Annotated in this window: 47 protein-coding genes (1 of these 47 running past the window's edge); 26 read left to right on the plus strand and 21 right to left on the minus strand. The window is 68.6% G+C overall.

What is annotated here, in order from left to right; translation table 11 throughout:
- Positions 1–160: 160 nt before the first annotated feature.
- The 6 genes from AC07OQ_RS04705 to AC07OQ_RS04730 form a co-directional block, all read right to left on the minus strand.
- The gene (locus AC07OQ_RS04705) at positions 161–1,042 is read right to left on the minus strand and encodes an aldo/keto reductase (protein ID WP_495051939.1); all 882 of its coding nucleotides are present in this window, start codon (positions 1,040–1,042) and stop codon (positions 161–163) included.
- Positions 1,033–3,489: an alpha-amylase family glycosyl hydrolase gene (locus tag AC07OQ_RS04710; RefSeq protein ID WP_495051940.1), complete on the minus strand. Its 2,457-nt coding sequence runs from the start codon at positions 3,487–3,489 to the stop codon at positions 1,033–1,035. Before AC07OQ_RS04710 ends, AC07OQ_RS04705 begins: the two co-directional genes overlap by 10 nt.
- A 135-nt stretch (positions 3,490–3,624) precedes the next feature.
- Positions 3,625–4,515, minus strand: a complete 891-nt coding sequence (gene malG / locus AC07OQ_RS04715) for a maltose ABC transporter permease MalG (protein ID WP_495051941.1) — start codon at positions 4,513–4,515, stop codon at positions 3,625–3,627.
- Between the two features lie 10 nt (positions 4,516–4,525).
- A complete protein-coding gene (gene malF / locus AC07OQ_RS04720; protein ID WP_495051942.1) occupies positions 4,526–6,157 on the minus strand; it encodes a maltose ABC transporter permease MalF in 1,632 nt (543 codons plus the stop codon).
- 91 nt (positions 6,158–6,248) lie between these two features.
- The gene (malE, locus tag AC07OQ_RS04725) at positions 6,249–7,430 is read right to left on the minus strand and encodes a maltose/maltodextrin ABC transporter substrate-binding protein MalE (RefSeq protein ID WP_495051943.1); all 1,182 of its coding nucleotides are present in this window, start codon (positions 7,428–7,430) and stop codon (positions 6,249–6,251) included.
- Positions 7,427–8,557, minus strand: coding sequence for an ABC transporter ATP-binding protein (locus AC07OQ_RS04730; protein WP_495051944.1), 1,131 nt, complete (start codon positions 8,555–8,557; stop codon positions 7,427–7,429). Before AC07OQ_RS04730 ends, malE begins: the two co-directional genes overlap by 4 nt.
- 320 nt (positions 8,558–8,877) lie before the next feature.
- Here AC07OQ_RS04730 and AC07OQ_RS04735 point away from each other — a divergent pair, with 320 nt between their 5' ends.
- From AC07OQ_RS04735 to malQ, 4 genes are read left to right on the plus strand one after another with little or no spacing between them, the layout of a single operon-like run.
- Entirely contained in the window at positions 8,878–11,388 is a 2,511-nt protein-coding gene (locus AC07OQ_RS04735; RefSeq protein ID WP_495051945.1) for a glycogen/starch/alpha-glucan phosphorylase, read from the plus strand.
- Positions 11,389–11,394: 6 nt separating this feature from the next.
- Entirely contained in the window at positions 11,395–13,263 is a 1,869-nt protein-coding gene (glgB, locus tag AC07OQ_RS04740; RefSeq protein WP_495051946.1) for a 1,4-alpha-glucan branching protein GlgB, read from the plus strand.
- Position 13,264: 1 nt separating this feature from the next.
- Positions 13,265–15,367, plus strand: coding sequence for a glycogen debranching protein GlgX (glgX, locus tag AC07OQ_RS04745; RefSeq protein WP_495051947.1), 2,103 nt, complete (start codon positions 13,265–13,267; stop codon positions 15,365–15,367).
- Between the two features lie 10 nt (positions 15,368–15,377).
- Positions 15,378–16,895 (plus strand): 4-alpha-glucanotransferase, encoded by a 1,518-nt coding sequence (gene malQ, locus AC07OQ_RS04750; RefSeq protein WP_495051948.1) that lies wholly within the window; start codon positions 15,378–15,380, stop codon positions 16,893–16,895.
- A 102-nt stretch (positions 16,896–16,997) separates the two neighbouring features.
- Here the strand turns inward: malQ and AC07OQ_RS04755 are convergent, their stop codons facing one another.
- From AC07OQ_RS04755 to AC07OQ_RS04765, 3 genes are read right to left on the minus strand one after another with little or no spacing between them, the layout of a single operon-like run.
- On the minus strand, positions 16,998–17,996 hold the full coding sequence (locus AC07OQ_RS04755; RefSeq protein WP_495051949.1) for a tripartite tricarboxylate transporter substrate binding protein: 999 nt from the start codon (positions 17,994–17,996) through the stop codon (positions 16,998–17,000).
- A gap of 42 nt (positions 17,997–18,038) precedes the next feature.
- Positions 18,039–18,785, minus strand: coding sequence for a fumarylacetoacetate hydrolase family protein (locus AC07OQ_RS04760; protein ID WP_495051950.1), 747 nt, complete (start codon positions 18,783–18,785; stop codon positions 18,039–18,041).
- Positions 18,786–18,788: 3 nt separating this feature from the next.
- Positions 18,789–20,027, minus strand: coding sequence for a pyridoxal-phosphate-dependent aminotransferase family protein (locus AC07OQ_RS04765; protein WP_495051951.1), 1,239 nt, complete (start codon positions 20,025–20,027; stop codon positions 18,789–18,791).
- Positions 20,028–20,157: 130 nt separating this feature from the next.
- Here AC07OQ_RS04765 and AC07OQ_RS04770 point away from each other — a divergent pair, with 130 nt between their 5' ends.
- On the plus strand, positions 20,158–20,859 hold the full coding sequence (locus AC07OQ_RS04770; protein ID WP_495051952.1) for a GntR family transcriptional regulator: 702 nt from the start codon (positions 20,158–20,160) through the stop codon (positions 20,857–20,859).
- 13 nt (positions 20,860–20,872) lie between these two features.
- Positions 20,873–23,875, plus strand: coding sequence for an FAD-binding and (Fe-S)-binding domain-containing protein (locus AC07OQ_RS04775; protein WP_495051953.1), 3,003 nt, complete (start codon positions 20,873–20,875; stop codon positions 23,873–23,875).
- Here AC07OQ_RS04775 and AC07OQ_RS04780 read toward each other — a convergent pair.
- Together AC07OQ_RS04780 and AC07OQ_RS04785 are read right to left on the minus strand one after the other, a co-directional pair.
- A complete protein-coding gene (locus tag AC07OQ_RS04780) occupies positions 23,866–24,552 on the minus strand; it encodes a LuxR C-terminal-related transcriptional regulator (RefSeq protein WP_495051954.1) in 687 nt (228 codons plus the stop codon). The genes AC07OQ_RS04775 and AC07OQ_RS04780 overlap by 10 nt on opposite strands.
- Before the next feature lie 161 nt (positions 24,553–24,713).
- A complete protein-coding gene (locus AC07OQ_RS04785; protein ID WP_495051955.1) occupies positions 24,714–25,496 on the minus strand; it encodes an alpha/beta fold hydrolase in 783 nt (260 codons plus the stop codon).
- 229 nt (positions 25,497–25,725) lie between these two features.
- Here AC07OQ_RS04785 and AC07OQ_RS04790 point away from each other — a divergent pair, with 229 nt between their 5' ends.
- Both AC07OQ_RS04790 and AC07OQ_RS04795 read left to right on the plus strand, forming a co-directional pair.
- Positions 25,726–26,142, plus strand: a complete 417-nt coding sequence (locus AC07OQ_RS04790; RefSeq protein ID WP_495051956.1) for a hypothetical protein — start codon at positions 25,726–25,728, stop codon at positions 26,140–26,142.
- Entirely contained in the window at positions 26,139–29,018 is a 2,880-nt protein-coding gene (locus tag AC07OQ_RS04795; RefSeq protein WP_495051957.1) for an ATP-binding protein, read from the plus strand. Before AC07OQ_RS04790 ends, AC07OQ_RS04795 begins: the two co-directional genes overlap by 4 nt.
- A gap of 125 nt (positions 29,019–29,143) precedes the next feature.
- Here the strand turns inward: AC07OQ_RS04795 and AC07OQ_RS04800 are convergent, their stop codons facing one another.
- Both AC07OQ_RS04800 and AC07OQ_RS04805 read right to left on the minus strand, forming a co-directional pair.
- Positions 29,144–30,964: a glycoside hydrolase family 13 protein gene (locus AC07OQ_RS04800; protein ID WP_495051958.1), complete on the minus strand. Its 1,821-nt coding sequence runs from the start codon at positions 30,962–30,964 to the stop codon at positions 29,144–29,146.
- A gap of 83 nt (positions 30,965–31,047) precedes the next feature.
- Entirely contained in the window at positions 31,048–32,646 is a 1,599-nt protein-coding gene (locus tag AC07OQ_RS04805; protein ID WP_495051959.1) for an alpha-amylase family glycosyl hydrolase, read from the minus strand.
- Positions 32,647–32,820: 174 nt separating this feature from the next.
- Between AC07OQ_RS04805 and AC07OQ_RS04810 the strand changes: the two genes are divergently transcribed.
- Positions 32,821–35,622, plus strand: coding sequence for an alpha-1,6-glucosidase domain-containing protein (locus AC07OQ_RS04810; RefSeq protein WP_495051960.1), 2,802 nt, complete (start codon positions 32,821–32,823; stop codon positions 35,620–35,622).
- A gap of 92 nt (positions 35,623–35,714) precedes the next feature.
- Complete coding sequence (locus tag AC07OQ_RS04815; RefSeq protein WP_495051961.1) at positions 35,715–36,893, plus strand: tetratricopeptide repeat protein; 1,179 nt, start codon at positions 35,715–35,717, stop codon at positions 36,891–36,893.
- Positions 36,894–36,902: 9 nt separating this feature from the next.
- On the opposite strand, the gene AC07OQ_RS04820 is transcribed toward AC07OQ_RS04815, so the two are convergent.
- From AC07OQ_RS04820 to AC07OQ_RS04830, 3 genes are read right to left on the minus strand one after another with little or no spacing between them, the layout of a single operon-like run.
- Complete coding sequence (locus AC07OQ_RS04820) at positions 36,903–37,226, minus strand: YkgJ family cysteine cluster protein (RefSeq protein ID WP_495051962.1); 324 nt, start codon at positions 37,224–37,226, stop codon at positions 36,903–36,905.
- A 23-nt stretch (positions 37,227–37,249) separates the two neighbouring features.
- Positions 37,250–38,701: a serine/threonine protein kinase gene (locus AC07OQ_RS04825; protein WP_495052172.1), complete on the minus strand. Its 1,452-nt coding sequence runs from the start codon at positions 38,699–38,701 to the stop codon at positions 37,250–37,252.
- Between the two features lie 2 nt (positions 38,702–38,703).
- Positions 38,704–39,459 carry a metallophosphoesterase family protein gene (locus AC07OQ_RS04830; protein WP_495051963.1) on the minus strand — a complete coding sequence of 252 codons (756 nt, stop codon included), beginning with the start codon at positions 39,457–39,459 and terminating at the stop codon, positions 38,704–38,706.
- Positions 39,460–39,534: 75 nt separating this feature from the next.
- Here AC07OQ_RS04830 and AC07OQ_RS04835 point away from each other — a divergent pair, with 75 nt between their 5' ends.
- Positions 39,535–40,362, plus strand: a complete 828-nt coding sequence (locus tag AC07OQ_RS04835) for a substrate-binding periplasmic protein (RefSeq protein WP_495051964.1) — start codon at positions 39,535–39,537, stop codon at positions 40,360–40,362.
- Between the two features lie 5 nt (positions 40,363–40,367).
- On the opposite strand, the gene argF is transcribed toward AC07OQ_RS04835, so the two are convergent.
- Positions 40,368–41,330: an ornithine carbamoyltransferase gene (gene argF / locus AC07OQ_RS04840; RefSeq protein ID WP_495051965.1), complete on the minus strand. Its 963-nt coding sequence runs from the start codon at positions 41,328–41,330 to the stop codon at positions 40,368–40,370.
- Positions 41,331–41,340: 10 nt separating this feature from the next.
- Positions 41,341–42,552 (minus strand): aspartate aminotransferase family protein, encoded by a 1,212-nt coding sequence (locus tag AC07OQ_RS04845; RefSeq protein ID WP_495051966.1) that lies wholly within the window; start codon positions 42,550–42,552, stop codon positions 41,341–41,343.
- Positions 42,553–42,756: 204 nt separating this feature from the next.
- Here AC07OQ_RS04845 and AC07OQ_RS04850 point away from each other — a divergent pair, with 204 nt between their 5' ends.
- Both AC07OQ_RS04850 and AC07OQ_RS04855 read left to right on the plus strand, forming a co-directional pair.
- Positions 42,757–43,074 (plus strand): DUF3579 domain-containing protein, encoded by a 318-nt coding sequence (locus tag AC07OQ_RS04850; RefSeq protein ID WP_495051967.1) that lies wholly within the window; start codon positions 42,757–42,759, stop codon positions 43,072–43,074.
- A gap of 304 nt (positions 43,075–43,378) precedes the next feature.
- On the plus strand, positions 43,379–44,218 hold the full coding sequence (locus AC07OQ_RS04855) for an alpha/beta fold hydrolase (RefSeq protein ID WP_495051968.1): 840 nt from the start codon (positions 43,379–43,381) through the stop codon (positions 44,216–44,218).
- A 97-nt stretch (positions 44,219–44,315) separates the two neighbouring features.
- Here the strand turns inward: AC07OQ_RS04855 and rpsT are convergent, their stop codons facing one another.
- Positions 44,316–44,612 carry a 30S ribosomal protein S20 gene (gene rpsT / locus AC07OQ_RS04860; protein ID WP_183104532.1) on the minus strand — a complete coding sequence of 99 codons (297 nt, stop codon included), beginning with the start codon at positions 44,610–44,612 and terminating at the stop codon, positions 44,316–44,318.
- A gap of 152 nt (positions 44,613–44,764) precedes the next feature.
- On the opposite strand from rpsT, the gene murJ reads away from it, so the two are divergent.
- From murJ to AC07OQ_RS04900, 8 genes are all read left to right on the plus strand, one after another.
- Positions 44,765–46,327, plus strand: coding sequence for a murein biosynthesis integral membrane protein MurJ (murJ, locus tag AC07OQ_RS04865; protein WP_495051969.1), 1,563 nt, complete (start codon positions 44,765–44,767; stop codon positions 46,325–46,327).
- 9 nt (positions 46,328–46,336) lie between these two features.
- Complete coding sequence (locus AC07OQ_RS04870; protein WP_495051970.1) at positions 46,337–47,191, plus strand: SirB1 family protein; 855 nt, start codon at positions 46,337–46,339, stop codon at positions 47,189–47,191.
- A gap of 89 nt (positions 47,192–47,280) precedes the next feature.
- Complete coding sequence (locus AC07OQ_RS04875) at positions 47,281–47,946, plus strand: HdaA/DnaA family protein (RefSeq protein ID WP_495051971.1); 666 nt, start codon at positions 47,281–47,283, stop codon at positions 47,944–47,946.
- 17 nt (positions 47,947–47,963) lie between these two features.
- Positions 47,964–48,632: a histidinol-phosphatase gene (locus AC07OQ_RS04880; protein ID WP_495051972.1), complete on the plus strand. Its 669-nt coding sequence runs from the start codon at positions 47,964–47,966 to the stop codon at positions 48,630–48,632.
- Positions 48,629–50,188 (plus strand): polynucleotide adenylyltransferase PcnB, encoded by a 1,560-nt coding sequence (pcnB, locus tag AC07OQ_RS04885; protein ID WP_495051973.1) that lies wholly within the window; start codon positions 48,629–48,631, stop codon positions 50,186–50,188. The genes AC07OQ_RS04880 and pcnB overlap by 4 nt, the downstream gene beginning before the upstream one ends.
- On the plus strand, positions 50,185–50,706 hold the full coding sequence (gene folK, locus AC07OQ_RS04890; RefSeq protein ID WP_495051974.1) for a 2-amino-4-hydroxy-6-hydroxymethyldihydropteridine diphosphokinase: 522 nt from the start codon (positions 50,185–50,187) through the stop codon (positions 50,704–50,706). Before pcnB ends, folK begins: the two co-directional genes overlap by 4 nt.
- 393 nt (positions 50,707–51,099) lie before the next feature.
- The gene (locus AC07OQ_RS04895; protein WP_495051975.1) at positions 51,100–51,747 is read left to right on the plus strand and encodes a DUF47 domain-containing protein; all 648 of its coding nucleotides are present in this window, start codon (positions 51,100–51,102) and stop codon (positions 51,745–51,747) included.
- A gap of 15 nt (positions 51,748–51,762) precedes the next feature.
- Positions 51,763–52,773, plus strand: a complete 1,011-nt coding sequence (locus AC07OQ_RS04900; RefSeq protein ID WP_495051976.1) for an inorganic phosphate transporter — start codon at positions 51,763–51,765, stop codon at positions 52,771–52,773.
- 33 nt (positions 52,774–52,806) lie between these two features.
- On the opposite strand, the gene AC07OQ_RS04905 is transcribed toward AC07OQ_RS04900, so the two are convergent.
- On the minus strand, positions 52,807–53,250 hold the full coding sequence (locus tag AC07OQ_RS04905; protein ID WP_495051977.1) for an NINE protein: 444 nt from the start codon (positions 53,248–53,250) through the stop codon (positions 52,807–52,809).
- Between the two features lie 2 nt (positions 53,251–53,252).
- Positions 53,253–53,786, minus strand: coding sequence for a GNAT family N-acetyltransferase (locus AC07OQ_RS04910; protein ID WP_495051978.1), 534 nt, complete (start codon positions 53,784–53,786; stop codon positions 53,253–53,255).
- 209 nt (positions 53,787–53,995) lie between these two features.
- On the opposite strand from AC07OQ_RS04910, the gene rpsP reads away from it, so the two are divergent.
- The 5 genes from rpsP to AC07OQ_RS04935 all read left to right on the plus strand — a co-directional run.
- Positions 53,996–54,247, plus strand: coding sequence for a 30S ribosomal protein S16 (gene rpsP / locus AC07OQ_RS04915; RefSeq protein WP_495051979.1), 252 nt, complete (start codon positions 53,996–53,998; stop codon positions 54,245–54,247).
- A gap of 7 nt (positions 54,248–54,254) precedes the next feature.
- Positions 54,255–54,842, plus strand: a complete 588-nt coding sequence (gene rimM, locus AC07OQ_RS04920) for a ribosome maturation factor RimM (protein WP_495051980.1) — start codon at positions 54,255–54,257, stop codon at positions 54,840–54,842.
- Positions 54,843–54,873: 31 nt separating this feature from the next.
- Positions 54,874–55,659 carry a tRNA (guanosine(37)-N1)-methyltransferase TrmD gene (gene trmD / locus AC07OQ_RS04925; RefSeq protein WP_495051981.1) on the plus strand — a complete coding sequence of 262 codons (786 nt, stop codon included), beginning with the start codon at positions 54,874–54,876 and terminating at the stop codon, positions 55,657–55,659.
- Positions 55,660–55,825: 166 nt separating this feature from the next.
- On the plus strand, positions 55,826–56,179 hold the full coding sequence (rplS, locus tag AC07OQ_RS04930; RefSeq protein ID WP_495051982.1) for a 50S ribosomal protein L19: 354 nt from the start codon (positions 55,826–55,828) through the stop codon (positions 56,177–56,179).
- A 70-nt stretch (positions 56,180–56,249) separates the two neighbouring features.
- Positions 56,250–56,816, plus strand: the 5' portion of a protein-coding gene (locus AC07OQ_RS04935) for an NUDIX hydrolase (RefSeq protein WP_495051983.1). 147 nt of this gene lie beyond the right edge of the window; 567 of the gene's 714 nt are visible here — the first part of the coding sequence; the start codon lies at positions 56,250–56,252; its stop codon lies beyond the right edge, outside the window.

The raw sequence follows: 56,816 nt of genomic DNA on the forward strand, positions 1-56,816 counted from the left end.
CGGTTGAGGGTCTCTGCACTATGGCCAGCTCCCTACCTTCTTTGGAGACGGTGTTGCACTTACCTTGCCAAACCGCGGAGTCCATCCCATCATTGGAGCGGACCGCCTTCGGCGGCCGTTAAATTCAGGCGTTGGATGCCCCAGACTCGCCGGGGCAGGATCAAATGATCCCGTCCCATCCCTGATTTGCCTTGCGGAACGCGTTACGTAGCCCTTCCTGCTGCTCCAGCGGCAGCGGCCCGCGCGCCAGCGCTTCAAGATTGCGCCGCAGATTCGCCAGCTTGGTCGTGCCCACCAGCACCGAACTGACGCCTGGTTGAAAAGCGGCAAAGCGCAGCGCCAGCTCGTTCCAGTCCAGGCCATGCGGGGCTATGCCCATGGCCTTCCAGCGATCCCAGTAATGACCCTCGGCGAAGTCGCCGGGCCGCTCGCTGTATCGCCAGACATTGCTGGCCAGCGGGCGTTTGGCCAGCAGGGCCAGGCCTTGCTCGGCGGCGCGCGGCAGGCGCGCGTCCAGGATGCCCTGGTCGCAAATGCTGACCGAGGCCTGCAGCACCTGGAAGGCGCCGCAGGCTATCGCGAAGTCCAGCGCCTCGTTCTCGCCGGAGTAGGCGGCCAGGCGGACCTTGCCCTCGCGCTGCATGCGGGTCAGCGCCTCGATGATCTCGCCGCGCTGCAGCAGTTCCAGCGGGCAGGAATGGAAATGCACGATGTCCAGCACCTCCGTCTTCATCACCCGCAGCGCGCGCTCGACGCCGCCGACGATGCAGTCGTAGGTCCAGTCCGGCACGCCTTCGACGCCGTAGCCGACCTTGGTGGAGAGCAGGAACTCGCTGCGCCGGTGCGCCAGGTGGCGGCCGATCCGTTCTTCCGACAGGCCGTAGCTGCGCGCGGTGTCGATCAGCGTGATGCCCAGGTCCAGCACCTCGTTCAGCAGCCGCCCGGCGTCGTCTTCGCTCGTGCGCTCGTCGTTGATGTGCATCGCGCCGAAGCCCAGCAGCGAAGTCTGCAGGCCCGTGCGGCCCAGGGGTCTCATTTCCATGGCAGTAGTACGCGGCCGGAGAGGGCCGGGATGTCGAGTTCGAGGTAACCCTGGCGGGCCTGATGGGGGCTGCCGTCCAGCGCATCGGTGAAGCGGGCGCCTTGCAGATCGCGGGGCAGCGGGATGCGCACGCGGCGCGGCTGCTCGGCGTTGTTCATCGCGACCAGCGCGACCTTGTCGTCGTCGCGGCGCAGCAGCACGATCGCATGCGCGTCCAGCAGCAGCGGCGCCTCCAGCGAGCCACGGCGCAACGCCGGCAGCTCGTGGCGCAGCGTCGTCAGCCGCTGGACCGCGGCGCGCAGCGCCAGGTCGGGCTGGCCGCCCTCGTCGGCCCAGGGGTAGGGCGCGCGGTTGTACGGGTCCTCGCCGCCGCTGACGCCGACCTCGTCGCCGTAGTAGATCGTCGGCGCGCCGGGGTAGCTCATCTGGAAGAACATCGCCAGCAGCAGGCGGCGCTTGGTCTCGGCGAGCTTGGCTTGATCGCCATCGTCGCTCAAGCCGACGCCGGGCCGCCCCAAGGCGGCTTGATCCCCTCGGGGAATGGTCCCCGCGTCGCGGGGACCCGGGGGCTCCCTGTACCCCAGGTGATGCAGGGCACGCGGCTGGTCGTGGCTGGACAGCAGGTTCATCATCGCGTCCAGCGCGGGGCGCGGGTAGGCCTCGCGCAGCAGCTCCAGGTTCTGGTAGAGCCGGTCGGCGCGGCCGCCGGCGGCGTAGTCCAGCACCGTGTTGCGGAAGATGTAGTTCATCGCCGAGTCGAAGCCGTCGCCGAGGAAATACTTGCTGGCGTCGAACCAGGTCTCGGCCACGGTCAGCGCGTCGGGCTTGTGGGCCTTGAGCGCGGCACGCCACTCGCGCCAGAAATCGTCCGGCACCCAGGGCGCGACGTCCATGCGCCAGCCGGCCGCGCCGCGGTCCAGCCAGAACCTGGTCACCGAGTCGGCGTTGCCATAGGCGAAGGCGCGGAAGGCCGGGCTGGCCTTGTCGATCTCCGGCAGGTCCTTGATGCCGACCCAGCCCTGGTACTGGTCGCTGGGGTCGGGCTTGCCGGGATCCAGCTTGAACCAGCTCGCGTAGGGCGAGGCGGGGTTGAGCTTGCCGCCGTCGAAGGCGCCGCCGACGGGGAAGTTGTTAAAACGGTTGAAGTAGGGCGAGTCGCTGCCGACATGGTTCAACGAGGTATCGGGGATCACGCGCATGCCGCGCTTGGCGGCCTCAAACGTCAGGCGCTCGAAGTCGGCATTGCTGCCGAAGACCGGGTCGACCTGCAGGTAGTCGGCGGTGTCGTACTTGTGGTTGCTGGCGGCGCGGAAGATCGGCGTCAGGTACAGGGTGTTGGCGCCCAGGGCGCGGATCTCGTCGAGCTTCTGGATGATGCCCTCCAGGTCGCCACCGAAGAAGTCGTTGTTGTAGACGGCGTCGGAGCCGTCGCCGCTGTTCGGCTTGTAGGGGCGCTCCGTCCACCTGGCATGCAGCTCGATGCCCTGATCCTGGTAGCGCTCGCGGCCGGGCTGCGGGTCGTTGCGCTTGTCGCCGTTGCGGAAGCGCTCGGGGAAGACATGGTAATAGACGATGTCGCGCGCCCAGGCCGGCACCCGGAAACCGGCGGCATGGACGGTCTGGCGGTAGCGGCGGATGCGTTGCTTGGCCGACTCGGGTTTCTCGGTGGCCAGGCCCAGGCCCATCGAGCCCTTCTCGCGGGTCCAGAAGATGCTGTCCCGGTTGTTCTGGTAGACGTAGGTTTTGGCGCCGACCTTGGCCTCGAAGTAGTAGCCGTAGATGGCCTTGGCGCCGAAGCGATAGCTGGCATGGAAGCCTTTTTTGCCCTTCACGTCGCGCCGCATCGGCACGCGGGCCACCGGCAGGTACTCCAGCAGCTCCTGGTTGCCTTCCAGCCGGCGCTGCTCGATCACCAGGGTCGCGCTCTCGACGCCGGGCGCGGCATGGAGGTGGAAGTCGACGCTGGTGTTCTCGGTGATCGCGCCATAAGGCTTCTTGAACTCGGCCAGGCGGGAGTCGAAGCGCAGGCTGCGCGCCAGCGGATCCGGTAGCGGCGGCTCGGGCTGCTCGGCGCTGGGTCTACGTCCGGGGCAGGCGGCGATGTCCAGGCGGGGGCTCTTGAACGTTAGGCAGTAGAGCCCGGGCTCGAAGCGGCGCTGCAGCGCGGCGCCCTTGAGCGCCAGCGCGTCGGTGTTGTTGACGCCACCCCAGTCCGCATCGGCCGACCAGTCCTCGTCGGCGATCTTGAAGCTGTGCTCGCCCTCCAACCGCGCCACCAGCTCATGGCGGTCGCAGCGCCAGCGGAACTGGTGCGCGTCCAGCGCCGCCCAGTTGTTCATCGTGCCGCGCAGGAACAGCTCGCGGCCCTGCAAGGGCGCGGGTTGGCAGTCGCGTGCCAGAGCGCCCAGCGGCACCGGCAGCGCCGCCAGCAGCAAGGCACTACACATTGAAGGTTTTCGATGAGGCATGAAGTCGCGGACGAAAGCAGTGCGCCGCCCGATCGCGCGGAGCCCGAGGATCCGGCTCTGCCGGGCCTGCGGGCTCGCCCCCTTGAGGGGGCACGCGAAGCGTGTAGGGGGTGGTCAACCTTTGACGCCACCGGCGGTGAGGCCCGAGACGATCCAGCGCTGCGCGATCAGGAATACCGCGGTGATCGGCAGCCCCGACAGCACGGCCGCGGCGGCGAAGTCGCCCCACAGGAAGCGCTGGTCGTGCAGGAAATACTTGGAGCCGACGGCCAGCGTGAGGTTGGCCTCCTCGCGCAGCAGCACCGAGGCGACCGGGTACTCGATGATGGTGCCGATGAAGGCCAGCACGAACACCACCATCAGGATCGGCACCGCCATCGGCAGCAGCACCAGGCGGAAGGCCTGCCAGTGGCTGGCGCCGTCGACCTTGGCGTTCTCCTCGATCTCGACCGGGATGGTCTCGAAGTAGCCCTTGATGGTCCAGATATGCGTCGCGACGCCGCCCAGGTAGGCCACCACCAGGCCGGCATGGGTCTCGATGCCCAGCGCCGGCACGAAGTTGCCCAGGGTCTCGAAGATCGCGTAGATCGCGACCAGCGCGAGCACCGGCGGGAACATCTGCAGCAGCAGCATGCTGTTCAGGATGGGCTGCTGGAAGCGAAAGCGCAGGCGCGCGAAGCCATAGGCCGCGGTGGTGGAGATCGCGACGATCGCGCAGGCCGAGATCGTCGCCACCTTGACCGAGTTCCACAGCCAGGCCAGCACCGGGAAGGGCGGTGCCACCTGGCTGCCGTCCGCAGCCTGGTAGGGGATGCCCAGCGCGAGCTGCCAATGCTCCAGGCTGATCTCGCTCGGGATCAGGCTGCCGGTGGCGAAATTGCCGGGCCGCAGCGAGATCGACACCACCGCCAGCAGCGGGAACAGGGTGATCGCCAGGAACACCCACAAGAGCGCATGCGCGGCGAAGACGCGCCAGCGGGCCTGCTTGCCTCGGACGATGGCCATGTATCAGTCCTTACGAGTTGGCCTTGCGCATCAGGCGCAGGTTGATCAGCGACATCGCCGCGACCAGGATGAAGATCAGGGTCGAGATCGCGGCCGCCAGGCCGAAGTCCGAGCCCGAGTCGCGGAAGGCGATGCGGTAGGTGTAGCTGACCAGGATGTCGGTCTGGCCCGCCGGGATCTTGGTCGAGAGGTAGTCCGGCCGGCCGTCGGTCAGCAGCGCGATCAGCACGAAGTTGTTGAAATTGAAGGCGAAGGCCGAGACCAGCAGCGGCGCCAGCGGCTTGATGATCAGCGGCGCGGTGATCTTGCAGAAGTTGGTCAGCGGGCCGGCGCCGGCGATGGCCGAGGCCTCGTAGAGATCGGCGGGGATGGCCTTCAGGAGGCCGGCGCACAGGATCATGATGTAGGGATAGCCCAGCCAGACGTTGACGATCACGAGCATCGTCTTGGCCAGCAGCGGATCGGCGAACCAGGCCGGCTTGACGCCCAGCAGCGCGTCGAGGATGGCGTTGATCTCGCCGAAGTTCTGGTTGAACAGGCCCTTGAACACCAGGATCGAGATGAAGCCCGGCACCGCATAGGGCAGGAAGAGCAGGGTGCGGTAGGTGGCGCGGTACCTCAGGTCTTCCCAGTTCAGCAGCACGGCCAGCAGCATGCCGATCGCGGTGGCGAAGAGCACGGTCAGCGCCGAGAACAGCACGGTCCAGGCGAAGATCGAGAGGAAAGGCCCGCGGAACTCGGCGTCCAGCACCATGCGGGCATAGTTCTTCCAGCCCACATTGACCTTGTAGCCGGGCTGCAGGGTCTCGCCGGAGGCGCTCTCGTAATAGCCGGTCTCGGCGTTGGGGCGGAAGACCTGGCCATCGGATACGCGCTTCAGGCCACCATCCGGCCGGGCCTCGTAGTGCGGGCGGATCGGGCCGAATTCGCGCAGGCCCAGGTAGTGCAGGGCGTCTTCCTGCGCCGCCGCGCCGGGCGGGCGCAGCTCCAGCCGCTGCAGTGCCTCGCGGTGCCGTACCAGCTCGCGCAGCGGCAGCGCCTCGCCCAGCGCGACGCCATCGGCCGGCGCCAGCGCGATCGGCGCCTTCGGCTCGCGGCGCAGCGCCAGCGGCGGCGAGACCCATTGCGCTTGGCCTTGCGCATCGAGCAGTGCGAGGCGGTACTCGCCGCGGCCTTTTTCGGCATGCAGGGTGAAAGCCCGCACCTGCTCCTCCACCGCGTCATGCTGGTCCAGCAGGTATTCGCGCACCCGCTCCTGGCTCAGCAGATGGGCCGAGGAGTAGTTGGTGAAGCCGATCTGCGTCGTGTAGAGCAGCGGGAAGGCGATGAAGAGCAGCATGCCCGCCACCCCGGGGAACAGGTAGCGGTAGGCATAGGAAAGGCCGGCGCGGCTCAGGTAGATGTAGAAGCCGGCGGCGAACAGGGTCAGCGCGCCCAGCGCCCAGCCGGCCTGGCCGGCGATGTAGATGTTGAACACCAGGTAGAGCGCGGCCAGCATCAGCAGCGCCACCAGCGGCCAGTAGAGCGCGCGGGCGAGGCGCTGCAGCGCGCCGGGCGGCTGCACCGTGTAGGCGCCACGGCCCAGCGGCGAATCGGCGAGCGTCGCGGCCAGGGTCGAGGAGGAAGCGGTCGTGGCGTTCATGTCTTGATCCAGCGGGTACCGCAGATCCGGCTTTGCCGGGCTGCCGGTGCCGCCCCCTCGAGGGGGCGTGCGGAGCGCGTAGGGGGTGGGCTCATTTCAGCAGCATGCGGGCGGCGGCGCCGTCGAGGGCATCTTTCGGCGATTGCAGACCGTTGGTGATGGCCTCCAGCGCCGCGTCCATCGCGGTCCAGAAGCGGCCGACCTCGGGGATGTTGGGGATGGGCTGGCCGGCGCGGGCGTTCTCCATGCTGGCCTTGATCAGCGGGTTGGCCGCCAGCTCGGCATAGAAGGCCTTGTTGGCCGGCACGCCGAGCGGCACGTCGGCGTCCAGCACCTTCAGCGCTGCCGGGCGCATCAGGTGGTTCTCGATGAACTCGCGCGCCACGTCCTTCAGCTTGGACGGTGCGGCGATCATGCAGCCCAGCACGCCGACAAAGGGCTTGGAGGGCTTGCCGGCCACCGCGGCCGGGATAGCCGCGACGCCGAAATCGATCTTGGCGCGGCGGGCGTTCTCCCAGGCCCAGGCGCCGGAGATCATCATCGCCACCTCGCCGCGCGCGAAGCCGGTCTCCATCTCGGAGTAGCGCGCGCCGCGCGGCATGTGGCCCTCCTTGATCAGGCGCTCCAGCATGCGGCCGCCGGCCAGCGCGCCGGCGTTGTTGACGTCCACCTGGGCCGGGTCGTAGTCGCCCTGGGCGTTGCGGCCGTAGATCACGCCGCCGGCGCCGGCCAGGATGGGCCAGCTGAAGAAGCTTTTGTTGTAGTCCCAGAGGATGGCCTGCTTGCCGCGCCGGCGCAGTTCCTTGTCCAGCGCCATCAGCTCGTCGAAGGTGGCGGGCGGCTTGGGCACCAGGGCCTTGTTGTAGATCAGGCCGGTGGTCTCGATCGACAGCGGGTAGCCCCACAGCCGGCCGCGGTAGCGGAAGGCCTGCCAGGCGGCATCCTCCACCTCATCGCGCAGCCGCTGGCCGGGGCGGATCGGCGTCAGCAGCCCGGCCTTGGCCCATTCGCCGACCCGGTCGTGCGGCCAGCAGAAGATGTCCGGGCCCTTGCCGGCGCCGGCGGCCTGCTGGAACTTGTCGGTCGGGTCGACCGGGTGCTCGACCACCACCTGGACGCCCGAGGCCCGCTCGAAGGCATGGCCGACCTTCTGCAGGCCGTTGTAGGCCTTGTCGCCATTGATCCAGACCAGCAGCTTGGGTGCGGCCGGTTCGGCCTGCGCCGCGCCGCCGACGAGCAGCGCGGCCGCCAGCAATGACAGAACCCACCTCATGCCGACAGCTCCGGCGCGGCCTGGCGGCGGAAGGCGCGACCCTCGGCGTCGAACAGATAGACGGCCTCGGGCGGCAGCTGCAGGGCCAGCGCGTCGCCGCTGCGCAGCCGGTCGCAGCCGTTGCGGCCCTCGAACTGGCAGGTCAGCGGCTCCTCCAGCCCGGGGTAGGGGCAGTAGGCAAAGGTGGTGCCGCCCAGCGATTCGACGAAGGCGACGGTCGTGTCGATCAGGTTTTCGCTGCCGCCCTGACTTCCCCCAATACGCAGATGCTCGGGGCGGATGCCCAGCGTGAGCCGGTCGCCCGCCCGGGCGCGCGAGGCGTCCACCCGCGCGCGGATCTGCTGGCCGCCCGCGAGGCGCAGCAGGGCCTCGTCGGCGTTGCCGCCCAGCAGCTCGGCCGCCAGGAAGTTCATCTTGGGGCTGCCGATGAAGCCGGCCACGAAGAGGTTGTCCGGATGCTCGTAGAGCTCCAGCGGCGTGCCGACCTGCTCGATCCGGCCGGCCGACAGCACGACGATGCGGTCGGCCAGGGTCATGGCCTCCACCTGGTCGTGGGTCACATAGACCATCGTGGTCTTCAGGTCCTCGTGCAGCTTGGCGAACTCGTAGCGCATGCGCACGCGCAGCGCGGCATCGAGGTTGGACAGCGGTTCGTCGAACAGGAAGACCTCGGGCTTGCGCACGATGGCGCGGCCGATCGCGACGCGCTGGCGCTGGCCGCCGCTGAGGTCCTTGGGCTTGCGCTCCAGCAGATGCTCGATGTGCAGGATCTTGGCGGCATAGCGCACCGCGCGATCGATCTCGTCCTTGGGCACCTTGGCGAGCTTCAGGCCGAAGGCCATGTTGTCGTACAGATTCATATGCGGGTAGAGCGCATAGGACTGGAACACCATCGCGATGCCGCGCTCGGCCGGCGGTACCTCATTGACGAGCAGCCCGCCGATGCGCATCTCGCCGCCGGTGATGTCCTCCAGGCCGGCGATGGTGCGCAAGAGGGTGCTCTTGCCGCAGCCCGAGGGGCCGACGAAGACCATGAACTCGCCGTCGCGAATCTCCAGATCGATGCCATGCAGGATCTTGGTCTCGCCATAGGCCTTGGCCACGGCTTGCAGCTTCACGTCCGCCACTGGGCTCACCTCCGCGCCGGGCTTGGGCAGCGCGGCTTGTCTCGTTGGGTTGTGCGCGAGCGCCATCACGGTGCTCGCAGGATTTGTAGAGAATATACAGTCGAAAATGTAGTCATACAACGGAGATTGCTCGAATCAGAGCTCATTGATTTCATTAGAATCAAAGGCTTGCTGATGGATTCGGGATTTCCATATGTAGTGAAACTACACAAACAAGAATCGGTCGGCGATACTTTGTTCCGAGCCGCCGCAGGCCTTGTTTCTGGCCGTGCGGTGCCATTCTTGCCATGGCCTCCTGGGGCCGCATTGCTGAACACCCTATGAACGCAAGCGCAGCACAGCGCAGCCGCCCGGCCGGCGCCCCCGATGTCGACACGCCAATGAATACCGAAGACCTGTCCGCCGCCTTCCGGTCCGCGCTGCAGCGCGAACTGGCTCAGTCCAGCGAAGGCGCCAGCCGCGAGGCGCTGCTGCGCGCCGCGGCGAGCGCCTGCCGCGAACTGCTGGCCCGACGCTGGGCCGCCACCCAGGCGGCCGATGCCGCGCGCGGCGCGCAGGCCCCGGTGCGCCGCGTGCATTATCTGTCGATGGAATTCCTGATGGGGCGCGCGCTGTCGAATGCGCTGGCCGCTCTGAAACTGGACGAGGAGGTGTGCGCCGCCTTCGCCGCCCGGGGTCAGACCTTGCCCGATGTGCTGGAGCGCGAGCCCGATGCGGCGCTGGGCAATGGCGGCCTGGGTCGGCTGGCGGCCTGCTTCCTCGACTCCTTCGCCGAAGCAGGCCTGCCGTCCTTCGGCTACGGCCTGCGCTACCAATACGGCATGTTCGCCCAGGGCATCCAGGGCGGCCGCCAGGTCGAGGCGCCGGACGACTGGCTGCGCGCCGGCAACCCCTGGGAGGTCCATCGCCCCGAGCTGCGCTACCCGGTGGGCTTCGGCGGCCGGGTCGAGGCTTCGGCCTGCGGCGCGCGCCGCTGGTTGCCGGCCGAACGCCTGGTGGCCGAGTGCTATGACTTCATCGTGCCGGCGCATCACAGCGAGCGCGTTTCCACCCTGCGTCAATGGCATGCCACGGCCGAGGCGCCGATCGACTTCAAGGCCTTCTGCGAGGGCGACTATGCCGGCGCGGCCAGGCATCGCGTGGCGGCCGATGCGCTGAACTGGGTGCTCTATCCCGACGACAGCAGCGAGGCCGGCCGCGAGCTGCGCCTGAAGCAGGAGGCCTTTCTGGTCAGCGCCTCGCTGCAGGACCTGATCGCCCGCCATCTGCGCGAAAACCGGGACGCAGGCGGCCAGCTGCACAATCTGGGCAGGACCAATGCCATCCACCTGAACGACACGCACCCGGCGCTGGCCCCGGCCGAGCTGATGCGCCTGCTGCTGGACGAGCATGGCCTGGCCTGGGACGAGGCCTGGGGCCTGACCCGCCAGGCGGTCTCCTACACCAACCACACCCTGATGCCCGAGGCCCTGGAAACCTGGCCGGTGCGCATGTTCGAGGCCCTGCTGCCGCGCCACCTCGAAATCATCTACGAGATCAACCACCGCTTCCTGGCCGAGCTGCGCGGCCGCTTCCCCGGCGACGAGGCGCTGATCCAGCGCGTCTCCCTGGTGGACGAGGGCGGGCCGCATGGGGGCGAGCGCAAGCTGCGCATGGCCGCGCTGTCCATCGTGGCCTCGCACAAGGTCAACGGCGTCGCGGCCCTGCATTCGGAGCTGATGGTGCAGACCATCTTCGCCGACTACGCCAGGATCTTCCCCGAGCGCTTCCACAACGTCACCAACGGCGTGACGCCGCGCCGCTGGCTGCAGCAGGCCAACCCGGCCCTGGCCGGCCTGATCGACGGCCGCATCGGCAAGACCTGGCGACGGGACCTGGCCGAGCTGTCCCGGCTGAAGCCGCAGGCCGCCGATGTGGGCCTGGGCCGCGAGCTGCTGGCCGTCAAGCGCGCCAACAAGGACAAGCTGGCCGCCCTGATCCGCCGCGAACTGGGGCTGACCGTCGGCCCGGACAGCCTGTTCGACGTGCAGATCAAGCGCATCCACGAGTACAAGCGCCAGCTGCTCAATATCCTGCATGTGATCGCGCGCTACCAGGCCATCGTCGCGGATCCAGCTGCCGACTGGGTGCCGCGCACCGTCGTGATCGCCGGCAAGGCCGCGTCCGCCTACCAGATGGCCAAGAGCATCATCCAGCTGGCGCATGACGTGGGCCGCGTGGTCAACAGCGATCCGCGCGTCGGCGACAAGCTCAAGCTCGTGTTCCTGCCCAACTATGGCGTCGGCATGGCCGAGACCATCATCCCGGCCGCCGACCTCAGCGAGCAGATCTCCACCGCCGGCACCGAGGCCTCGGGCACCGGCAATATGAAGTTCGCGCTGAACGGCGCCTTGACCATCGGCACCTGGGACGGCGCCAATATCGAGATGGCCGAAGCGATGGGCACCGAGAACATGTTCGTCTTCGGCCTGCGCACCGAAGGCGTGGCCCAGATCAAGGCACTGGGCTACGACCCGCGCCTGTATGTGGAAGAGAACCTCATGCTCAAGCGCGTGATCCGGGCCATCGCCGAAGGAGAGTTCTCCAACGGCGACACCGGCCGCTACCGCGCCCTGGTCGACAATCTGCTGGGTCGCGACGGCTATCTGCTGATGGCCGACTTTGGCGACTATGTGGCGACGCAAGGCCGTGTCGACGCGCTGTTCAGGCAGCCCGAGGCCTGGGCCCGCCAGGCGCTCCTGAACATCGCCGGCATGGGCTGGTTCTCGTCGGACCGCACGATCGCCGAATATGTGGACCGCGTCTGGTCGGCGCAAAGCCTGAACAACTGACAAGCGATGTCGTCACCGCTGCTCGCCGTCGAGGACCTGACCTTGCTGGCCCGGGGCGAGCATCCGCGTCCCTGGCTGCACCTGGGGGCGCACGAACAGCAAAAAAAGGGCGGCGTGCGCTTCGCGGTCTGGGCGCCGGCCGCGCGGCGGGTCAGCGTCGTCGGCGACTTCAATGGCTGGGACGGCCGCCGGCATCCCCTGCAGCGCGAGGGCGAGGACAGCGGTATCTGGGCCGGCCTGGTGCCCGAGGCGCAGCCGGGCCAGTTCTACAAGTACGAGCTGGAGGGGCCGGACGGCCGGCTGCTGCCGCTGAAGGCCGACCCCTATGCGCGCGCCGCGCAGCTGCGGCCGGACAACGCCTCCGTCATCGTGGCCGGCCCGCCGCCGGCCCGGCAAGCCCTGACCCCGGCTCGGGCGGCGGCCAACCGTCGCGACGCACCGATCTCGATCTACGAGGTGCATCCGGCCTCCTGGCGCCGGCCAGGCGATGGCCAGTGTCCCAGCTGGGACGAGCTGGCCGACAGCCTGCCGGCCTATGCAGCGGATCTCGGCTTCACGCACATCGAGCTGCTGCCGATCACCGAGCATCCCTTCGACGGCTCCTGGGGCTACCAGACCCTGGGCCTCTACGCGCCGAGCGCCCGCTTCGGCCCGCCCGAGGGCTTTGCGCGCTTCGTCGCGGCCTGCCATGCGCATGGCCTGGGCCTGCTCTTGGACTGGGTGCCGGCGCATTTCCCCACCGATGCCCATGGCCTGGCCCGGTTCGACGGCACGCCGCTGTACGAATACGCCGACCCGCGCGAGGGTTTCCATCGCGACTGGAACACCCTGATCTATGACTTCGGCAAGCCCGGCGTGCGCCAGTTCCTGGCCGGCAGCGCGCTTTACTGGGCCGAGCGCTGGGGCGTGGACGGGCTGCGCGTCGACGCGGTCGCCTCGATGCTCTACCGCGACTACTCGCGGCCCAGCGGCGAGTGGATTCCCAATGTGCAGGGCGGGCGCGAGAACCTGGAGGCGGTCTCGCTGTTCAAGCGCATCAACGAGACCTTGGGGAGCGAGGCCCCCGGCGCCGTCAGCCTGGCCGAGGAATCGACGACCTTTCCCGGCGTCTCGGCGCCCAGCCATGCCGGCGGCCTGGGCTTCCATTACAAATGGAACATGGGCTGGATGAACGACACGCTGGCCTATATGCGCGAGGACCCGATCCACCGCCGCTGGCACCACGACAAGCTGACGTTCGGCCTGGTCTACGGCTTCGACGAGAACTTCGTGCTGCCGATCTCGCACGACGAGGTGGTGCATGGCAAGGGCTCAATGCTCGGCAAGATGCCCGGCGACGAGTGGCAGAAGTTCGCCAATCTGCGCGCCTACTATGGTTTCATGTGGGGCCACCCGGGCAAGAAGCTGCTGTTCATGGGCCAGGAGTTCGGCCTGCCAACGGAGTGGAACTTTGATGCCGAGCTGCCCTGGGGTCTGCTGGAGCAGCCGCGTCACGCCGGCCTGCAGCGCCTGCTGCGCGATCTCAATACACTGTACCGTGGCGAGCCTGCCCTGCACCGGCTGGACTGCGAGGCCGGCGGCTTCCGGTGGCTGCAGGCCGAGGAGCGCGAACTCTCGGTGCTGGCCTGGGCGCGCTTCGACGGGCAGGGCGGGGTGATGCTCGTGGTCTGCAACTTCACCCCTGTGCCGCGTCATGGCTACCGCCTGCCGGTGCCTGCGGGCTTCAAAGCCTGGCGCGAGGGCCTCAACACCGATTCCGCCCATTACGGCGGCAGCAATGTCGGCAATCTGGACGTGCCCCTGCCGGTCCAGGCCGATGGCACGATCGGCCTGACCCTGCCGCCCCTGGCCACGCTCTTCCTCGTTTCCGCCTGAAATGAAACTGCCCATCTCCTTGCAAGAAGGCCGCCACGAACCCTTGGGTGCGCAGGCGCGCGACGGCGGCGTGAACTTCGCGGTCTTCTCCGAGCATGCCCGCCAGATCGAGCTGTGCATCTTCGATGCCGGCGGCGCGCTCGAGCTGCGCCGCTACACCCTGCACGGCCCGCATGACGGCCTGTTCCACGGCTTCCTGCCGGGCCTGGGGCCGGGTCTTGTCTACGGCCTGCGCGCGCACGGCCCCTACGAGCCGGAGCAGGGGCACCGCTTCAATGCCCACAAGCTGCTGCTGGACCCCTATGCGCAGGAGATCGTCGGCCGGTTCGGCTGGCGCGCGGAGCACCATGGCTACGAGCTGGGCCATTCCGAGGGGGCGCGCAGCTTCGATGCGCGCGACAACGCGGTGCATGCGCTGAAGGCCCGCGTGCCGGCGCCGTTTGCCGAATCGCCGCGCGCGTCCGCGCCCAGGATTGCGCCGGCCGACGTGGTGCTCTACGAGGTGCATGTGAAGGGCTTCTCCAGGCTGCATCCCGAGATTCCGCCGGCGCTGCAGGGCACTTACGCCGGCCTGGCCCATCCGGCCGCGATCGCCCATTTCAAGGCCCTGGGCGTCACCACCCTGAGCCTGCTGCCGGTGCACTACAGCATCGATGAGCCGCATCTGGCCGACAAGGGCCTGCACAACTACTGGGGCTACAACTCCCTGGGCTTCTTCTGCCCCGATCCGCGCCTGGCCCAGGCGGCCCATCGCGAGGATCCCGCCGCGGTGGCGGCCGAGTTCCGCGCCATGGTCGAGGCCCTGCACCGGGCCGGGCTGGAGGTGGTGCTGGACGTGGTCTACAACCACACGCCCGAGGGCAACGAGTTCGGCCCGACCCTGTCCTTGCGCGGCCTGGACAACAAGAGCTATTACCGCCTGACGGCCGACGGCCGCAGCGAGAACCTGACCGGCTGCGGCAACACGCTGAACGTCGCGCATCCGCGCGTCACCCAGTTCGTGCTGGACTCGCTGCGCTTCTGGGTGCGGGAGATGGGCATCGACGGCTTCCGCTTCGACCTGGCCCCGGTGCTGGGCCGCGTGGCCTCGGGCGCCTACGACCCGCAGGCCGCCTTCTTCACTGCGCTGCGCCAGGATCCCTTGCTGAGCGGCGTGCACCTGATCGCCGAGCCCTGGGACGCGGCCGGCTTCGACGGCTATCAGCTCGGCCGCTTCCCGGGCCGCTTTCTGGAATGGAACGACAGGTTCCGCGACGCGGTGCGCGGCTACTGGCTGGGCCATGGGCCGGAGGGCAGGGCCATCGGACGCGGCGAATTCGCGCGCCGCTTCACCGGCTCCAGCGATCTGTTCTTCCACCATGGCCAGCGCCGGCCCACCGCCTCGGTGAACTTCGTCGCGGTGCATGACGGCCACACGCTGAACGACGTGGTCAGCTACAGCCACAAGCACAACCACGCCAATGGCGAGGACAACCGCGACGGCCGCGACGGCGAGCTCTGCGCCAACTTCGGCGCCGAGGGCCCGACCGAGGAGGCCGCCATCCGCGCCACCCGCGAACGCGTGCGCCGCGCGATGCTGGCCAGCCTGCTGCTGGCCCAGGGCACGCCGATGCTCAACGCCGGCGACGAGATCGCCAACAGCCAGGGCGGCAACAACAATGCCTATTGCCAGGACAACGCCACCGGCTGGCTGGACTGGCAGGGCGCGGACCGCGGCCTGGCCGCCTTCGTCGGCGAGTTGCTGCGCCTGCGCCGGGAACATGCGTTGCTGCGCCATGCTCGCTGGTTCGTGCCGCCGCCGGGCGGGCAAGAAGGCGACGCCAGCATCGCCTGGTTCACGCCCGGTGGCGCCGAGATGCAGGTGCACGATTGGCACGACGGCGGCAGCACCGCGTTTGCCTGCCAGCTGCGCGAAGAAAACTCCGACGGCCGCGCGCAAGGCCTGGCCCTGGTGTTCAACCCCGAGCCGCAGAGCCTGCCCTTCGCGCTGCCCCAGGGGCCTTGGGAACTGCTGCTGGACAGCAGCGGCGAACTGAGCCCGCATGTCATGACCCTGCCACTGAACGTACCCGCGCGCAGCCTGCTGCTGCTGCGTGCTCTTTGAGAGAAAAGCAATGGATCTGAACCAACGCATCGCCGGCGTGCTGCTGCACCCGACCTCCCTGCCAGGCCCGCATGGCGCCGGCGATTTCGGCCCGGCGGCCTACCGCTTCGTCGACTGGCTGGCCAGCGCCGGCCAGGGCCTGTGGCAGATGCTGCCCACCACGCCGATCGGCCCCGGCGACAGCCCCTACCAGGGCGTGTCGGCCTTTGCCGGCAATCAGTGGTTATTGGCGCTGGAGCCGCTGATCGAGAAGGGCTGGCTGGCCGCGCCCAAGCCCGGTGACCTGCCGGCCTTCGATGCACTGCATGTGGACTACGGCCAGGTCCTGCCCTGGCGCGAGCAGCAGCTGCGTGCCGCCGCGGCCGGTTTCTTCGTCAAGGCCTCGACCGCCGACCGCCAGGCCTTCGCCGCCTGGTGCGAGGCCGAGAAGAGCTGGCTCGATGACTACGCCCTGTTCATGGCGATCCGCACGCCGCTGAATGGCCGGCCCTGGTGGCAATGGGCCGCGCCGCTGGCGCGCCGCGAGCCGGCGGCGCTGGCCCAGGCGAGGCGGGATCATGCGGACGAATACGCCTTCTGGCAGTTCGTGCAATGGCAGTTCGACCTGCAGGCCGCGGCGCTGAAAGCCTATGCCAACGGCCAGGGCGTGCGGCTGATGGGCGACCTGCCGATCTTCGTCGCGCATGACAGCGCCGACTGCTGGTCGCGTCCCGACCTCTACCATCTGGACGAGAACTTCCAGACCACGGTGGTGGCCGGCGTGCCGCCCGATGCCTTGTCGGCCGAAGGCCAGCGCTGGGGCAATCCGCTGTACCGCTGGGAGCGCATGGCGGCCGAGGGCTATGCCTGGTGGACCGCGCGCGTCAAGCGCGCGCTGAGCCAGGCCGATGTGTTCCGCATCGACCATTTCCGCGGCTTCGCCGGCTATTACGAGATTCCCGGCGAACGCATGGATGCCAAGGTCGGCCGCTGGCTGCCAGGCCCGGGCAAGGCGCTGTTCGACGCGATTGAAAAGGCGCTGGGCCGGCTGCCGATCGTCGCCGAGGACCTGGGCTTCATCACCGAGGATGTGCACGAGCTGCGCGCTTCTCTCGGCTTTCCCGGCATGAAGATCCTGCAGTTCGGCTTCGGCGGCGACGGCATGCACGAGTTCCTGCCGCATAGGTGGCCCAGGTCCTGCGTGGCCTACACCGGCACGCATGACAACGACACGGTGCGCGGCTGGTGGAATCATGCGAGCCCGCGCGAGCGCGCCTTCGCCGGCTCCTACCTGGCTTGCGGCGACCATGACGTGCACTGGGCCATGATCCGCGCCTGCTGCAACTCGGTGGCCGATATCGCGGTGTTCCCGCTGCAGGACGTGCTGGGCCTGGGCAGCGAGCACCGCATGAACGTGCCCGGCGTGCTCGGCGGCAACTGGGGCTGGCGCTTCGGCTGGGACATGCTCGGCACGGAGCCGGCCCGCGTGCTCGGGCTGATCACCGCGGCCAGCGGCCGCGGGCCCTTCGAACTGCTTCGACTTCCCTGACGGACCACCCCCGAGGCGCTGCGCGCCTCCCCCTCCAGGGGGCGAGCCCGGCGGCCCGGCAAAGCCGGATCCGCGGACTCCGCTGAGCAATGTCCTGGCGGATCAGGTGTCGATGGTCACCTTGCCGTCCTTCACCACCTTGGCCCATTTGCCGATCTCGCTGTCGATGAAGCGCTTGAACTTCTCGACCGAGCCGCCGCCGTCCTCGGCGCCGTAGGTGTCCAGCTTCTCCTGCACGTCGGGCATGGCCAGCACGGTGTTGACGTCGCGGTTGATCTTCTGGACGATGGCGGCCGGCAGCTTGCCGGGGCCGGCCAGGCCATACCAGGTGGTGGCCTCGAAGCCCTCGAAACCCTGTTCCTGCATGGTGGGCACGCCGGGATGCCCCTTGGCGCGCTTGGTGCGCGTCTGCGCCACCGCCAGCACCTTGCCGCTCTTCACATGGGGCGTGGCGGCCGTCATGGTCTCGAAGCTGTACTGGATCTGGCCGCCCATGATGTCGGTCAAGAGCGGGCCGCTGCCCTTGTAGGGGATGTGCAGCGCATCCACCTTGGCCTGCTGCTTGAACAGCTCCAGCGCCAGATGCTGGGCCGAACCGTTGCCGGCCGATCCGAAGCTGACCTTGCCGGGCTCGGCCTTGCACAGCGCGACGATCTCCTTCACGGTCTTGGCCTGCTGGCCCGGATGCGCGATCAGCAGATTGGGCGTGACGCCCACCAGCACGATGGGCGAGAAGTCGCGCTCGATGCTGTAGCGCAGCTTGGGCTGCAGGCTGGGCGCCAGCGCATGGCTGTTGATATGGGCCATCAGCAGCACGCTGCCGTCGGCCGGCTGCTGCGCCACATATTCGGCCGCTAGCACGCCGGCCACGCCGGCCTTGTTCTCGATCAGCACCTGCTGGTTCCACATCACCGACAGCTTCTGCCCCACGACGCGGGCCAGCGCATCGGTGCCGCCGCCCGGCGGGAAGCCGACGATGATGCGCACCGGGCCGCTGGGCCAGTCGGGCGCGGCCTGCTGGGCCAGGGCCGCGCGCGGCCCCAGCAGGCCGGTGGCCGCTGCGGCGCCGGCGGCCTGGATCACGGTCCTTCTCTTGATCATGCTGCTTGTCTCCTCTGTGTTGGGATGGCGAGGTCGGTACTGCTACATCAGGATCAGTTGAACAGGGGGCAGTCCGGCGATGCGGCCGATGGCCGTGCCGGCATGGGCGGGCAGATAGGCGCCGGTGTAGGTGCCGGTGGTGATCAATACGCCGGGCTCGACCGCCACGCCTTGCGCGAGGCTGTGGTTGACGACCCAGGCCAGCAGGCGGCGCGGGTCGCCGGCCGGGTTGCCAGGTTGCGGCGGAGCGATGTCGGCGTCGTCGAAGCGCCAGCTCAGCCTCGGGGCCTCGAAGGGAAGGGCGGGGTCGTAGGGCACGCAGGCGCCGGCGACCAGGGCGCCATGGTTCTGCAGATCGGCCAGCTGGGCCAGCGCGGCGAGCGGCGCGTCGCCCAGCGCCTGTCGGCTGGCCACCAGCTCGATGGCGGCGCAGACGCCGTCCACGCCGGCCAGCACCTCGTCCCTCGTGTAGGCCGTGGCGCGCGCCTCGAAGCGCCGGCCGATGCGGAAGGCAATCTCCAGTTCCAGGCCGATGAAGCGGTCCGGCCGCGCGTAGGGCAGGGTGCCGGGGCTGGCCAGCGCGGGCGGCAGCGGCGCGCCCTGGGCGGGGCCGTCGGGCGTCTTGGCGCCCACCTTCCAGGCGCCCAGTCGCCAGTCGCGCCGCTGCAGGGTCAGGTGTTGCGCGGCGTAGGCCGTGGCGGCGTCGGCCGGCTGCAGCGCGGCGGGCAGGGTGATCGGCGCGGCGTCCCAGGCTGCGGCCAGCCTGCGGGCCAGTTCATGCGGCTCCAAGAGTCAGTCCTTCTTCAAGGCGGGGACCGGATGCTCGGCGAAATGCGCCATCGCCGCCTGCACGCCGCTGCCGGCCAGCTTGATGCCGGCCAGCTGCAGGCCCATCTCGCAGCCGGCCAGGGTGGCGACGAGGGTCAGGTCGTTGCTGTCGCCCAGATGGCCGATGCGGAACATGCGGCCCTTGAGCTTGCCCAGGCCCGTGCCCAGCGACAGGTCGAAGCGTTCGTAGATCAGCTTGCGCACAAGGTCGGCATCGACGCCGGCCGGCATGATCACGCCGGTCAGCACCGGCGAGTAGACGGCCGGATCGGCACATTGGATCGGCAGGCCCCAGGCGGTGACGGCGGCGCGCACGCCGGCGGCCCAGCGCTGGTGGCGCGCGAACACGTTCTCCAGCCCCTCGGCCTTCAGCATGTCCAGCGCCTCGTTGAGGCCGTAGAGCAGGTTGGTGTTGGGCGTGCTGGGCCAGTAGCCGTCCTTGTTCATCTCGACGATCTCGTCCCAGGCCCAGAAGGCGCGTGGCAGCCGGGCCGTCTTCATCGCCTCCAGCGCGCGCGGCGACAGCGCATTGAAGCTGATGCCCGGCGGCAGCATCAGGCCCTTCTGCGAGCCGCTGACCGTGACGTCCACGCCCCATTCGTCATGGCGGTAGTCGGCACTGGCCAGGCCGGAGATCGTGTCCACCATCAGGAGGGCCGGATGGCCGGCGGCGTCGATGGCGCGGCGCACCGCGGCGATGTCCGAGGTGACGCCGGTCGAGGTCTCGTTGTGCACCACGCAGACGGCCTTGATCTTCTTCTCGACGTCCTGCCTCAGCCGGGCCTCGATCAGGTCGGCCTGCACGCCGCGGCGCCAGCTCGGCGCATGGGGCAGGTGTTCGTCCTCGCCGGCCCAGGCCAGGATCTCGGGTGCCAGGCCCAGGCGCGTGGCCAGCTTGGCCCACAGCGCGGCGAAATGGCCGGTCTCGTACATCAGCACCGCGTCGCCGGGGCTCAGCGTGTTGGCCAGCGCGGCCTCCCAGGCGCCGGTGCCGGAGGCCGGGTAGATCACCACCGGATGCCGGGTCTTGAAGACGGCCTTGATCTCGGCCAGCACATGGCGGCCCAGCGCGCCGAACTCGGGGCCGCGGTGGTCGATGGTCGGCAGGCTCATCGCGCGCAGGATGCGGTCCGGCACCGGGCTGGGGCCGGGGATCTGCAGGAAATGCCGGCCGGTGGGGTGGAAGTCGAGCTTCAGGGTCATGGCTGTGAGTTCCTTTCCTGGGCTAGTTTTGCATGCAAAATTGAGTGGACACTCATGGATTACCCTTTGAGTCGATTGGTTTACTTGTCAGGAAATGCATGCAAAACTGATTGATAAGGAGTTGCCGCGGATGGCCGAGATCGTCGAAATGAAGTCCAAGCTGGCCCAGCATGAGCAGGTGGCGGCGCGCTTGCGCACCCTGCTGGTGGAGGGCCGCATCGCGCCGGGCGCCAAGCTCAACGAGCGCGAGCTGTGCGAGCAGCTGCGCGTGTCCTCGCGCACGCCGCTGCGCGAGGCGATCAAGCTGCTGGCCGCCGAGGGCCTGGTGGACCTGCTGCCGAATCGCGGCGCGGTGGCGGTGAAGCTGTCCGAGGACGATGTGCGCCATCTGTTCGAGCTGCTGGCCGAGCTGGAGGGCCTGTCCGGCGCGCTGGCGGCCGAGCGCATTGCCGACGCCGAGATCGCCGAGCTGCGCGCGCTGCATTACGAGATGATGGCTTGCCATGCGCGGCGCGACCTGTCGGGCTATTACCGGCTCAACGCCGCCATCCATGCGGGCATCAACAAGGCCGCCGCCAACCCGGTGCTGGCCCAGACCTATGGCCGGCTCAATGCCCGCGTGCAGTCGCTGCGCTTTCGCACCAACCAGGATGAGGCCAAGTGGACCCGCGCGCTGCGGGAGCATGAGCAGATGATCGCGGCGCTGACGGCGCGCGACGCTGCCGGGCTGCGCGCCATCCTGGTGGCCCATGTGCTGGCCAAGCGCGACACGGTGCTGGCGCTGATGCGCGCCGGCGAGGTCTATCCGGAACATGCCGCCAGGCAAGGCTGAGGACACCATCGCAATGCTGAAAGCCACCGATACCAGCGCGCTGCTGGAGCGCCGCCTGCGCGCCGAAACCGAAGGCGAGGTGATGTTCGATGCCGCCGCGCGTGGCCGCTATGCCACCGATGCCTCGATCTACCAGCAGATGCCGGTGGGCGTGTTCGTGCCCAGGAGCGAGCGCGACATCGCGCTGGCGATCGATATCGCGCGCGACGCGAAAGTGCCGCTGCTGGCGCGCGGCGGCGGCACCAGCCAATGCGGCCAGACCGTCGGCGCGGCCCTGGTGATCGACAACAGCAAGCATTTCCGCCGGGTGCTGGAGGTCGATGTCGAGCGCCGCCGCGCCGTCGTCGAGCCGGGCCTGGTGCTGGACCATCTGAATGCGCAGCTCAAAAACCATGGCCTGTGGTTCCCGGTCGACGTGTCGACCAGCGCCCAGGCCACCCTGGGCGGCATGGCCGGCAACAACTCTTGCGGCTCGCGCTCGATCGCCTACGGCAATATGGTGCACAACGTGCTGGGCGCCAGCGCCTGGCTGTCCAGCGGCGAGCTGCTGGAGTTCGGGCCGGTAGTCGGCCTGTCGGGCCGGGCCGCCCGGATCGCCGGCTTCGTGCGCGGCCTGGCCGAGGCGCACCGCGAGGAGCTGCGGGCGCATTGGCCCAAGGTGCTGCGCCGCGTGGGCGGCTACAACCTCGACATCTTCGACTGCCAGAACGAGCGGCCCTACACCGCGGACGGCGGCGTCAACCTGGCGCAGCTGCTGATCGGCTCGGAAGGCACGCTGGCCTACACGCGCAGCCTGACCCTGCAACTGGCCGAGCTGCCGCGCGCCAAGGCGCTGGGCGTCGTCAACTTCGAGAGCTTCCACGCGGCGATGGATGCGGCCCAGCACATCGTCAAACTGGGGCCCACGGCGGTGGAACTGGTCGACCGCACGATGATCGAGCTGAGCCTGGCCAACCCGGCCTTCCGGCCGACCATCGAGACGGCGCTGATCGGCCGTCCGGCGGCGATCCTGCTGGTGGAATTCGCCGGCGCCGAGAAGGCGCCGCTGCTGCGCAAGCTCGCGGACCTGGCCGATCTGATGGGCGAGCTGGGCCTGCCCGGCAGTGTGGTGCCGATGGCCGAGGAGGCGCCGCAGAAGAATCTCTGGGAGGTTCGCAAGGCCGGGCTCAACATCATGATGAGCCTGAAGGGCGACGGCAAGCCGGTCAGCTTCATCGAGGACTGCGCGGTACCGCTGGAACACCTGGCCGAGTACACCGACGCGCTGACCGAGGTGTTCGCCAGGTACGGCAGCCGCGGCACCTGGTACGCCCATGCCTCGGTCGGCACCCTGCATGTGCGGCCCATCCTGGACATGCGGCGCGACGGCGCCGTGAAGATGCGCGCGATCGCCGAGGAGGCCTCGGCCCTGGTGCGCCGGTACAAGGGCGCCTACAGCGGCGAGCATGGCGATGGCCTGTGCCGCGGCGAATGGGTCGAGTGGCAGTTCGGCCCCCGGCTGAACGAGGCCTTCCGCGCGATCAAGCGGGAGCTGGACCCGCTGAACCTGTTTGCGCCGAACCGCATGATCGACCCGCCGAGGATGGACGAGGGGGCGCTGCTGCGCTTCCCGCCGGCCTCGGCGCCGCGGCCCTACCGGACGATAGAACTGAAGCCGGCGCTGGACTGGTCGGCCTGGGATGTGCAGAACGACCCGGTGACCGAGCAGACCAGCACGCCGGGCACCGGCGGCGACACGACCGGCGGCTTCGCCAAGGCCGTCGAGATGTGCAACAACAACGGCCATTGCCGCAAGTTCGACGCCGGCACCATGTGCCCCAGCTACCGCATCACGCGCGACGAGCAGCACCTGACGCGCGGCCGCGCCAACACCCTGCGCCTGGCGCTGTCGGGTCAGTTGGAAGGCCTTGGCGAGGACGCTTTCACCAGCGAGGCCGTTGCCCAGGCGATGGAGCTGTGCGTCGGCTGCAAGGGCTGCAAGCGCGACTGCCCCACCGGCGTGGACATGGCGCGCATGAAGATCGAGTTCCTGTCGCACTACAAGGCCAGGCATGGCCGCTCGCTGAAAGACCGGGTGATCGCGGCGCTGCCGGACTACGCGCATCGTGCCGCGCGCCTGCCCTGGCTCTTCAATCTGCGCGCGCCCTGGCTGACCCGGCGCCTGCTCGGCCTGTCGTCCAAGCGCAGCCTGCCGCGCTGGCGCCGCGACACCTTCTGGCGCCATCCCGACGAGGGTCTGTTCTCATCGGTGGAGGCCACGCTGGCGGCCGGCGCGAAGGCGGCCGTGCTCTTCGTCGATACCTTCAATGGCAGCTTCGAGAGCGAGAACGCGCTGGCGGCTGCCCGCGTGCTGAAGGCCGCCGGCTACACCCTGCACCAGGTACAAAAGGACGGCGGCCATCACTGCTGCGGCCGTACCTACCTGGCCAGCGGCCAGGTCGACGCGGCCAGGGCCAAGGCCGGCGCGCTGATCGACGCGCTGCTGCCCTTGGCCGGGGCCGGCGTCGCGGTGGTGGGGCTGGAACCCTCGTGCCTCCTGACCTTGCGCGACGAGGCCCTGGTGATGGGCCTGGGCGAGCCGGCGCGGCTCGTCGCCGCCCAGGCGCTGATGTTCGAGGAGTTCATCGCCCGCGAGGCCAAGGCCGGCCGCTTCGCGCTGCAGCTGAAAGCCGCCGAGGCGCCGATCCTGCTGCACGGCCATTGCCACCAGAAGGCCTTTGGTGCGGTGGCGCCGATCCTCGAGGTGCTGCAGCTGATTCCCGGCGCCAAGCCAGAGCTGATCGAGAGCAGCTGCTGCGGCATGGCCGGCAGCTTCGGCTACGAGGCCGAGCATTACGAGGCCTCGATGCAGATGGCCGAGCTGAGCCTGCTGCCGGCCATCCGCGCCCGGCCGGAGGCCATCGTCGTGGCCGACGGCACCAGCTGCCGGCACCAGATCAGGGACGGTGCCCAGCGCGAGGCCGTGCATGTGGCGCGGCTGCTGGAGCGGCTGATGCTGGTGGGGCGTCAAGCGTAGGACGCGGGCCCCATCGTCGCAACGCCAGGCGACCAGGTGGAGCGCCTGCCCCGGAATTCAGGGATCTCCACGATCCCCTTCTCGGCCGCGATGCTGGCGGCCTCCGTTCGAGACGAGGCGTCGAGCTTGGCGAGGATGCCCTTGACATGCGTTTTGACGGTGCCCACCGCGATGCCGAGTTGGCGGGCGATGGTTTTGTTGCACTGACCGCGTGCCAGGAGCCGCAGCACCTGATCCTCGCGCGAGGTCAACTGCTCCCCGTTGAAACCCGCAGCCATGCGCTGGGCCACCTCAGGGCAGACATAGGTCGCGCCCTGCGCCAGTGAGCGGACGGCCAGGATCAGCTCCTCGGGCGTGCAACTGGACAACACCAGGCCATGGACACCGGCGCGCAGCGCCGAAGCTACGGCGTATTCGCGCGCCCGGGGCGCGATCACCAGGATTCTCGAATGAGGCATCAGCGATGGAGGTCCTAGATCTGCACCGCGCTGTGCCAAGTGCAATCCGGACGACCACTCTGTGACGACCACATGTGCGCCGCCGTCTGCCGACGGTTGCAGACACTCCACGATTCCCGGAAGCCCGGCTTCGAACAGCGTCGTGCGTACGCCGGCCCGCAGCAGCGGCTCGGCCAGCCAGACGAGAACGCTGACCCGTCCCGACGAGTGATTCCACATAACATCTCCTTCACGATCGATAGCGTCGTTGATCCGGGTGCAGATGCTCGGTGAACCTCGCCCCTTGGTCCAGTTAGATGTTGTTGCGTCGACGGCAACAGCAAAGAGCCTTCCGAGACGCGGCTCGGAAGGCTCAGGGCCTGGGACAAGCCGTACCGGCTTTACTTCTTGGCCAAGGCCGCCTTCTCGATGAGGGAGGCGACGGCCGACGGCTTCGACTCGTACACGGCATGGCTGCCGCTCGTCTCGACCATGGTGGCGCCAGCGCGCTGCGACATGGCACGCTGAGCGGCCGGCGGGATCATCTTGTCGTCGGTGGCCACCAGGTACCAGCTGGACTTGCTCTTCCACGATGCCATTGCGACCTCGCCGGTCAAGGCCTCGACACCCCAGGGTACCTGGGCATTGGCGAGGAACGCCGCCCGCTCGGGGGCTACGTCACCCGCGAAGGAGGCCGCGAACTTGCTCTTGTCCAGCATCAGGAAGCCATTGACCGGCGGCAAGATCGGAGGAACGGGAGCGCCGGGCACCGGATTCGCGATGAGCGACTTGACGGACTCGCCCCGATCCGGAGCGAACGCGGCGATGTAGACCAGGCGGGAGACCTTCGGGTCGTTGCCGGCTTCCGTGATCACCACGCCGCCGTAGGAATGCCCCACCAGAATGACCGGACCCTCCTGGGAGTCCAGCACGGCCTTGGTTGCGGCCACGTCTGCGGCGAGCGAGGTCGTCGGGTTCTGGACGATGCTGACATTGAAGCCCTTGGCCTTCAGCAACTTGTAGACGGGCTCCCAGCCCGACCCATCGACGAAGCCGCCGTGGACCAGCACCACATTGTTGATGCGCTCGGTCGCGGCTTGCGCGGCCGGACCGGCGGCCATGATGCCAAACGCGATGGGAGCCGCGAACAGCGGGGCAAGGAGTGCATTGGTCTTGAGTTTCATGATGAATTCCTAAGTCAAGGGGTTTGACCTGCCACCGACCGCCGGTGATTCAGGCGTGAATTCATCTTCGGTGCGGCACGCCGTGAATTCGCCTCTCTTCACGACTAGCTCCTGGGAGGTAATAGGTCGGGTCGGTCAAACGGCTCGACCTAAACCGCCCTAACAAGATCTAACGCGCGTCCGCTTCGCGATCGCCCATGATGGAGCCAAGGCCATACGCAGAGGAATCATGGATACCCATTTCGAATCCGGCGTGCCGGAACTCAGCCCTGGCGAAACAACGATCGTCTGGGGCTTCGTCGGCGCGCTCAACGGCGGAGATCTTCCCGCCGCGATGCGCTGGTTCGCTCCGGATGCCCAGGTGAACGATCAGCTGCGCAATTTCTGGGGGCTCGATTCGATCTCTGGATGGTTGGAACAAGAAATCATCGGCGAGCGGGTAAATATCAGAGTGGTGAAGGTGCGCAAGCACTATGACGCCGTCATTCTGGCCGCCGAACTGAGCGGTGATTTTGAGGTGGTGGGTATGTCCCAGCCCGTCATCGTGGATATCTATCTCACCATTCAAGGCGTGAAAATTGTTCGCCTTCAATTGCTTATGGTGCGAGAGAATGGCGAAGGAGAAGATATTAGAAAAATATCATGAGATACCCGGCTGTAGAATCCGCCGCCTGGTTCCACACCGATATCTCAATCGTGAATCACCCTGACGCTCAGCCACCCACAAGGTGGCAAGCCACCTTCGGACCGTTCTCCCTTTCACCCGATGAGCGCCTCCTCCAGCGGGACGGTGTACCGGTCAGACTCGGCGGCCGTGCCTTGGACCTGCTGATCGTCTTGGTCGCGAACGCGGGTGCCGTTGTCAGCAAGAAAGATCTGCTCGCACGGGTGTGGGGCGATGTCGTGGTGGACGAGGGCAGCCTCCGATTTCACATGCACGCCGTGCGCAAGGCCCTCGGGGATGGGGCTACGGGCGCGCGCTACATCGTGAACACGGCCAACAAGGGCTACACCTTCGTTGCTGATGTGGAGCGTCGCAACGCCAACGCGCAAGCCCGAGCGCGGGCTCCGAAGCTCGGCAATTCGCTGCCAGCGCTCGGTTCGGCGATCGTGGGACGAGACGACGATGTCGAGGCGATCGTGGCCAACTTGCTGCAACGGCGGATGGTCTCGGTGGTGGGTTCCGGCGGCATTGGCAAGACGACGGTCGCCATTGCCTTGATCCAGTCGGCGGTCCGGCATTTCGACCGGGATGTCCACTTCGTGGATCTCGCCCAGATCTCCGCGATGGGATCCATCCGCTCTGCCGTGGCCCATGCGGTCGGGGTGCAGAACGGTATGGACGAACTGCATGTCATCGCCGCCCACTTGGTCGAGCGCAAGGCGCTGATCGTGCTGGACTGCTGCGAGCATGTCATTTCCGGTGCCGCGGAATTGACCGAATGGCTGATCCGCCACTGTCCTGCCGTTCACATCCTCGCGACGAGCCGGGAGGCGCTGCGTGTCGAGGGGGAGTTCGTCTATCGCCTGCCGCCCTTGGCCTACCCGCCGGAGGGCGAGGGAGTGAGCGCCGCCGAGGCGCTCGCCTATCCCGCGGTCCGACTGTTCGTGGAGCGTGCCGCGGCGAGTGGCGCGGGCTTCGAACTCATGGACAGCGATGCGCCGCTGGCCTCGCAACTGTGCCGGGAGCTTGACGGCATTGCGCTGGCGATCGAGCTGGCCGCCGGGCGCATGGAGGCGCTGGGCCTGCGGGCCATCACCTCGCACTTCGATGCGAGCGTCAAGCTGATGTGGCACGGACGGCGAACAGCCGTGCCCCGCCATCAAACGCTCGGGGCGACGCTGGACTGGAGCTTCAATCTCCTGACCGACGGTGAGAAGCGCCTGTTGCGCCGCCTTTCGGTATTTGCCGGGACCTTTCCGCTCGATGCGGCGCTGTCGATCTGCGGCTTTGACTATGAGCCGTCGGAGGCCATCGAGCTGCTGGCCGGGCTGGTTTCGAAGTCGCTCGTCAACGTCGATGCCGGCGGCGCAGCGCTTCGCTACGGCATGCTGGACATGACGAAATCCTATTGCAGGAAAAGGCTCGAGGATGACGGTGAAGCCAAGTCCTTGGTCGAGCGCTTCTCGAGCTTCTATCGGGTCTGGGCAAAGCAGCAGGCGGCGCAACATCTCGGCAAGGCCGAACTGAACCAGGTCCGGCTGGAGTTGCCGAACATGAGCTCCGCGATGGAGCTCTACTTCCGCGAAGAGGGGCAAGCCGCGGAGGCGGTTGAGCTCGCCGCCTCGTTCTGCCCGCTGTTGCTCCAGCTGTCACTATTGAAGGAATGCTCGCGCTGGGCGCAGGCCGCCCTGGCCCAGATGCCGCCGGATTGCGTCGGCTCTCATGTCGAAGTTCGCCTGCGTGGAGCGCTGGGGCAGTCGCTGATGTTCATCGGCGGCGACGGTGACGAGGCCGCCACGGCATTCCGCCGCAGTATCCAGGTCTGCGAGGACCTCCGAGACCATCGCACGACGCTGCACCTGCTCAATGGCTACGCTGTCCTGCTGCACAGGGACGGGCGCTTTGCCGAAGCCCTTGTGATCGCCCGCAAGGCCCAGGCGCTGCTGCCCGAGCTGGACGACCCGGAGTGCCGAGCCATCGTCGATTCGCTGATGGGCGTCGCGCTTCATCTCGTCGGCCATGTCCGGGAAGCGCTGGGCCATTGGCAGCGGGTCGCGACCTACGGCATGGGCTCATCGACGGACACCACCTCCAAGCTGGGCTTTGACTACCACATCCGGGCGCTGTGCGGTGTGGCGCGCAGTCTGTGGCTCACGGGGCGCTATGCCGAGGCCGTCACCGTGGCCGAAGAAACGATTGCCAAGGCGCGCAACTCGGGCCATGCGGTCACCTATTGCATTGCGCTCATCTGGGCCGGCTCCGTGTTCGTCTACCAGGGCAATGTTCGCAAGCTCAAGGAGATTGTCGAGACGCTCGAGGCCGTTGCCAGGCAGAACTCCTTGTCGCCGTATCTCAACATCGCGAGCGCGACACGCGGGCAGATCATGGTGGCCGAAGGGCGGTCGGCCGAGGGCGTGGAGCGTATCCGGCGCGAGGTCGAAGCGCTTCGGACCAGTCGCTACGAGATGGTCACCAACGTTTTCCTGACCGCGCTGGCCAAGGGGCTGTCCGACTTGTCCCTGCATGCCGCCAGCCTCGCCATGTGCGACGAGATCGCGCAGCGGATCGAGACGGGTGGCGACTACCTGCGCATGCCCGAGTTGCTGACAAGCCGCGGCCGGGCGCTGGCGGCAGCGGGCCGGCCCGACGAGGCCGCGAAGAGCTACCTGGCGGCCATCGAGCTGGCTCGATCACAGGGCGTGAAACCTGGGCAGCTACGTGCAGCGCTCGCACTCGCCCAACTGCTGATCGGCATGGGCCGCATCGAAGAGGCCGATCACTTGCTTCGGCCGCATGTCATCGCAGCGGGAGATGAAACTTCTCCGGACCTCGTGATGGCAAGAAGTCTGCTGCGCTAAGCAGCCCGCCGAACGGGCGCCGCTATCCGAACCCTCCGATGGCCGATCAACCGTGAAGATTCCCTGACCGAGACGAACTCGCAGAAGTCGGCTGGCGGAGGCAAGGCTGGCATGCCCGCCTCCGATCAGCCCCCGAGCTCCAGCAGCAGCAGCCCGCGCGCCGGCACCTGCAGGTCCCGATCGATCGCCAGACTCGCGCCGCTGAGCACGTCGACGCCCGTGCCGGTCTTGCCGATGACTTCCGCAAAGCGTGCCGTGTCGAGCCGGCTCTCGCTCCGGTTCTTGTTGAGCACCAGCATCACCGTCTTCTCGCCGGGCATATGGCGGAACAGCACGTACAAGCCGTCCAGCGGCGCGTAGTGGGTCAGACGCCCCTCGTGCACGGCGCGCGCGTTCTTGCGCCAGTTCAAGAGGCGCCGCAGCCAGTCCTGCGCCTCGCGCTGCGCGGCGCTCAGGCCGCGGCCGCCGAAGCCGTCGACCGCGTCGCCGGCCCAGCCGCCGGGGAAGTCGGCGCGCACGGCGCCGTCGTCGCGCTGGCGGGGGCTTGGCAGCAGCAGCTCGCTGCCGTAGAGGAACTGCGGGATGCGGCGCGTCACGGCCAGATAGGCCCAGGCCATGCGGGTCAGCGCCGGGTCCTCGCCCAGCAGGCTGTGCAGGCGCGGCGTGTCGTGGTTGCCCTCGAACAGCACCAGCTGCTCGGGCGCGGGGTAGAGGAAGTCGTGGGCCAGGGCTTCGTAGATCTTGTGGAGGCCGGCCTCGCCGCGCTCCTCCTCGCGCAGGGCCGCCACCAGCGCGTTGTAGAGCGGAAAGTCCATCATGCCGGGCGCATGCGAGACATAGCCGTCGTGGTTCTTCTTGCCGCGCTGCCAGTAGGCCACGATGGCCGGGTGCGGGCTCCATTCCTCGCCGACGATGTTGAGCCGCGGGTACTCCTGCATCAGGCGCGCCGACCAGGCGGCGAGGAAGTCCTTGTCCGAGTAGCTGTAGGTGTCGGTGCGTATGCCCGAGAGCCCGGCGTACTCGATCCACCACAGGCTCATCTGGGTCAGGTAGTTGGCCAGCAGCGGATTGCGCTGGTTCAGGTCGGGCATGCCGCGGGTGAACCAGCCGTCGGTGAAGCGGCGGCGGTCGCTGGCTGCGGCATAGGGGTCCTGCACCGTGATGCGCGCGTGGTGGGTCTCGGTGTAGCCGGCCGGCCATTGGTTCAGCCAGTCCGGGCCGGGCAGCTCGCGCATCCACCAATGCTGGGCGCCGATATGGTTGAGCACGATGTCCTGGATCACGCCCAGGCCCTTGGCGCGCGCCTCGGCGACCAGGGCGCGGTAGTCCTCGTTGCTGCCGAAGCGCGGGTCGACCCGGTAGAAATCGGTGGCCGCGTAGCCGTGGTAGCTGTAGGCGGCGCTGTCGTTCTCGCTCAGCGGCGTCGGCCAGAGCTGGGTGAAGCCCATGCCGGCGATGTAGTCCAGATGCCGGCGCAGGCCCGAGAGATCGCCGCCGTGGCGGCCGCTCGGGTCGGCGCGGTTCAGGCCTTCGCGCAGGCCGGCGCGCGGCGTCAGGCCCGGATCGCCCTGGGCGAAGCGGTCCGGCACCACCAGATAGATCGCGTCCCGGGGGCCGAAGCCCTGGCGCTGGGCCGAGCCGGGAGCGCGCGCCCGCAGCGGGTAGCGCTGCGTCAGCACGGGCCGGCCCTGGGCGTCGTCGAACAGCAGTTCGATCTCGCCGGGCCGGGCGTCGGCCGCCAGCCGCAGCTCGAGGAAGAGGTAGTTGGGGCTCTCGACCCGCTGCACCCGCTGCAGGCTCACGCCGGGATGGTCGAGCCGGGGCCTCAGCTCGGCGATGCGCGCGCCATGCAGCATCAATTGCAGCTCGGGCCGGGCCATGCCCACCCACCAGGAGGGTGGCTCGATGCGCTGGATGTCGTGGGCGAGGGCGTTGCTGTGGTTCATCAGGAGAAGGCCGAGAAGGCTGCCGAGAAGGCTGCCGAGAAGGCTGCCGAGATTCAGGACGCGCAGGAGCTGCCGCAGGGCACTCATGGGCCGACGCGGAAGACCTGGACCGACTGCGCCGGGGTCGGCAGCCGCGCGCGCCCCTGCGCGTCGCTGCGCGGGGCCAGGTCCTTGGCGCCGCGGGCCGGAGGATAGAGGGCGCGCAGCCGCGCCCGGGCGGGCAGCGCGCTCAGCCGGGCTTCGGCCGGCGCCGTGCCGTAGTTGATCACGACCAGGCTGCGTTCCCGGCCCAGCCGGCGCTGGAAGCTCAAGACCTGCCCCTCGGCCCTTGCCTGCTCGTAGCGGCCCTGGGCGATCGAAGGCAGGCCGTTGCGCAGCCGCAGCATGGCCTTGTAGAAATTCAGGATCGAGCCGGGATCGACCGCCTGGGCCGCGGCGTTGTGGGTGGCGGCGTTCGGCGCGACGGGGCGGAAGGGCCGGGCGCTGGCGCTGAAGCCGCCGTCGGCGCGCCAGCTCATTGGCGCGCGCAGCGGCTCGTCGCCGGGCAGGCCGGGGACGCCGGCCATGCCGATCTCCTCGCCGTAGTAGATGAAGGGCGTGCCGGGCAGCAGCAGGTAGCTGGCGGCGGCCAGCTTGTAGCGCGCCTCGTCGCCGGCGAACTGGTCCCAGACGCGCTGGCCGGCGAAGATGTCGTGGTTGGCCAGCATCGTGGCCATGGTCGGCGGTGCGCTCCTGAAGTAGTCGGCCACCGCCTGCACGGCCGGCTGCTCGCCGCGCGCGGCCTTGATGATCTGCTGCTCCAGGCCGAAGGCGAAGGCGCTGCCGCAGACGGCCGGGTCGGCGTAGACCTGCGGATTGGCGGTGGCCTCGCAGACCACATGGCGGCGGCCGTAGCCCTTGATCAGGTCCTGCAGCTGCTTGGTCATGCGCCGGCTCTCGGGCTGGTCGTTCCACTCGACGGCGTCGGTCTCGACCAGGTGCGGCACCGCATCCAGGCGGAAGCCGTCCAGCCCGCGGTTCAGCCAGAAGCGCAGGCTGTTCAGGTGGTAGTCCCAGACCTGCGGGTTCTTCAGGTTGAAGTCCGGCATGTTCGGTCCGAAGGTGGCGAAGTAGCTGCCGGCGGGCGTGTCGGTCCAGGGGTTCCTGCCCCAGATGTCCCAGCCGGTGGGCGCCGGATCCCGCCAGACGAACCAGTCGCGGTAAGGGTTGGCGGGGCCTTGCAGGGCCTGCCGGAACAGCGGGTGGGCGTCGGCGCTGTGGTTGATCACATAGTCGATGATGACGCCGATGCCGCGCCGGTGGGCCTGGCGGATGAATTCGTCGAACTGTTCCAGCGTGCCGTACCGGGGCTCCAGGGCGCGGAAATCGGTCGTCGCATAGCCATGGTCGCGGTCGGCACTGGCGGTGATGGGCATCAGCCAGATGCCCTTGATGCCCAGGTCCTTCAGGTAGTCCAGCCGCGCGGTCAGGCCGGGCAGGTCGCCGATGCCGTCGCCGTCGCTGTCCTGGTAGGCGCGCACGAAGATCTCCATGAAGGCGCCATGCTGCCAGCCTGGGGCCAGCGCGCTGTTGCGGTCCTGCCGCGGTACGGCGCCGAGATCCAGGGCGCCGGCAGCCGGCAGCAGCATGGCGCTCAGCAGGGCGGCGATGGCGCTTGTGGTGACGGGGCTGCGGCGATTCATTCCGGCTCTTTGTGATGTAGTTGAATTACCGATTCTGCACTTGTCGATCGGTTCAGCATATGCGAAAGCGGTGGTTCATGAAATCACCCAGCAGTGTTTTGATGTAGTTTTGCTACTATCCTTCATGGTCCGCCGGGACGGCAGAAGAACGAGAAAGAAAGAGGAGCCTGACGCATGTTCGTTATCGTTTCCCCTGTGCCCGCCCGCTTGGGCCGGACGGCCTTCCTGCTGGCGCTGCTGCTGGCCGCGCAGCCGGCGCTGGCAGGCTACCGCGAGGATCGTGCCGCCTGCGATGGCGCGGCCTTCCAGACCCTGCTGCGCGCCGCGCCCGCGGTCGAGGCGCGCGCCCATTGGCTGGAGCGGGGTCTGCTGCTATGGGTGGGCGGGGAGGCGGTCGAGGCGGTCGAGGCGGCGGGCGAGGCGCCGGCCGACGGCGGGCGTTTCCGGCTCTACCACTCCGCCGAGGGGGCGCTGCGGGCCGAGCCCGGCGCGCCCGCCGCGGGCTTCGACGGCTTCGTCGAACTCGAGGCGCGCGGTGTCCGCTCGCCGACCGGGTCGGCCGCCTGGATCGGGGCCGGACTGCAGCTGGCGCTGCCGGCCGCGGCGCAGGCCCGGGTGCCCGAGCTGCTGCGCGGCCAGCTGCTGCTGGTGCGGGAGTCGGCCGATGGTCGCGTGCTGCGCGCCACGGGCCTGCAGACCGGCGGGGTGCTGGACGATCTCTATGCCGCCGCGCAGCGGCTGCCGGACCTGGGGGTGAGCCTGAGCCGCACGGCGGCCCGCTTCAGGCTCTGGGCGCCGACCGCGCGCCGCGTGCTGCTGTGCCGTCATGCCGGCGCCGAAAGCCCGGCGGCCGAGGTCCTGGCGATGCGGCGCGACGCGGCGACCGGTGCCTGGTCGCTGCAGGGGCCGGCCGCCTGGCGCGGCGGCTACTACAGCTATCTGGTGGAGGTGCATGTGCGCGGCGTGGGGCTGCTGCGCAACCGCGTCACCGATCCCTATGCGGTGAGTCTGAACGCCGATTCGCGGCGCGCCTATATCGCCGACCTGGGCGATCCGGCGCTGAAGCCGCCCGGCTGGGATGCGCTGCGGCCGCCGGCGCGCGTCCGGGGCAACACCGACATGGTGGTCTACGAACTGCATGTGCGCGACTTCTCGCGCGACGACCCCTCGGTGCCGCCGGCCCGGCGCGGGCGCTACGAGGCCTTTGCCGAGGCCGGCTCGCTGGGCATGCGCCATCTGCGGCGGCTCTCCGAGGCCGGTCTGACCGATGTGCACCTGCTGCCGGTGTTCGACATCGCCAGCGTGCCCGAGCGCGGCTGCGCCACGCCGGCCGTGCCGCCGGCCGCGCCCGACAGCGAGGCCCAGCAGGCCGCGGTGATGGCGGCCGCGACCCGGGACTGCTTCAACTGGGGCTACGACCCCTTGCACTTCAATGCGCCGGAGGGCAGCTACGCCAGCGATCCGAATGACGGCGCACGCCGCATCCTGGAGTTCCGCCGCATGGTGCAGGGCCTGGCCGCCGTCGGCCTGCGTACCGGGATGGACCTGGTCTACAACCACACGGCCGCCGCCGGCCAGCACGAGAAGGCGGTGCTGGACCGCATCGTGCCCGGCTACTACCAGCGCTACGACGCCACGGGCCGGATCGAGCGCTCGACCTGCTGCGACAACACCGCCACCGAGCGCCGCATGATGGGCAAGCTGCTGCTGGACTCGGTGCTGCTGTGGGCGCGCGAATACAAGATCGCTTCCTTCCGCTTCGACCTGATGGCGCACCAGCCGCGCGCGCTGATGGAGGCGCTGCGGGCGCGCCTGCGGCGCGAGATTCCCTACCCGGTGCCGCTGATCGGCGAGGGCTGGAATTTCGGCGAGGTGGCCGATGGCGCGCGCTTCGTGCAGGCCTCCCAGCTGTCGCTGAACGGCAGCGGCATCGCCACCTTCAGCGACCGCGGCCGCGACGCGCTGCGCGGCGGCGGCGCGGCCGATGGCGGCGCGGACATGCTGCGGCGCCAGGGCTGGCTCAACGGCCAGTTCTACGCGCCCAACGAGATGAATCTCGCGTCGGGAGGCGGCGCGACGCGCGAGGATCTGCTGAAGAGCGCCGACCTGCTGCGCGTCGCGCTGGCCGGATCGCTGCGCGGCTACGAGCTGCAGACCTTCGACGGCGGCATCCGGCGGCTGGAGCGGATCGACTATGCCGGCCAGCCCGCGGGCTATGTGGCGGCGCCCGGCGAGGTGGTCAATTACGCGGACAACCACGACAACCAGACCCTGTTCGACCTGAATGCACTGCGCCTGCCGCAGGACACCTCGCGCGAGGAGCGCGCGCGCGTGCAGCTGCTGGGCATGGCCGTCACCGCCTTCAGCCAGGGCGTGGCCTATTTCCATGCCGGCATCGAGACGCTGCGCTCCAAGTCGCTGGACCGCAACAGCTACGACTCGGGCGACTGGTTCAACCGCCTGGACTGGCGACTGGAGGACAACTTCTTCGCCACCGGCCTGCCGCCCGAGGCCGACAACGGCGCGCTGTACCCGCTGCTGCGGCCGGTGCTGGCCAATGCCCTGATCAAGCCGGAGCCGGCGCAGATCCGCTGGACCGCCGCGGCCTTCGCCGACCTGCTGCGCATCCGGGCCAGTTCCCGCCTGTTCCGGCTGGACAGCGCGGCCGAGGTGGCGCGGCGCCTGCGTTTTCACAACACCGGCCCGGCTCAGGAGCCGACCCTGCTGGTCGCCGAGCTGGACGGCCGGGGCCTGGCCGGCGCCGGCTTCGCCCGGCTGATCTACTTCATCAATGCCGGGCTGACGGAGCAGGGCCTGGCGCTGCCGGCCGCGCGCGGCCGCCCCTATGCGCTGCATCCGGTGCATCTGGCGCCCCAGGCCGCCGACCGACGGCCCGCCGAGCAGGCGCGCTTCGATGCCGCCACCGGCCGGTTCAGGGTACCGGCGCGCACCGCCCTGGTCTACGTGCTGAGATAGACGCGGCCCCTTCATTCCGGCACTGGCCTCGGCGTGCCTAAGGTGCTAGCTTTGTCTCGGGAGACAAGACACGCACCCGGAGGTGTTCCATCATGAAGATGCTTGCCATGCTCGTGCTGGCCCTGTCGGGCTGGCTGGCCGGCTGTGCCGCCACCCCGCCGGCCCGGCAGGATCCCGTGACGCTGTTCCACGACGGCCTGTTCAAGCCCGAGGCCCGGCCGGCGCATGCCGACGAGGTGTTCGCGCTGAGCCTCGAGATGCGCGCCTATCTGCAGCGCGAAATCGCGCTGCAGGCACGCGGCAAGGGCAGCCGGCAAGGCCTGATCGACGCGCTCTACAACAAGGGCATGCTGCAGCTGGAGTACGACTCCAGCCAGACCCTTACCGCCGCCGAGGCCTTTGCGGCGCGGCGCGGCAACTGCCTGTCCCTGGTGCTGATGACCTCGGCCTTCGCTAAGGCGATGGACCTGCCGCTGCGCTTCAACAGCGTCTATGTCGAGGAGCTCTGGAGCCGCAGCGGCGACCTCTATCTGGTTTCGGGGCATGTCAATCTGAGCCTGGGCAAATCGCTGATGGACCGGGGCCCGCGGGTCATCGAGAACGAGCTGCTGACCATCGACTTCCTGCCGCCCGAGCAGCTGCGCAACCAGCGCAGCCGCGTGATCGAGGAGCACACGGTGGTGGCGATGTACCTGAACAACCGCGCGGCCGAGCAGCTGCAGGCGGGGCTGACGGACGAGGCCTATTGGTGGGCGCGTGCCGCGGTGACCAAGGATCCGCGCTTCATGGCGGGCTACAACACGCTGGGCGTGATCTACCGGCGCGCCGGGCGCTCCGACCTGGCCGAGCAGGTGTTCCGCGCCGTGATGGCACAGGAGCCGGCCAATGCCCAGACCCTGTCCAACCTGATCCTGGTGCTGCGCGACCGCGGCCAGGGCGGCGAGGCGGACCTGCTGAACGCGCGGCTGCGCGACATCCAGCCCGATCCGCCGTTCAAGTTCTTCGACCAGGGCATCGCGGCAATGAAGCGCGGGGAATACAAGGAGGCCAAGCGCCTGTTCACGCGCGAGATCGAACGCTCGGCCTACTTCCACGAGTTCCATTTCTGGCTGGCGCTGGCCAACTACGGGCTGGGCGATCTGGCCGAGGTGCGCAAGCATCTGGCCCTGGCGCGCGACAACAGCACGACGACCAAGGATCGCGCCATGTATGCGGCCAAGCTGGACAGCCTGCGCGGCGTCCGTCTGACCGTCGACAAGCGCCCCGGTTGAGCCTCGCGGCTACAGCGGCGGCAGCCCGTGCCTGGCGCGGGCGCGGGCGCAGGCTTCGTCCCCCAGTCCCAGGGGCGCGCGCAGGCCGAACTCGCGGCAAGGCGCCGGGCGCCATTCGTAGATGCCGCAGCTGGCCTTGACGCCCACCGTGCCCACCAGGGCGGCGCAGCGCGGCCGGGCGTGGTCGGTGCCGCGCATGCGGGCCAGGCTGGCGGTGAGCTCCACCGTCAGGCCGTCCGGCACGCAGCCGCCTTCGCTTTGCAGCTCCGCGCGGGCAAAGTCGACGCGGAAGCTGGCGCAGCAGGCGCCGCACTCGATGCAGGGATTGCTCATGCCGGCAGTGTAGGGCGGGGCGCTCAGCGGGCCCGCACCACGGTGACGCTGCATTCCGCCTCGGCCAGCACCTGGGCCGACACGCTGCCCAGATAGCGCCGCAGCGCCGAACCGGCGCGCGCGCCCATCACGATATGGTCGACCTGGGCCTTGGCGGCAAACTCGATCAAGGCCTGGGCCGGGTCGGGCGCCTCCAGCACATGAAAGGTCAGGCGCGCATCCTCCAGGACCAGGGCGCGGCTGATCGGGCGCGCCCAATGCTTCAGCGCTACCAGCTGCTTCACATGCAGGCTCTGGCCCTGGGTATCGGTCAGCTCGTCCATGCCGATGCGTGCGATGCGCATCACGCTGACGCAGGCCAGGCGCGCGCCCGGTTCGGCATGCACCAGGCGCTGCACGGTCTCGCGCAGGCGCTCCAGCAGGGCCGGCGTGGCGGCCTGCGTGTCCACGGCGGCCATGATGATGGGGCTGCGCGCCAGCTGCGCGACGACGCCATCGGGCATGGACGCGGGCTCGTTGCCCAGCGCGAAGAACCAGCGCTTGAAGGCGGTCAGCATGCCGCTGGTCTGCAGCTTCTCGGCGCGCCGCGTCAAGGTCACGTCCTCGGGGCGCTGCAGATCCAGGGCCAACTGGGCGGCGCTCTGGTAGCGGCGCTCGGCCTTGACCTCCAGGCAGTGCAGGATGATCTCCTGCAGCCAGGGCGGCAGCTCGGGGCGCAGCGCACGCGGCGGCAGCGGCTCGACATAGAGGCGCCGGCGCAGGCCGCGCACCGAACTGGGCTGGCCGAAGGGGCGCTCGCCGGTGGCCAGGTGGTAGAGCATCACGCCCAAGGCGAACAGGTCGCTGCGCGGATCGCTGCGCACGAACTGCACCTGTTCCGGCGACATATAGGGGCCGGTGCCCATGGGCAGCTCGAACTCCTCCTCCAGCAGATCGGGCAGCTGGCCATGGCGCGACAGGCCGAAGTCCACCAGCACCGCCGTGCCGTCCGGGCGGAACATGATGTTGCTGGGCTTGATGTCCAGATGCACCACATGCTGGCGGTGCAGCTCATGCAGCGCGGTGGCGACCTTGATGCCGATGTCCACCACCTCGTCCAGCGGCAGCGGCGCCTGGTCCAGGCGCGGGCGCAGCGAGGGGCCGTCGACGCGCTCCATCACGATATAGGCCTGGCGCGTCCAGTCGCCGCGCGCCACGAAGCGAGGCACATGGGGTCCCTTGAGCGCAGGCATCAGCATCTGCTCCACCTCGAAGCCGACGATGGTGGCCGGATCCTCGCCGCCCTTGATGCGCGGCAGCTTCATGATCAGCGGCAGGTCCTCGCCGGGCTCGGGGGCGACGCGGCTGACGGCCCAGAGGTTGGCCATGCCGCCGCGGTGCAGGTGGGCGTCGAGCCGGAAGCCGTCGAGCACCAGGCCGGGCTCCAGCGGGCCCAGCGGGGGCAGGGTGCTGACCGGCTCGCCCTTGGCGCCCATCGTCACTCGCCCAGCGCCAGCCGCGCCGCCAGACGCTCGGCCACCGCCGCTGCCAGCCCGCCCTTGCGGATGCGCGCCGCGGCGGCCTCGACGTTGTAGGGCACGCGCTGGAAGCTCAGGCTGCCGCTCTCGGTGTTGAACAGCGCATAGCAGGCGGCCGGATTGCCATCGCGCGGCTGGCCGCAGGAGCCGGGGATGACCAGCCACTGCCGATGGCTCAGCAGCGGAATCTCGATGCCGGGCACGGGCGTGAAGTCGCCGGCCTTGCCGGTGCCGGACAGGTGATAGAGCATGGGCTCGTGCATATGGCCGCAGAAGGTGTAGCGGCTGGTGGTGGCCTGCAGGCTGCGCATCGCCTCCAGGCGCCCCTGGATGTACTCGAAGAACTCGGGGGCAAAGGCATTGGCATGCACGAACAGGCAGTCGTCCCAGGTCCTGCTGAGCGGCAACCCGGCCAGGAAGCGCAGTTGTTCGGGGTCGAGCTGCTCGCGCGTCCAGGCGGCGGCGGCGCGCGCATCCTCGCGCATGCCGGGCAGGGGGCCATGGGCCACGGCGCTGTCGTGATTGCCCAACACGGCGATCGCGCCGTCGGCGACCAGTTCGCGTACCCGGTCGACCACCCACGCGGGATCGCCGCCATAGCCGACATAATCGCCCAGCAGGGCGATCCGCTCGCTGCCCTGGGCCCGGGCATGCGCCAGCACGGCCTCGACGGCCTCGCGGTTGGCGTGCAGATCGCTGATCAGCGCAAGAATCATGAGTGGGATCATGTTACACAGGGCTGACGGCAGGCTGAGGCCGTGGCCCGGTTGTTCGATCCGTGGAGGATGGACATGTTGCTGCAAGGAGCTCGCCGCTGCGCCGCGCGGTGCATCGCGTTGACGCTGTGGCTTGCCGGCTTGCCGACTCCGGCGGCTGCGGATTGCTCGCGCGTCATGCAGGTGCCGGTGGCGCCGCTGGGGCTCAGCGTGGTGCAGACCGAGGACGGCTTCGGCGGCGTCTATCCCGACATCCTGCGTGCGCTGCCGGGCTGCAGCTTCGTGTTCACCAGCGTGCCGCGCGCGCGTCAGCAGGCCCTGTTCGAGGCGGGGCGCGCCGATCTGCTGGTGCCGGCCAGCAAGTCGGCGCGGCGCGACGAATGGGGGCATTTCGTGCCGCTGATACAGGCGCGTGCCCTGCTGATTTCGCTGAATGGCGAGCGGCCCGCGGTGCGCAGCCTGCAGGAACTGCGCGAACGCCGCGAGCTGCGCGTGGCCGTGGTGCGCGGCTTCGACTATGGCGAGACCTACCAGGCCCTGCTGCAGGACCTGCGCGTCCAGGGCCGGCTGGCGCTGGATGCGGACGTGGTCGCGGTGGGGCGCATGTTGTCGGCCGGCATGGCCGATCTGACCATCATGGTGCCCTCGATCTTCATCGGGGCCGCGCATCATGATGCACGGCTGAGGCCGCTGCTGGAGCGGCTGCGCCTCGAGCCGGTCGACGACCTGCCCTGGATGGAGAGCGGGGTGTATATCTCGCGCAGCGCGGTCAGCGAGGGTGACCGTGCGGTGCTGAGCGCGGCCTTGGAGCGCACCGCGCGCAGCGGCCTGGTCTGGAAGACTTTTCAGCGCTATTACCCGAGCGGCAGCCTGACGCAAGGCATCAGGCCGCGGCCGGAATAGGGCCGCTAGCCGATCCGTCCCAGCAGCAGATACTCCATCAAGGCCTTCTGCACATGCATGCGATTCTCGGCCTCGTCCCAGACCACGGACTGCGGGCCATCGATCACGTCGGCCGCAACCTCCTCGCCGCGGTGGGCCGGCAGGCAATGCATGAAGAGGGCGTCCGGCTTGGCGGCCGCCATCATCTCGGCATCGACGCACCAGTCGGCAAACGCGGCGCGGCGCGCCTCGTTCTCGGCCTCGTAACCCATGCTGGTCCAGACGTCGGTGGTGACCAGGTCGGCGCCGCGGCAGGCCTCCAGCGGATCCTTGATGACCTTGTAGCAGCCGGCGTCCTTGATGCCGGCAACCGCGGGGTCGACTTCATAGCCGCTGGGGGTGCTGACATGCACGGTGAAACCGAGGATCTCGGCCGCCTGCAGCCAGGTGTTGGCCATGTTGTTGCCGTCGCCCACCCAGGCCACGACACGGCCCTTCAGGCAGTCCATGTCGATCGCGCCGCGTCGGTCCATGCCGCGCTGCTCGATGAAGGTGAACAGATCGGCCAGGATCTGGCAGGGGTGGTACTCGTTGGTCAGACCGTTGATCACCGGCACGCGCGAGTGCGCCGCGAAGCGCTCGATCTTGGTCTGCTCGTAGGTGCGGATCATCACGATGTCGACCATGCGGCTGATCACGCGCGCGCTGTCCTCGATCGGTTCGGCGCGGCCCAGCTGGGAGTCGCCGGTGGTCAGGTGCACCACCGAGCCGCCCATCTGGTACATGCCGGCCTCGAAGCTGACGCGCGTGCGCGTGCTGGCCTTCTCGAAGATCATCGCCAGCGTGCGGTCGGCCAGCGGCTGGTAGCGCTCGTAGTTCTTGAAGCGGCGCTTGATGATGGCGGCGCGCTCGAACAGGTGGCCGTATTCCTCGGCCCGCAAATCCTTGAACTGCAGGTAATGGCGCATCAGGCTATGTCCTGGTTTCATAGGGCCGGCTTCATGGCTGAGCCAGGAAGGCCTTGACCAGGGGGGCCAGGATGGCGACGATCTGCGCGGCCTCGTCCTCCGAGAGAATCAGCGCCGGCACCAGGCGGATCACCTTGTCGGCGGTGACGCTGATCATCAGCCCGGCCTCGGCGGCCTGGCCCAGCAGCACGCCGCAGGGGCGGTCCAACTCGATGCCCAGCATCAGGCCCTGACCGCGGATCTCGACCACGCCCTTGAGCTCGCCCAGTTCGCGCTCCAGCCCGGCCCGCAGCGCCGCGCCGACCTTGGCGGCATGGGCCAGCAGGCCGTCTTCCTCCATGATCTTCAGCGTCTCGACGCCGGCGCGCATCGCCAGCGGGTTGCCGCCGAAGGTGGTGCCATGGTTGCCGGGCTGCATCACCTTGGCCGCGCGCGGGCCGCAGACGACGGCGCCGACCGGCACGCCCGAGCCCAGGCCCTTGGCCAGCGGCATCACATCCGGCTGGATGCCGGCCCATTGATGCGCGAACCACTTGCCGGTGCGGCCGATGCCGCATTGCACCTCGTCCAGCATCAAGAGGATGTCATGCCGGTCGCAGATGCGGCGCAGGCCCTGCAGGAACTCGATGCGGGCCGGGTTGATGCCACCTTCGCCCTGGATGGTCTCCAGGAAGATCGCGGTGATGTTGGGATGGCGTTGCAGCGCCGCCTCGACCGCCGGCAGATCGTTCAGCGGCACGCGCACGAAGCCCTCGACCAGCGGGCCGAAGCCGGCCTGCACCTTGGGATTGGCGGTGGCGGAGAGCGTGGCGATCGAGCGGCCGTGGAAGGCGCCCTCGAAGACCATGCATTCCGGCCGCATGTTGCCGCGGTCATGGCCGAACTTGCGCGCGATCTTCAGCGCCGCTTCGTTGGCTTCCAGGCCGGTGCTGCAGAAGAAGGCGTTCGTCAGGCCGGAGATCTCGCACAGCTTGGCGGCGAGCTGCTCCTGCAGCGGCACATGGTAGTAGTTGCTGCTGTGGATCAGCTTGGCGATCTGATCCTGCAGCGCGGGCACCAGCCGGGGATGGCCATGCCCCAGGGTGTTCACCGCGATGCCGCCCAGCCCGTCCAGGTATCGTCGGCCGTTGACGTCCCAAACCCAGCAACCCTGGCCATGCGACAGCGCGATCGGCAGTCGGCCATAGGTCTGCATCACATGAGGTTCGGTCGGAGCAACGGGCACGGTGGCTGGGGCGTTCATCAACTTTCCATTCAAGGGGGTGGAAGAAACTGCCGCCGGATGGGGCAGCGGAAGTCAATTCTAAGGGGCCACCTGTCGCCGCCGATGCTTGTGTCAAGAACTGCCGGCCCGTTGTTCGGGCTTCATTCCCCTTCGTGCTGCGGCGCAACACATCCGAGGCACAATAGCGCCTTTGTCGCTCGACGCGACCGTGCCTCTTTCTTCATGAGCCAGTCCCCCAAAACGCGCGAAGTTTTCATCCAAGGCCTGACCTTGGAGGGGCGGACCTTCAGGCCCAGCGACTGGGCGGAGCGCCTCGCCGGCGCCATGTCTTGCTTCGGGCCCGGCGGTGCGCGCAGCGGCCCCGGTGCCCATATCGGCTACTCGCCGTACTGCGTGCCGACGGTGATCAACGGCGTCAAATGCGTGATCGTCAACGAAGAGCTGAAGAGCATCGAGCCGATGGCCTGGGACTTCGTGATGAATTTCGCCCGCGACAACCGCCTGCAGGTTGCCGAGGCCTGCCTGCTGCCCTCCAAGTAGCCCCGCAAGTAGCCCGCCAAGTCACCCGACCGGCGCCGCTGTCGCGGCTGTCCCGCCAACAAGGGACGATGGTTCATGCCGGGCTTGCTTGCCCGCCTTGTTTCGAGTTGTTGTAATCGAGCGGGGCGGTGCGCGTGATCTGATGGGCCGCAACCCCAAATTCCTCATACACATCGGGGGCCGGAGTGAACTGGATGCAGGCCGCAGGGCTGCGCCCTCAGTCGGGGGCGTGCGATCGGATGGGCTGCCGCCGGCTGCGCCCCGCCGCTCGCGAGACCGGGCAGCACGGATGAGCGCCAAGCCCATGACCACCTGGGTGTTGCTGCGGGGCCTGACACGCGAAAGCGGCCATTGGGGCGAATTCCCTGCCATCTTCGCCAGGGCGCTCGAGGAGTTGCAGCCCAATGTCCGCGTGCTGACCTTGGACCTCCCCGGCAATGGCACCCTGTACCGTCAGACCAGCCCCAGCCGGGTGGCCGACATGGTGGCCGCCTGTCGCGATGAACTGGCGCGGCGGAGCATTCACGAACCGGTCTACCTGCTGTCCATGTCCCTGGGGGGGCTGGTGGCCTGCGAATGGGTGGCGCGCCATCCCGGCGAGGTGGCAGGCACCGTGCTGATCAACACCAGTCTGCGACCCTACAGTCCCTGGCTGCGACGCCTGCGGCCGCTCAACTACTGGAGGCTGCTGACGCTGGGGCTGATGCGGCGCATCGGGGTGCGCTGGTGCGAGGCGCGCGTGCTGAGTCTGACCTCGCGCATGGTGCGGGAACCCCGATCGGTGCTGGAGTCCTGGGTGGCCTTGCAGCGCCAGCACCCGGTCGGCCTGCGCAACGGCCTGCGGCAATTGCTGGCGACCATGCGCTACCGGGCCAGTCGCGGCAAGCCCTCGGTGCCGACGCTGCTGCTGTGCAGCCAGGCGGACAGTCTGGTGGATTGGCGTTGCTCGCAGGCCCTGAGTCGGGCCTGGGGGGTGCCCTTGCGGCTGCACACGCAGGCCGGGCATGACTTGCCGCTGGACGATCCGGCTTGGGTGGCCCGGGCCGTCTGCGACTGGCTGCGCACGCTCAGGATGCATGCGGGCGCAGGTGTCGGGGTGGGGCGGCCTTCCTTGCTGGCGCGGGGGCAGGTGGCCTTGCGCTGAGAGGTTGCGGTGCCAGTGATCGGCCGCGTTGGCAAGGCGCCAATGAGAAAGGCCCGCTAAGCGGGCCTTCTCAAACTTTGCACCAGATCTGGTTGTTTCAGGCGGCCAGCGCCTTGATCTTGGCGGACAGGCGGCTCTTGTGACGAGCAGCCTTGTTCTTGTGGAAGATGCCCTTGTCGGCGACCGAATCGATCACGGCCTGGGCGGTCTTGAAGAGCTCGGCAGCCTTGGTCTTGTCGCCAGCGACCACGGCCTTTTGCACGTTCTTGACGACCGTGCGGAATTTGGAGCGCAGCGCCGTGTTGGCGGCGTTCAGCTTGACGTCCTGGCGGGCGCGCTTGCGGCCGGATGCCAGACGGACGGTTTTCTTCTTGGCTTTGGAAGAGCTTGCCATGTTGTATGTCTACCCAGATGGTGCAAAGACGGCGAGTGTAGCACTTTTGTGACTCGCATGGCAATGCTGGACGAGCGCGGCATTGATAATGCGCCGGCCCGACGCTCCGGCCTGCCTGGCCGGCCGCGGTTCCGATCCATTGATTGCCCTCCATGAACCTGCTGCGCGCCGCCTCCACCATTTCCGTGCTGACCCTGGCCTCGCGCATCACCGGGCTGATCCGGGAGCAGATGGTGGCCGCCCTGTTCGGGGCCTCCACGCTGACCGACGCCTTCCAGGTGGCCTTTCGCATTCCCAATATGCTGCGCCGGCTGTTCGCGGAAGGTGCGTTCTCGCAGGCCTTCGTGCCGCTGCTGGCGCGCACCCGGGCGGCCGAGGGCGACGCGCATACCCATGGGCTGATCGATGCCGTGGCCACCGTGCTGCTGTGGGCGCTGCTGCTGACCTGCGCCCTGGGCGTGCTGGGCGCACCGCTGCTGGTCTGGCTGCTGGGCGCCGGACTGCCGGCCGAAGGCCGCGAGGCGGCGGTGGTGATGACGCGCTGGATGTTTCCCTATATCGGCTGCATGTCCCTGGTGGCGCTGGCGGCCGGCATCCTGAACACATGGCGGCGCTTCATGGTGCCGGCTATCACGCCGGTGCTGCTCAACCTGTCGGTGATCGGCTGTGGTTTCCTGCTGGCACCCTGGATGCGTGCACAGGGCTGGCAGCCGATCTACGCGCTGGCGATCGGCGTGATGCTGGGGGGGCTGCTGCAGCTGCTGGTGCAGATCCCGGCGCTGCGCCGCATTGGCGTCATGCCGCGCCTGGGTCTGCGGCCATCCGCATTGCGCCGGGCCTGGGGGCACCCGGGCGTCAGGCAGGTGTTGGGCGCGATGGGGCCGGCCCTGCTGGGCGTCGGGGTGGCCCAGCTGTCGCTGGTGATCAATACCCAGATCGCGATCTTCGTGGCCGAAGGTGCGGCCTCCTGGCTGACCTATGCCGACCGTCTGATGGAGTTTCCGACCGCGCTGCTGGGCGTGGCCCTGGGCGCCGTGCTGACGCCGCAGCTGGCGGCGGCGCAGGGCAAGGGGGAGGGCGAGGCCTATTCGGCGCTGCTGGACTGGGGGCTGCGCATGGTGCTGCTGCTGGCCCTGCCTTGTGCCGTCGCGTTGCTGGTGTTTGCCCAGCCGATGGTGGCCGTGCTCTACCACCGGGGCGCCTTCACCGCCCAGGATGTGGCCCAGACCAGCCTGGCGGTGATGGGCTATGGCGTCGGCCTGATGGGCCTGGTGGCGATCAAGGTGCTGGCGCCCGGCTTTTATGCGCGCCAGGACATGCGAACGCCGGTGCGTATCGCGATCACGGTGCTGGTGCTGACCCAGGTGCTGAACGCGCTGCTGGTGCCCTTCTTGGGCGTGGCCGGGCTGGCGCTGGCCATCGGCTTGGGGGCTCTGATCAATGCGGCCTGGCTGCTGCGCGGTCTCAAGCGTCTTGGCAGCTATGCGCCGGCGCCGGGCTGGCTGGGCTTCGTCCTGCGCGTGGCCCTGGCCAGCGCGGCGATGGGAGCGCTGCAGTACGGGTTGGCGCGCCATTTCGACTGGATTGCCCTGGGGCGGCAGGAAGGCTGGCGGGCCCTGGCGATGGCCGGCAGCCTGGCGGGCTCGGCCCTGCTGTACTTCGCGGTGCTGGCGCTATCGGGCCTGAAGCTGCGCCAGTTTGCGCGCCGGGCTTAGACTGTGGGCATGACCGCTTCGCTGCGCCTGCATGCCCCGTCGGCCCTGGAGTATTTCGCCAGCCTGGTGGCGGAGGACGAGGGGCTCAATCTGCTGGAGGCTGCCGCGGCGATCGCGCAGGATGAGTACCCCGAACTGGACGTGCAGGCCGTGCTGGCCGACGTCGATGCGCTGGCCCAGCGCCTGCGCCAGCGTCTGGCCGCGGATGCCGCGCCCAGCCACCGCCTGCGCCTGCTGAACCGCTACTTCCACGAGGAGCTGGGTTTCGCCGGCAATGTCAACGACTACTACGAGCGGGGCAACAGCTTCATCCATCGCGTGCTGGAGACGCGCCGCGGCATTCCGATCGCGCTGGCCGTGATCTATCTGGAGATGGCGGCCCAGATCGGCTTGCAGGCCCATGGCGTGGCTTTCCCCGGCCATTTCCTGATCAAGCTGCATCTGCCTCAGGGGGAGGTGGTGCTGGATCCGTTCACCTGCCAGTCGCTGTCGCGCGAGGCGCTGGAAGAGGCACTGCTGCCCTACCGCGAGGGGCGCGAAAATCTGCCGCTGGAGCGTTTCCTGCGCAGCGCCACGCCGCGCCAGGTGCTGGCACGCATGCTGCGCAATCTGAAGGAAATCCACCGCAGCGCGGCCGACTGGGCGCGCCTGCTGGCGGTGCAGCAGCGCCTGGTGCTGCTGTTGCCCGACGATGTCGGCGAATTGCTGGACCGGGCGCAGGTGCTGGAGGCGCTGGGCCATTGGCGCGGCGCGGCGGCCGATCTGGAGCGTTGCCTGGCCCTGCAGCCCGACGCACCGCAGGCCGACGAGATCCGCACGCGCTGGCGGACCCTGCAGGCGCGCGGCAACCCGCCGCTGCACTGAGGCATGCCCCGGGGGCGCCTTAGAATCGCGCCCGGTTGCGGCAGGCGGGTTTTCGGGAACCCGGGCCGCGGTACAAAGGTTGGTTCTCTTTGAAGCAGATTCCGCTCTCGCTGGGCCCCGAGCCCATGTACAGCTTTGACAATCTCCTGCCCGGCGCGAATGCCGCGGCGCTGGCGCATCTGCAGGCGCTGACGCCCGGCGCGCCGCCGGTGTTCCTGTGGGGCGGGGCGGGCAGCGGCAAGACCCATTGCCTGCGCGCGCTGGCGCTGGCCTGGCAGGCCGCCGGCGCCCAGGTGGGCTGGTACGGCGCCGGCACCGCGCTGCCCTGGGAACTGCCGGCCCAGCCCAGCCTGCTGCTGCTGGATGATTGCCAGGACTACGATGCCGGCCAGCAGCATGCGGCCTTCCAGCTCTTTGTCGAGGCCGCCACCCATGGCCTGGCGGTGGTGGCCACCGGCACCGCGCCGCCGGTGGACCTGGCGCTGCGCGAGGACCTGCGCACCCGGCTCGGCTGGGGGCCGACCTTCGCGCTGCAGCCGCTGTCGGAGCAGGAGGTGCGCTCGGCGCTGCGCCGCGAGGCCGACCGGCGCGGCATCTTTCTCTCGGACGAGGTGATGGACTACCTGCTGACCCGCTTCGCCCGCGACCTGAAACACCTGATGGGCCTGCTGGACCGGCTCGACGAGTTCGCGCTGTCGGCCAAGCGGGCGGTCACCGTGCCGCTGCTGCGCCAGATGCTCGCCGACCAAGCCTAGGAAAGAAGTATTCGCACATGAATCTGACGCTCTTCGATCTGGACGGGACCCTGATCCCGCACGACTCCGACCACGCCTTCGGCGGTTTCATGGTCGACATCGGCTGGGCCGACGGCGAGCAATGGCGCCGGCGCAACGACGAGTTCTTTGCCGAGTACCAGGCCGGCCAGCTGGACCTGGACCGCTATATCGAGTTCGCCACCTCGGTCTGGCGCGTCCGTCCGCTGGAGGATGCGCTGGCGGCGCGCGAGCGCTTCATGGCCGAGGTGATGCGGCCGATGCTGATGCCGCAGGCCTTCGAGCTGGTGAAGCAGCACCAGGAAGCCGGCGATCTGGTCGCCATCGTCACCGCCACCAATGCCTTCGTGACCGAGCCGATCGCCCAGGCCTTCGGTGTCGAGACCCTGATCGCGGTGAACCTGCAGCGCGATGGCGCGGGGCGCTACACCGGCAAGGTCGAGGGCGTGCCCTCGTTCCAGGCCGGCAAGATCACGCGGGTGGAGCAGTGGCTGGCCGGCTTGGGGCGACAATGGCAGGATTTTGAGCGCATCCACTTCTACAGCGACTCGATCAACGACCTGCCGCTGCTGGAGCGCGTCAGCCACCCCGTGGCGACCAATCCGACCCCGGCCCTGGCCAAGATTGCCGATGCGCAGGGCTGGCCCCAACTGAAACTCTTCCCATGATCAAGAAATTCATCGACAAGCTGCTCGGCAAGCCTGCGGCCAAGGGCAGCCCGCTGGGCAAGCGGGTGGAGGTCCAGGTGGCCGAGCATGGCATCGATCCGGGACTGCTGGACGAGCGTGCGGTCAAGGTGGTGCAGACGCTCGCCGATGCGGGCTTCGAGGCCTATATCGTCGGCGGCGCGGTGCGGGATCTGCTCCTCGGTATGCGGCCCAAGGACTTCGACGTGGCCACCAATGCCACGCCCGAGCAGGTCAAGGGCCTGTTCCGGCGCGCCTTCATCATCGGCCGGCGCTTTCGCATCGTCCACGTGGTCTACGGCCGCGGTCGTGAGCACGAGGTGATCGAGGTCTCGACCTTCCGCGCCCTGCTGGGCCAGGAGGCGGCCGAGCAGGTTAGCGGCAACGAGAAGACCTCCAAGGCCGAGCTGGCCGGCAAGTCCCATGTGGTCGATGCCGAGGGCCGGGTCTTGCGCGACAACGTCTGGGGCCCGCAGATCGAGGATGCGGCGCGCCGCGACTTCACGGTCAACGCGATGTACTACGAGCCGCAGCGCCAGCTGGTGGTCGACTATCACGGCGGGCTGGGCGATGCGCGCAAGAAGGTGCTGCGCATGATCGGCGACCCCGAGACCCGCTACCGCGAGGACCCGGTGCGCATCGTGCGCGCGGTGCGTTTCGCCGCCAAGCTGGGCTTCGAGCTGGAGCCCAAGACGCGCGCGCCGGTCAGGAAGATGGCCGAGCTACTGACCAATGTGCCGGCCTCGCGCCTGTTCGACGAGATGATCAAGCTGCTGCAGACCGGCCATTCGCTGGCCAGCCTGGAGCAGCTGCGCAAGCAGGGGCTGGCACGCGGCATCTTCCCGATCCTCGACGCGATGCTCAACGAGCAGGGCGAGCTGGGCGAGGGCGCCTCGGCCAAGTTCGTGCGCCTGGCCTTCGAGGACACCGATCGCCGCGTGGCCGAAGGGCGCGGCGTCTCGCCCAGCTTCATGCTGGCCTGCATGCTGTGGCGCGAGGTGCTGGAGCGCTGGAACAAGCTCCGCGAGAGCGGCGAGCCGCCGGTGCCGGCGCTTTCGCAGGCCATCGACGCGGTGTTCGATGCCCGCATCGGCGACATCTCGGGCCGCGGCAAGCTGGCCACCGACATGCGCGAGATCTGGATGATGCAGCCGCGCTTCGAGCGCCGCAGCGGCAACGGCGTCTACACCCTGGTCGAGCAGCCGCGCTACCGCGCGGGCTTCGACTTCCTGCGCCTGCGTGCCGATGCCGGCGAGATCGAGGCCCCGCTGGCCGACTGGTGGGAAGACTTTGCGCTGGGCAGCGACGAGGAGCGCGAGGCCCTGCTGGATCAGGCGCGGGAAGCGGATCGGGCCGACAAGTCGCGTCGCGGCCCCAAGGTGCATCGCCTGCCGCGTAAGGATGGCGCCGCCGCGCCGTCGCCGGCAGCGGCTGGGCCCGATGAGGATGTCGCGCCCGCCGCCAAGAAGCGCCGTCGCCGTCGCAAGCCGGCCGCCAAGGATGCCGCCGCCGCGCCGGCCGGTCCGGCCGCCGAATGAGCGTCGGGCCGGGCAGGGTGCAGGCCTATATCGGCCTGGGTGCCAATCTCGGCGATCTGGTAGCCACGCTGCGCGCCGCATTGGCGGCGCTGGCGGCCCTGCCCGCGAGCCGGCTGGACGCGGTCTCCGGCGCCTACCGCAGCGCGCCGGTCGAGGCGGGCGGCCCCGATTATCTGAATGCCGTGGCCCGGCTGGACACGGGGCTCGCGCCCGCGGCCCTGCTGGACGCCTTGCAGGCCATCGAGCTGGCCCATGGCCGCCAGCGGCCTTATCCGAACGCACCGCGTACCCTGGATCTGGACCTGCTGCTGTACGGCGATCTGCAACTGAACAGCCCGCGCCTGCAACTGCCGCATCCGCGCCTGCACCGCCGCGCCTTCGTGCTGCGGCCGCTGCTGGAACTGGCGCCGGCCTTGAGGGCGCCCGGATTGGGCGCCCTGTCCCCCTACCTGCCCAGCGTGGCCGACCAGCGCGTTGAGCGCGTTGAGCGACTGGACCTTTCGCTTCATCCGATCTGAGGGCCTGCCGATGTATTCATGACGGCGGCCGGCCATGGGCGCTCGGGGGGGGGGCTGCAGGCGCCGCTGAAGATCGCCCAGGAGATCCCCAGAAATTGGTCGCGATGGTGCCCGAGCCCTTCTCGATGCTCTTCTCTGTATCTTCCCGCCCTGCAAGACCGGCGTCGTCCGGGCCGGCCTGTGCCTGATGGACGCGGGGTTGATGGCCGCGGTGTATTGCACAGGTATCTCGTTTTCCGCACGCCCCGCGCCGGGGTGAGGCGGCGCCGGAGGCTGTACGCCCCGTTACACTCCCGCCTTCTTTTGTGACCGAGTGATGACGAGTTCGTGACGAATGTTGTTGCGTCCGCCTCGGGAAGAGGCCCGTTCCGGGCGCATCAGGAGAACCCATTCATGCTGTTTGGCAAGCTGCTGCCCCGCGAGGGCAATTTTTTTGAGCTCTTCAACGAGCATGGCAATCAGATCGTCGAAGGCGCGCGCGCCTTCATGCTGATGATCCAGAACTACGGCGATCTGACCCTGCGCGAGAAGTACGCCGCCGAGGTCGACAGGGCCGAGCATCAGGCCGACCGCGTCACCGCCGAGGTGAACCGTCTGCTGCACCGCACCTTCATCACGCCGATCGACCGTGAGCAGATCCACGGCCTGATCAATGCGATGGACGACATCCTGGACCTGCTGCAGGACTCCAGCGAGACCATGTCGCTGTACGACGTGCGCGCCATCACCGAGGAGGTGCTGCGCCTGGGTGAGCTGTCGGCCAAATGCTGCGAGCGCGTCCAGCATGCCGTGTCGCTGCTGCCCAAGCTGAGCCAGCCGCAAACCGCCGAGGCGGCGATCAAGACCTGCGAGGAGATCGACCAGCTGGAGTCCGACGCCGACCGCGTGATGCGTGCCGCGATGTCCAAGCTGTTCCGCGAGCAGGAAGATGTGCGCGAACTGATCAAGCTGAAGGCCATCTACGAGCAGCTGGAGTCGATCTCCGACCGCTGCGAGGACGTGGCCAACCTGATCGAGGGCATCGTCCTCGAGAACTCCTGATCGGACCGTCTCTCCATGGAAACGGTACAGATCGCGTTCTGGGTCGTCGCGCTGCTGGTCGTGCTGGCGGTGCTGTTCGACTTCATGAACGGTTTCCACGATGCGGCCAATTCGATCGCCACGGTGGTGTCCACCGGCGTGCTGAAGCCGCAGCAGGCGGTGCTGTTCGCCGCCTTCTTCAATGTCATCGCGGTGGCTTTCTTCCAGCTGAAGGTGGCCCAGACCATTGGCCGCGGCATCGTCGAGCCCGGCATCGTCGATCACCATGTGGTGTTCGGTGCGCTGATCGGTGCCATCGCCTGGAACGTCATCACCTGGTGGTATGGCATCCCCTCGTCCAGCTCGCATGCGCTGATCGGCGGCATCGTCGGTGCGGTGATCGCCAAGGCCGGTGTGTCCAAGCTGATCGCCGGCGGCGTGCTGAAGACGATGCTGTTCATCTTCGTGTCGCCGCTCTTGGGCTTCCTGCTCGGGTCGCTGCTGATGGTGATCGTCGCCTGGCTGTTCCGGCGCAGCTCGCCGCTGCGGGTGGACAACTGGTTTCGCCGCCTGCAGCTGGTGTCGGCCGCGCTGTACAGCCTGGGCCATGGCGGCAACGATGCGCAGAAGACCATCGGCATCATCTGGATGCTGCTGGTGGCTTCGGGCTATATGGCGGCCAGCGACACGCATCCGCCGTCCTGGGTGATCTGGGCCTGCTATATCGCGATCGGCCTGGGCACCATGTTCGGCGGCTGGCGCATCGTGCGCACCATGGGCCAGAAGATCACCAAGCTGAAGCCCGTGGGCGGCTTCTGCGCCGAGACCGGCGGGGCGATCACGTTGTTCCTGGCGACCTCGCTGGGCATCCCGGTCTCGACCACGCACACCATCACCGGCGCGATCGTCGGCGTCGGCTCGGTGCAGCGCGCCTCGGCGGTGCGCTGGGGTGTGGCCGGCAACATCGTCTGGGCCTGGATCTTCACCATCCCCGCCTCGGCCTTCATGGCCGGCATCTGCTACTGGTTGAGCTTCACGCTGTTCTGATGGCGGTCGCGAAACGGGGCCGTAGGCCCCTTTTCATTGGCTGAGGGCCTGCGCCGCCTCGGCCTGGGTCTCGAAGTAGCGCTGGGCGCTGAAAGCGATCGTCGTCATCAGCACGGCGCCACCGATCAGCAGGCAGGTGATCACGCCGATGATGTTGATCCAGCCGCTGGCGCGCGCCGGCAGGCCCGGGTTGCGCTGGGCATGCCACTTCTCGTCGGGCGTCAGGCCGTAGACGATGCCGCTGAGCATGGCGATCACCAGCATCACGCCCAGCAGCGGCATCAGCAGCCAGCTCAGGCGGTCGTCCTGGCCCAGCAGTTCCATGCGCTGCATGCCGTACAGACCCGCCAGCGTGGGCCAGGGAAACAGCCAGGCCCAGCGGTCGGAGAGTCCATGCAGATAGAAGCGGTGCAGACCGAAACTGCCCAGCAGCAGGGCCAGCCAGGTGGCCAGGGTCTTGGATTTGTAGGCCGGCATCGTCACTCCGGGCTGCTCTGATCGCCCTGGCCAAGCTGGCGCTGCATCAGCACCACATCCAGCCAGCGGCCGAACTTCCAGCCCGAGCTCTTCAGCACGCCGGTGTGTTCGAAGCCCAGCGCGCGGTGCACGCCGATCGAGCCCTGGTTCTGAGCGTCGCCGATCACGGCCAGCATCTGGCGCGCGCCCTGCGCCTCGCAGCGCGCGATCAGCTCGGCCAGCAGCAGGCGGCCGACACCCTTGCCCTGGGCGTCCGGGTGCAGATAGATCGAATCCTCCAGGCAGAATCGGTAGGCCAGGCGAGGGCGGAAATAGTTAGCATAAGCATAGCCCAGCACCCGATCGTCCTGCTCTGCCACCAGCCAGGGCAACTGCCTGTTCAGCACCTCGCTGCGGCGGCGCGTCATCTCGGCCAAGTCGGGAACTTCGGTCTCGAAGGTGCCGGTGCCATGCAGCACGGCCTGGGCGTAGATGGCCTGGATGGCGGGCAGGTCTTGCTCGGTGCTGGGGCGGATCAACAGGGTTTCGCTGTTCATTTTCTCGGGTTGCCTGGGATTTGCTGTCAGGCGAGTTTATAATGCTAGGTTTTGGTGCCGGTCACTTCGCGGTGGCGTATCTACGGTGCCAATTGCTGTGCTCGGGTTCCGGCGAAGAAATTCCAAGGGGCTCGCAGCTGTTTCGATCTGCTCGCCCTGAGTGTCTCCTGGTGCGGTGGAACGCTTTCGAGATCATCAAAGGATTCATCATGGTCGTGATTCGACTCGCACGCGGCGGCTCCAAGAAGCGCCCCTTCTACAACATCGTCGTCGCCAACAGCCAACAGCGCCGTGACGGCCGCTTCATCGAGCGCGTGGGTTTCTACAACCCGGTCGCTTCCGGTGCTGCCGAGTCCCTGCGCGTCGCGATGGACCGCGTCAGCTACTGGACCGGCGTTGGCGCCCAGCTGTCGCCCACCGTCGCCCGTCTGGTCGACCAGGCCAAGAAGGCCGTCGCCTAATCAAGTGGTGACGACGGCCGCGCCCGAATCCCGCGATCCTTCGGCCTGGCCGGAGGATGCGGTGGAGGTCGGGCGCGTGCTTGACGCCTGGGGCATCAAGGGCTGGGTCAAGATCCAGTCCTATTCCACCGATGCCCAGGCGCTATTTGCCTCGCGGCGCTGGTTCCTCCAGCCGCCCGAGGGCAAGCCCGCGGCAAAGCCCTTGCCGCAGGTGCTGAAGATTCTGTCGGTACGCGACCATGGCGATGGCATCGTGGCCAACGTCGAGGGCGTTGCGGACCGCGGCGGGGCCGAGGCCCTGCGCGGCGCGCGCATCTTCATCTCGCGTGCCCAGTTCCCCAAGTCCGATACGGACGAGTATTACTGGGTCGATCTGATCGGCCTCACCGTCGTCAATCGCCTGGGCGAAACGCTCGGCGAGGTGGTCGGCCTGCTGGACACCGGCCCGCACAGCGTGCTGCGCATCGTGCCGCCGGGGCTGACCCCGCCGGTCAAGCCAGACCAGGAGCGCCTCCTGCCCTTCGTCTCGGCCTTCGTCGACTCGGTGAGCCTCGAAGAGCGCCGCATCACGGTCGACTGGGGCCTGGACTACTGAAGCGAACGGCGCCTGCCGCGCACGCGCCACCATGCGCTTCGACCTGATCACCCTGTTCCCGGAGCTTTTCGGGCCGCACCTGAGCAGCGGCGTGACGCGCCGTGCCTTCGAGAGCGGCCAGGTCGATGTGCGCCTGTGGCAGCTGCGCGATTTCGCCGAGGACAACTACCGTCGCATCGACGACCGGCCCTATGGCGGCGGCCCCGGCATGGTGATGCTGGCCGAGCCGCTGGAGCGGGCGCTGGCGGCCGTCAAGGCCCAGCGTCTGGCGCAGGGGGGCGAGGCGGCTCCGGCGGTGATCCACTTCAGCCCCACCGGCCGGCGCATCGACCAGGCCCTGGTGAGCGAGCTATCCCAAGGTCCGGGTGCGGTCCTGCTGTGCGGTCGCTACGAGGGCATCGACCAGCGTTTCCTGGATCGCCATGTCACGCTGGAACTGAGCCTGGGCGACTTCGTGCTTTCGGGGGGCGAACTGCCGGCGCTGGCCCTGCTGGACGGGCTCGCGCGCCTGCAGCCGGGCGTGCTCAATGATGCCGCCTCGCACGAGCAGGACAGCTTTTCCGACGGGCTGCTCGACTGCCCCCACTACAGTCGGCCCGAACTGCTGCTGACGCCCGAGGGTGAGGCCATGCCGGTGCCGCCGGTGCTGTTGTCCGGCCATCATGCGCAGATCGCCCGCTGGCGCCGGGAGCGCTCGCTGGCGCTGACCTGGCAGCGCCGCCCGGACCTGATCGAGGCCGCAAGGCGGGCCGCCAAGCTGAGTCGCGAGGACGAGAAGTTCCTCGCCACATTGACGAAGCCCGCCGGCGGGCTATAATGTCCGGCTTTTCCGATCCTCTACCGGGCTGCGCGCTGACTTTATAGCGTGCGACAAGGCCAGTACCGACTTGGCGGCAAACTTGCCCTGCATATAGCATGGGCACCGCAAGTTCCACCCTGGCTTAAATATCGCGCCGGCAAGATCGCATGGAGAGAGAAACCTCATGGATCTGATCCAAACCCTTGAGCAAGAAGAAATTGCTCGTCTGAACAAGACCATCCCGGCCTTCGCCCCCGGCGACACCGTGATCGTCAGCGTGAACGTGGTTGAAGGCAGCCGCAAGCGCGTGCAGGCCTACGAAGGCGTCGTGATTGCCAAGCGCAACCGCGGCCTGAACAGCAGCTTCATCGTTCGCAAGATCTCCAGCGGCGAAGGCGTCGAGCGTACCTTCCAGCTGTACAGCCCGCTGATCGCCACGATCGAAGTGAAGCGCCGCGGTGACGTGCGCCGCGCCAAGCTGTACTACCTGCGCGAGCGTTCGGGCAAGTCGGCCCGCATCAAGGAGAAGCTGGCTTAATTGCTGCTTCGGCCTCAAGAGAAACCGCCCTCCGGGGCGGTTTTCTCGTTTCGGGCCTATGCTTGGACCCATGTCCCGCCCCCCGATCCTGAATCCGCAAGCGGTGCCCGTGACCGGCGCCGACCACCATCTCCCCGCCGTGCCGGCCGAGGCCCTGCAGCCCGAGGCGCTGCGCCGCCGCTTCGCCGCGCCGCCGGCCTGGCAGCCGGAGATTTCCGGCGATGGCGGGCGTGGATCGTCGGCCTGGGCGCAGCGCGCACCGGCCGCCGCCGCGGTGCTGGTGCCGCTGGTGATGCACGACAGCGGCACCACGCTGCTGCTGACCCGCCGCACCGCGCATCTGCGCGACCATGCCGGTCAGATCAGCTTTCCCGGCGGCCGCGTCGAGCCCGAGGACGAGGGCGTGATCGCCACCGCATTGCGCGAGACGGAGGAGGAGATCGGCCTGGCGCGCGAGCATATCGACGTCATTGGCCGGTTGCCCATCTATACGACCGTGACGGCCTTCGAGGTCTCGCCCGTGGTCGCCCTGGTGCGGCCCGGCTTCGATCTGACGCTCGATGCCTTCGAGGTCGACGAAGCCTTCGAGGTGCCGCTGGGGTTCCTGATGAATCCCGCCAATCACCAACGCCATCTG

This window comes from Roseateles sp. GW821-FHT09B06, from assembly GCF_059418245.1.

Excerpts from the sequence above, each read along its gene's own strand:
- AC07OQ_RS04805 (WP_495051959.1), bottom strand. The coding sequence starts at position 32,646 with ATGAATCGCCGCAGCCCCGTCACCACAAGCGCCATCGCCGCCCTGCTG.
- AC07OQ_RS04705 (WP_495051939.1), bottom strand. The coding sequence starts at position 1,042 with ATGGAAATGAGACCCCTGGGCCGCACGGGCCTGCAGACTTCGCTGCTG.
- AC07OQ_RS04910 (WP_495051978.1), bottom strand. The coding sequence starts at position 53,786 with ATGAACAGCGAAACCCTGTTGATCCGCCCCAGCACCGAGCAAGACCTG.
- AC07OQ_RS04770 (WP_495051952.1), top strand. The coding sequence starts at position 20,158 with ATGGCCGAGATCGTCGAAATGAAGTCCAAGCTGGCCCAGCATGAGCAG.
- glgB (WP_495051946.1), top strand. The coding sequence starts at position 11,395 with ATGTCGTCACCGCTGCTCGCCGTCGAGGACCTGACCTTGCTGGCCCGG.
- AC07OQ_RS04855 (WP_495051968.1), top strand. The coding sequence starts at position 43,379 with ATGACCACCTGGGTGTTGCTGCGGGGCCTGACACGCGAAAGCGGCCAT.
- murJ (WP_495051969.1), top strand. The coding sequence starts at position 44,765 with ATGAACCTGCTGCGCGCCGCCTCCACCATTTCCGTGCTGACCCTGGCC.
- AC07OQ_RS04870 (WP_495051970.1), top strand. The coding sequence starts at position 46,337 with ATGACCGCTTCGCTGCGCCTGCATGCCCCGTCGGCCCTGGAGTATTTC.
- AC07OQ_RS04795 (WP_495051957.1), top strand. The coding sequence starts at position 26,139 with ATGAGATACCCGGCTGTAGAATCCGCCGCCTGGTTCCACACCGATATC.
- AC07OQ_RS04845 (WP_495051966.1), bottom strand. The coding sequence starts at position 42,552 with ATGAACGCCCCAGCCACCGTGCCCGTTGCTCCGACCGAACCTCATGTG.
- AC07OQ_RS04785 (WP_495051955.1), bottom strand. The coding sequence starts at position 25,496 with ATGAAACTCAAGACCAATGCACTCCTTGCCCCGCTGTTCGCGGCTCCC.
- argF (WP_495051965.1), bottom strand. The coding sequence starts at position 41,330 with ATGAAACCAGGACATAGCCTGATGCGCCATTACCTGCAGTTCAAGGAT.
- AC07OQ_RS04825 (WP_495052172.1), bottom strand. The coding sequence starts at position 38,701 with ATGGGCGCCAAGGGCGAGCCGGTCAGCACCCTGCCCCCGCTGGGCCCG.
- AC07OQ_RS04790 (WP_495051956.1), top strand. The coding sequence starts at position 25,726 with ATGGATACCCATTTCGAATCCGGCGTGCCGGAACTCAGCCCTGGCGAA.
- AC07OQ_RS04780 (WP_495051954.1), bottom strand. The coding sequence starts at position 24,552 with ATGTGGAATCACTCGTCGGGACGGGTCAGCGTTCTCGTCTGGCTGGCC.
- rpsT (WP_183104532.1), bottom strand. The coding sequence starts at position 44,612 with ATGGCAAGCTCTTCCAAAGCCAAGAAGAAAACCGTCCGTCTGGCATCC.
- malG (WP_495051941.1), bottom strand. The coding sequence starts at position 4,515 with ATGGCCATCGTCCGAGGCAAGCAGGCCCGCTGGCGCGTCTTCGCCGCG.
- rpsP (WP_495051979.1), top strand. The coding sequence starts at position 53,996 with ATGGTCGTGATTCGACTCGCACGCGGCGGCTCCAAGAAGCGCCCCTTC.
- AC07OQ_RS04800 (WP_495051958.1), bottom strand. The coding sequence starts at position 30,964 with ATGAACCACAGCAACGCCCTCGCCCACGACATCCAGCGCATCGAGCCA.
- folK (WP_495051974.1), top strand. The coding sequence starts at position 50,185 with ATGAGCGTCGGGCCGGGCAGGGTGCAGGCCTATATCGGCCTGGGTGCC.
- AC07OQ_RS04880 (WP_495051972.1), top strand. The coding sequence starts at position 47,964 with ATGAATCTGACGCTCTTCGATCTGGACGGGACCCTGATCCCGCACGAC.
- AC07OQ_RS04765 (WP_495051951.1), bottom strand. The coding sequence starts at position 20,027 with ATGACCCTGAAGCTCGACTTCCACCCCACCGGCCGGCATTTCCTGCAG.
- AC07OQ_RS04905 (WP_495051977.1), bottom strand. The coding sequence starts at position 53,250 with ATGCCGGCCTACAAATCCAAGACCCTGGCCACCTGGCTGGCCCTGCTG.
- pcnB (WP_495051973.1), top strand. The coding sequence starts at position 48,629 with ATGATCAAGAAATTCATCGACAAGCTGCTCGGCAAGCCTGCGGCCAAG.
- trmD (WP_495051981.1), top strand. The coding sequence starts at position 54,874 with ATGCGCTTCGACCTGATCACCCTGTTCCCGGAGCTTTTCGGGCCGCAC.
- AC07OQ_RS04735 (WP_495051945.1), top strand. The coding sequence starts at position 8,878 with ATGAACGCAAGCGCAGCACAGCGCAGCCGCCCGGCCGGCGCCCCCGAT.
- AC07OQ_RS04895 (WP_495051975.1), top strand. The coding sequence starts at position 51,100 with ATGCTGTTTGGCAAGCTGCTGCCCCGCGAGGGCAATTTTTTTGAGCTC.
- AC07OQ_RS04850 (WP_495051967.1), top strand. The coding sequence starts at position 42,757 with ATGAGCCAGTCCCCCAAAACGCGCGAAGTTTTCATCCAAGGCCTGACC.
- malE (WP_495051943.1), bottom strand. The coding sequence starts at position 7,430 with ATGAGGTGGGTTCTGTCATTGCTGGCGGCCGCGCTGCTCGTCGGCGGC.
- AC07OQ_RS04900 (WP_495051976.1), top strand. The coding sequence starts at position 51,763 with ATGGAAACGGTACAGATCGCGTTCTGGGTCGTCGCGCTGCTGGTCGTG.
- rplS (WP_495051982.1), top strand. The coding sequence starts at position 55,826 with ATGGATCTGATCCAAACCCTTGAGCAAGAAGAAATTGCTCGTCTGAAC.
- AC07OQ_RS04755 (WP_495051949.1), bottom strand. The coding sequence starts at position 17,996 with ATGATCAAGAGAAGGACCGTGATCCAGGCCGCCGGCGCCGCAGCGGCC.
- AC07OQ_RS04775 (WP_495051953.1), top strand. The coding sequence starts at position 20,873 with ATGCTGAAAGCCACCGATACCAGCGCGCTGCTGGAGCGCCGCCTGCGC.
- malF (WP_495051942.1), bottom strand. The coding sequence starts at position 6,157 with ATGAACGCCACGACCGCTTCCTCCTCGACCCTGGCCGCGACGCTCGCC.
- malQ (WP_495051948.1), top strand. The coding sequence starts at position 15,378 with ATGGATCTGAACCAACGCATCGCCGGCGTGCTGCTGCACCCGACCTCC.
- AC07OQ_RS04830 (WP_495051963.1), bottom strand. The coding sequence starts at position 39,459 with ATGATTCTTGCGCTGATCAGCGATCTGCACGCCAACCGCGAGGCCGTC.
- AC07OQ_RS04710 (WP_495051940.1), bottom strand. The coding sequence starts at position 3,489 with ATGTGTAGTGCCTTGCTGCTGGCGGCGCTGCCGGTGCCGCTGGGCGCT.
- AC07OQ_RS04835 (WP_495051964.1), top strand. The coding sequence starts at position 39,535 with ATGTTGCTGCAAGGAGCTCGCCGCTGCGCCGCGCGGTGCATCGCGTTG.
- AC07OQ_RS04810 (WP_495051960.1), top strand. The coding sequence starts at position 32,821 with ATGTTCGTTATCGTTTCCCCTGTGCCCGCCCGCTTGGGCCGGACGGCC.
- glgX (WP_495051947.1), top strand. The coding sequence starts at position 13,265 with ATGAAACTGCCCATCTCCTTGCAAGAAGGCCGCCACGAACCCTTGGGT.
- AC07OQ_RS04820 (WP_495051962.1), bottom strand. The coding sequence starts at position 37,226 with ATGAGCAATCCCTGCATCGAGTGCGGCGCCTGCTGCGCCAGCTTCCGC.
- AC07OQ_RS04815 (WP_495051961.1), top strand. The coding sequence starts at position 35,715 with ATGAAGATGCTTGCCATGCTCGTGCTGGCCCTGTCGGGCTGGCTGGCC.